Below are 57671 nucleotides of genomic sequence, written 5' to 3' on the forward strand. Positions count from 1 at the left end.
GTCACCCCGTGCTCCGCCGCTTCGAGCGCCACCACCTTGCTGAGCCCCTCCAGTGCGTGCTTGGCCGTCACATAGGCCGACTTGTAGGGGCTGGCCCGCAGACCGTGCACGGACGAGATGTTGACCACGCGCCCCCAGCCGCGTTCGTACATGCCCGGCAGGGTGCGGCGCAAGATGCGGAACGGCGCCTCCACCATGACGCGCTGGATCAGCGCGAACCGCTCCGGCGGGAACGCGTGCACCGGGGCGACGTGCTGGAGCCCGGCGTTGTTGACGACGATGTCCGCACCGGCGGGCAGCGCGTCCACCTCGTCCGGGACGGAGAGGTCGGCCACCCACACCGTCCCACCGATCTCCTCGGCCAGGTCCCGGGCGGCGTCGGCGGTCCTGTCCACGACGTGCACATGGGCACCGGCGATGGCCAGGGCCCGGGCGCAGGCCCGCCCGATCCCGCTCGCGGCACCGGTCACCAGGGCGGTGCGCCCGGCGAGCGGCGGCCGGTCCGCCGACCGGGGCGCGTCCGCGGCGGCGGACGGCGTGGCGGGCGGAACGACGTGCGGGGCGGCGTGCGGGGCCGCGGTCCCGGCGGGCCCGTGGTCCTGGCTCTGAGGAGTCTCCATGGCCGTCACCGTAGGGAGACCGGAGCCCGGGTCACACGGGGCCGGTGCACACACCGTCGTACGACGGCATGGTGGCGGCCTACATGGTGCGGTGCCGCGGGCGACTCCTCCCGCCTCACCCGAGGGCACATCGCATCGGCGCTCCGGGGACGGTTTCACGCGCCGAAGCGCGCCCCGTGGCAGCGGGCGCAAGAGCTCCCGCGCACACAGTCGGGACTCGGGAATGTCCGCCCGGCCCATGGGCGGGGCGGACACCGGCTCATAGCGTCCGCTCCGCACCCGACTCATCCAAGACGACGTACTCGCACCGTCCGAACGGCCAAAAGACCCCGGACCCCCGAGCACAGGGAGGCATCCGTGCGCCCATCGATCCTGCGACGCCTGCTCCGGCGCGTCGTCCCCACCGCCGCGCTCGCGCTCGTCGCGGCGACGCTGAGCACCGCGGCGACCGCCCCGCCGGCCGAGGCTGCGGCTCCCACGGCGGCCTCGGCCGCGGCCGCGGGCGGCCTGCAACAGGTCACCGGTTTCGGCACCAACCCCGGCAACCTCCAGATGTTCGCGTACGTCCCGGCCGATCTGCCCGCGAACGCGCCCGTGGTGGTGGCCCTGCACGGCTGCGCACAGACGGCCGACGCCTACTACGCCAACTCCGGCTGGCCGAAGTACGCGGACCTGTGGGGCTTCGCCGTGGTCTTCCCGCAGACCACGGCCGCCAACAACGCGCTGTCCTGCTTCAACTGGTTCGATCCTGCCGACAGCGGCCGGGGCAGGGGCGAGGCCGCGTCGATCGCGCAGATGGTGGAGTACGCGAAGCAGCAATACGGCTCGGACGGTGGCCGGGTGTACGTGACCGGCCTGTCGGCGGGCGGCGGCATGACGGCCGACCTGCTGGCCGCGTACCCGGACGTGTTCGCGGGCGGCTCCGTGGCCTCGGGCCTGCCCGCCCAGTGCGCGACGAGCCAGACGGGCGCGTCCGCCTGTCAGACGGGCACGGTGAAGCTGACGCCCTCGCAGTGGGGCGACAAGGTCCGCGCCTCCCACCCGGGCTACTCGGGCCCCTGGCCCCGGGTCGCGATCTGGCAGGGCACGGCCGACTACACGGTCAACCCGGCCAACGCCACGGCCCTGCGCGACCAGTGGACCGACGTCTGGGGCATCGGCCAGACCCCGTCGTCGACGGACACCCTCCCGGGCAACACGACGCGCGGCACGTACGACGACACCTCCGGGCGACCGGCCGTCCAGACGTACTCGGTCTCCGGCATGGGCCACGGCCTGGCGGTGAGCCCCGGTTCGGGCACGGAGCAGTGCGGCTCGACGGCCGCGTACTTCCTGAACGCCATCTGCTCCACGTACCACACGGCCGTCTTCTGGGGCCTCGACCAGGGCGCTCCCGGGGGCGGCGACCACCTCCCCGCCCCGTCCGGCCTCCGGGTCACGGGCGTCACGGCGGACAGCGTCTCGCTCTCCTGGAACGCGGTCGAGGGCGCCGCCTCGTACGTGGTCCACCGCAACGGCGCGAAGGCCGCCTCCCCCACGGCGACGACGTACACGGACCCGGGTCTCACCGCCGGTACCGCCTACCGCTACACCGTGACCGCGGTCGACGCCTCGGGCACCCCCGGCACGGCATCGGCGCAGGTCACGGCGACCACCACCGGCTCCGCACCCGGCCGCTGCTTCACGGCGAGCAACTACGCGCACGTGGCGGCCGGAAGGGCACACACCACGCTCGGCCACGTCTACGCCAACGGCTCGAACCAGAACATGGGGCTGTACAACATCTTCATCGCCCACACCCTGCGGGAGTCACCGACGGGCCACTTCGTGCTCGCCGACACGGGCTGCACGCCCTGAGCCCGCCCGCTCCCACCGGGGGGCCGTGCGGGGTCCGCACGGCCACCCCCGGGTCCCCCGCCCGTCCGTCCGCACCATCGGCCCCGGGCGTCGCCTTGGCCGGCGCTGTCGGCCGCGGGCGGCCCGGCGACGCGGCTTCCGTGATCCGGTACCGGAAGGAGGTCCCGGCGGTCGCCCTCGGCGTCAGGGTACGGACGGAACCGTCCCTCGATCCGGGTTCGTGGCGAACCCGGGGAGCGGGTCGGCTACTCCTCGGGCGGGAACACCACTTCCCCCGAGTCGGCGAGCGTGATCAGAATGGCCTCGACCGGGCACCCCTCGGCCGCCGCCAGGACCCGCTCGTCCGCGTCGCTCTCCGGGGAGGCGGGCCGCGACTGGCGGGCGGAGTCCAGCGCGAAGGTGTCCGGGGCGTGGTTCACGCACATCGCGGAGCCGATGCAGATCCTCCGGTCGACCTCCACGGCCCAGCGGTCCCCCATCACGCGTCTCCCCTGTCAGCGGCGCCGGCCTGATAACCGGCCGGCAGGTGGATCATCTTGTGCTCGAAATACTCGCCGTACCCCTCGGGCCCGAACTCCCGTCCCAGGCCGGAGTTCTTGTACCCGCCGAACGGGCCGAGCATGTCGAGACTGAAGGTGTTCACACTGTACGTGCCGGTCCTGACCCGGCGGGCGATGTCGATGCCGTGCTCGGTGTCTGCGGTCCAGACGCTGCCGCTGAGGCCGTAGTCGGAGTCGTTGGCGATGCGCACCGCCTCGTCCTCGTCGCCGTACGGGATCAGGCAGATGACGGGGCCGAAGATCTCCTCGCGGGCGATGCGCATGGAGTTGTCGACGTCCCCGAAGAGCGTCGGCTCGACGTACCAGCCGCGTTCCTGGGAGGCCGGACGGCCGCCGCCGGTGAGAATCTTCGCGCCCTCGTCCTGGCCGATCCGGATGTAGTCGAGCGAACGCCGCTGCTGCCGTTCGGCGACCAGGGGGCCGAGTTCGGTGGCGGGGTCGAGCGGATCGCCGATCTTCAACGCGGCTGCGGCGGCGGCGAACGCCTCCGCCGTCTCGTCGTAGCGGGAGCGCGGGGCGAGGATGCGGGTCTGGGCCACGCAGGCCTGCCCGTTGATCATCCAGGCGAACGGGACGATCCCGGCGACAGCCGTCTCCAGGTCGGCGTCCGGGAGGATCAAGGCGGCGGACTTCCCGCCGAGTTCCAGTGTGACCCGGGTGAGGTTGCGGGAGGCGACCTCCATCACCCGGCGCCCCGCGGCCACCGACCCGGTGAACGACACCTTGTCCACGCCCGGGTGCCCGACCAGGTACTCGCTGACCTCCCGGTCGGCCGGCAGGATCGACAACACGCCCTCGGGCACACCGGCTTCGGCGGCGATCTCGGCCAGGACGTAGGCGTCCAGCGGGGATTCGGGCGACGCCTTGAGGATGGCGGAGCACCCGGCGAGCAGCGCGGGCGCGAGCTTGGCGGCGGCAGTGAACTGCGGAACGTTCCACGGCACCACGGCCGCGACCACCCCCACCGGCTCCCGGCGCACCAGCAGCGGCCCCAGCGCCCCGTCGCGCCGCTCCTCGTACGGGAAGGTACGGGCGACGGTGATCGCCGCGTCCCACACCATCATCGCGGAGAGCGCCTGCACCATCACGCTGGACGTGTACGGAGTGCCGTTCTCCGAGCTGATGACCCGGGCGATCTCCTCGTACCGGGCGGCGAACGCGTCCTTGATCCTGGTCACGACCGCGATCCGCTCGTCCAGGGCCATGCGCGGCCAGGGCCCCTCGTCGAACGCCCGCCGCGCGGCGGCGACGGCCCGGTCCACGTCCGCCTCGCAGGCGTGCGGCACCCGGCCGATGACCTGTTCGGTGTGGGGCGATACGACCTCAATGACCTCCCGGCCCAGCGGATCGACCAACTCACCGCCGATGAACAGTTTTCCGTGTTCGACAAGCTCGGTCATGGCTGTTGCCTCCCGCGAACCGGCGTTACGAGAATTCCTGATGGACCGTCAAAACTGATACCAGTTCCAGTTCCAGGAGTCCACGTGCGCGGCGCTTCCGGAGAACCACGGCCCACAGCCGGGCCCGCCGAAAGCGAGGGCCCCGACGTGCTCCGGCGACCCGCCCGGGACGCGGGCCGGGTTCACGGCGCTGGTCGCCGTCGGAGTCCGAACGCCGTGGTCACCTGCTCGACGAGAGCATCCTCGGTCGATGTGGTGTCGACCCGGATGGAGCACCACCGGAGACGCTCGGCCTCCTCCTGAAGGCGACGTGTGAACATGCCGTCCCGTTCGGCGAGGTTACGGCCGGCCTTGGCCGGATCGCTGGTCTCCCATACGAACCCCTCCCCCGGCACGGCCCGGCTCCGGAAGGCGGCCTGGCGGAATTCAGGCGTGGGCAGGAGCCAGACGGCCTGCTCGGGAACGGTGAGCAGGGGTTTCACCAGGTGCGGCAGCAGCCGGAAGCCCTCCGCGAGGACACACGGTTCCTGCGGCAGGCGAAGGAGGTCCTCGATGATCAAGCCGAAGCCCTCACCGCGAAACCAGTGGAACGTCTCCAGCATGGTCTCCGGAGACCGGTTCACCCACCGCTCGTCCATGTCCATGGCCATGAACTCATGCAGGAAGGGGGCCTCCTGGGGCGTGGTCCGTCGAGCGTGGTCCCGCATCACGTCGTCGGTGGCGTAGAGCCGCCAACCGCAGCGATCGGCGACTCGGCGGCTGATGGTCGACTTCCCCGCGCCGCTCCCGCCGCCGATCCAGTACACGTGCCGCAGCCGGGCACGAAGCCCTGCGGCATCGGCCGCTTCTTCATACTTTCCGGAAGACATTCCTCTCCTGTCCCGCTGTGACAGCCAGGCATGATGTCCCGGACTACCGCCTCAGCTCGAATTGTGCCTCCCGCTCACCCTCCGGACGGCGCCCGCTCCCGGTTCTGTATTTCCTGATCTCGAAGTCCACCGCACCCATTGAACCGGGGCATTGGGACGACCACTGGAAGGGGTCGGTCTCGTGCGTTCGGGATCATCTCTCGTCACCGTCGGCTGAGTGCTGAACAGCTCGCTGTTGGCTACGCTCCCGGCCATGACTGAATAGGTGCAAGTCTCCACGGCCACGGCGACGAAGGACCAAGCAGTGACCCTCGCGGGACTCGTAGTACAGCAGCGGATCGCTGCAGGCGCCCAGATCATCAGCCGGTCACAAGCGTGTTCTGGCACCACGGCGAGTACGGCACCGGCGAGGAATGGCAAGTCCTTCTCAAGACGACCGCGGACCAATACCCGGCGCCGGAAGCGCATCTCCTTGAGCATCATCCGTGGGACAACCCGGAACTGTGTGCGATGCCTGAAGTGGATCACTGACTCCGTGGAGGCGTCGCCTTAATTAGACGACAAGCTCAAGGACGGACACGCCCCTGGAACGGCTAGAGGAAGCCTGGTTGTACGGCCCGGACGCCATGGAGACGACTCTCTTGACGCCCGGGCCTTACGTCAGGCCTCGCGGCAAGGCATCCAGCTGCCTCCCGCGCCGGGGCAGTCGAACGCTGCAAGTAGCGCTGCTGCGGTTGTGCAAAACGCCAGGTCAGTTGGGTGTGGTGGGCAGGCCCTGGGTGGGAGAGGCCCTTTCATCCACCTTTCCTGTTTCAGCGTCGACGTAGACCGGGTAGACGTCGTTGCCGACTGAGACCGGGATGGTCCATTGTGCCCGCCATTCGTCTTCGCGTCGGATGGCCAGCAAGTTGCCTGCCTCTGTCTTCGCTCCACCAGCGAACTTGGAGGCCGTGGCTGCGGCCTGCTTCTCGCTCACCCGGCGCGGGGGGAGTGAAACCGATTCTTCTGTATGCCGGGTCAGTAGCGCGGAGACGCGGCCGGCTCGGTTGATCTGCACGTCCAGACGCATGGGCATGAGCACGCCGTCGATACGACTTCGCCAGCTGACCATCCAGCCGAACTCCGCATCATCTCCGACCGGGAAGGATTTCACGTATGAGTCTTTGAGGCCCCAGGGGAAGCGCTCCTTCGCGTACTTCGTGGCGATGCGGAGCGCTTCGTCGGCCGTTTTGGGTGCAGCTCCGGCGCCTGTCACGGGAAAACTGCCGGGACCTGGCTTGCTCGAGTTTTCCAGGCTGACCGTGAGCTGTTCCTTGTCCGGCCAGCTCAGTTCGGCGAACCCCGTCTGTGTGGTGATCAACAGCATGTCGGGGGCGCCGTTCTGCCCGGGCTGGAGCTGTACGTTCGCGATGTCGAAGTGGTCGTCGAAGGCCTTGGCGAGGACCTGCTGCGCCTGGGACTTCTCGTCGCCTCCCGCGATCTGCAGGCTCGTGGAGTCCACAGCCAAGGGAGTGATCCAGGCTTTCCACACCACAGCACAGGCGAGAAAGCCGGTCACGAAGATGACAGCAGTCGGTTTCGCTGCGGAGCGTAGGGACAGAAGCTCACCTCGGGCCGCACGGACAACCGCCCAGCCGGCAAGAGCCCCGGCCGCCGCGCCCAGCGTATTGGTCAGCACATCACCGCTGTCACAGCTTCGCCCCACCCACGGGGCGAGCGCCTGGCTGAGCTCGGTTACCACCGACAGCAGCGCCCCACCCAGGAAGACGGGAAATACGCGTCGGACGGCAAGGACCCCAAGGAGCCCGATAGGAAGGAACATCGCCACATTCAGCAGACCCTGCTCTGTCGCGAAAGGCTCACTGAAATTCCGGTTGAGGACACACTGGCCGGACACATGACCCGGGGACGGAAAGAAAATGGTAACGCTCAGCTCCGCTACCAGGACGGCAGAAAGCCCCGCATACGCCCATGGGCGATTCAGAAACCTTTTCGCGGCGAAGTAGCCGATGAGAGCCGCAATCGTCACTGCGGCCAACGCGATGAGAACGAACTCACCTCGACCATTGAAAACAGCTTGCAACATGGTGGCGCAACACCTTCAAACGGGAGCGCCCCGCCCCGCGTGAGTCGCGGGGCGGGGCAGTGGATGAAAACTCAGCAGGTGCCCGAGGGCGTCTGGAACGTTCCCTGCCCGGTCACCGACAGCATCCCAATGGTGGAGTAGCAGTCCGACGGCCAGTTACGATCCCACGAGGCACTCTTGGTCGTGCCCGATGCCTGGCTGAACGTCGAACCCCACGTGGTTGTACCGGCATAGTTGAACCCCAGCTTCGCCGAGATGGTTCCGCCGCTCGACTTCTCGTACCAGGTCCTGACGTTCACCGGGCCGGAACCCTGCGTCTTGTCGTGGAACAGGCGACCACTCGACAGCGTGGTGCATACCCGGCCGTAACCGATCTGACCGCTGCCCGGACACGTTTCCTGAACCGATACCTCGCCGCTCGGGGCCGAAGTCGACGCCTGGGCAACGCCCGTTCCCCCCATGACCGCCAACGTCAGACCGGCCACCGCTGCACTGCGGACTATCTTGTGAGCGAACGCGCTCATATTGAACCCTCCCCAGGAATAGCAAAACCCGTTCCATCACGAAGGGTCAAGCATGTATTGGTTCATGGCCCGAATACCTACGCCCGACCGGTAGATATACCCACAAAGCAGACTGCCTCTTGACTGGAAACGCATATGCCTCAGCGCTATGCGCGTCCCTCCGGGCCCCTGCATGCTCTGGTCGCGGGCGACGATGCGCACGTCGATGCCTTGCGCGAGGTAAGGCATCGGAGGGGGTCAGCGCAGGAAACCAAAGAGACCATTCCTCCCGGCCTTCGGCCTCTTCGGCGGCGCGGGCCTCAGCCTCTGCCCGCTTGTGCTCCTTGATGGTAGTGGTGCAGACACCGCAGTCACCGCCGGCGCAACGGCCCGGCTTCGCGACGCTGTGGGCGCTGGGCCCGGTTGACCAGCGAGAACACCAGCAAGGCGCCGACATCCAGTACTGGGGCCGGGTCTCGAAACAAGGCCCACGGACGTGTGAAACCCATCGTCAAGGTGCGGTACGCACGCGAGATGGGCGACGGAAGGTACGACGCCGGGCACGCAAACGTGATCAGCGTGATCACACCACTCCGACACCGAACCGCGAACTCACCGGCCCACCAGGGCCCGGCTGTTCGTCGTGTTCGAGTCCGCGCTCCGAGATGGGCCAGATGGTCGCCCAGGGCTACCACTGGAACAAGTTCTCGTTACAGTGGGCAGGTGGTCGGTGGGCGGCGCACACCGACCACCGCGCACCGCACAGTCGTACGTCCGGTGAGACGGCCGGGCGGTGGGGAGAGGGAGAGCCCATGACGCAGGTGACCGACCACGGCGGGGGCGTGCACAGCATCGAGGTGCCCATCCCGGACAACCCGCTCGGCCACACCCTCGTCCACGTCGTCGACACCGATCGCGGGCCGGTCCTGATCGACACCGGCTGGGACGACCCGGAGGCGTGGGACACGCTCACCGCCGGGCTGACCACCGTCGGTGTGGCCGTCGCGGACATCCGCGGCATCGTCATCACCCACCACCACCCCGACCACCACGGCCTCTCCGGGCAGGTGCGCGAGGCGTCCGGGGCCTGGATCGCCATGCACGCGGCGGACGCCGAGATCGTGCGCCGCACCCGGGAGTCGGAGCCGGGCACCTGGCTGAACTACCTCGTCGCCAAGCTCACCGCGGTCGGGGCGCCCGAGGCGCACCTCGCGCCGTTGCGGGCCGCGGCGGCGGACCGGGGGCGTATGCGCACCCTGCCCGGGGCGCGGGCCGCGCTGCCGGACCGGGAGATCGTGCCCGGCGAGCTGCTGGACCTGGCGGGACGGCGGCTGCGGGCGGTCTGGACGCCCGGCCACACCCCCGGTCATGTCTGCCTGCATCTGGAGGAGAACCATCCGTCCGGTCTGCCCGGCCGGGGGCGGCTGTTCTCCGGGGATCATCTGCTGCCCGGGATCAGCCCGCACATCGGGCTCTACGAGGACCCGGACGCGGACGCGGTCACCGACCCCCTGGGCGACTACCTCGGTTCCCTGGAGCGCGTGGGCCGGCTCGGGGTGGCGGAGGTGCTGCCCGCCCACCAGTACGCGTTCGCGGACGCGGCCGGGCGCGTACGGGAGCTCCTCGACCACCACGAGGAGCGGCTGGCGGGGCTCCTCGGTCTGCTGTCCTCCCCGCTGACCCCGTGGGAGCTGGCCGAGCGGATGGAGTGGAACCGGCCGTGGGACCGGATCCCGCACGGTTCGCGCAACATCGCGGTCTCGGAGGCCGAGGCGCATCTGCGGCGGCTGGTGAAGCTGGGCCGCGCGGAGGCGGTGGCGGGGAGCGATCCCGTGACGTACATCGCGGTGTGAGCGACGTCATCGCGACGGGCGGTGGCGTACGTCGCGGCATGGGCGGTGGCGTACGTCGCGGTGTGAGGGGGGGTGCGGCGCGGTGCGGGCACGGGCGGCGCCCTGGCTCCACCCGCCTCCCCGGAACGGCGCCCGCCCGCGGGAACGCCCGCCCCGGACCCCTTCCGGGTCGCCCGGTAGAGTGAGTGGGTCGTCATCATGCCCGTACAGGGGGAAGCCGGTGCGAATCCGGCACTGACCACGCAGCCGTGAGCCGTCCCGTGGACGGTGAGTCGGAATGCCCTGGACGCGGTTGTGACCGGCTCGGACCACCGGAACCCCGGTGGTCGGCACCGTCGAGGTATACGGAGTCGGAGCCTGGTGCGTGAGCGTGCCTGTGCCCGGTCCGGATCCCCGCACAGGAGAGGCCCCGCCCGCCATGACCGTACGCCGCAGCGCGGCAACGCTCGCCGCGACCACGGCCGCCGTGCTCTGCGCGGCCGCCCCGGTCGCGGTCGCGGCGCCGTCCCCGTCGCCCACGCCGTCCGCCGCACTGCCCGCCGGGCTGTACGGCACGAAGGACCCCACCTACGACGGTGTCTGGCGGCAGTCGCTGGCCTTCCTCGCGCAGCGGGTCGAAGGCGTGACGCCCGCCGCGAAGTCGGTGGACTGGCTGATCGGCCAGCAGTGCGCCAACGGCGCCTACGCCGCGTACCGGCCCGACGCCTCCAAGCCGTGCGACGCGAAGACGGTGCTGGACACCAACGCCACCGCGGTCGCCGTGCAGGCGCTCGCCGAGGTCGGCGGGCACGGGGAGACCGTGAACGACTCGGTCCGCTGGCTGAAGTCCGTGCAGAACGAGGACGGCGGCTGGGGCTACGCGGCAGGCGCGCCCAGCGACGCCAACTCCACCTCCCTCGTGATCGGCGCCCTCGCCCGGCAGGGGCAGCGGCTCGCGGACGTCGTCACGCCCGAGGGCAAGTCCCCGTACGATCCGCTGCTCGCGCTCTCGATCCCGTGCGGTGAGAAGGACGGCGGCGCGTTCGCGTACCAGCCGGACAAGGCGGGGAAGCTCACGGCCAACGCGGACGCCACCGCCGCCGCCGTGCTCGGCACCATGGGCAAGGCCCTGGCCACCGGCAACAACGCCGCCGCCAAGGGGACCAGCTGCCGCCCCGCGGCCTCCGGTTCCGCCCTCACCCCCGAACAGGCCGCCCAGAACGGCGCCCACTACCTCGCCGGTGCCCTCGCCGCGAAGGGCCACCTCGACCTGGCCCCGATGCCGGGCGCCGAGGACTCCGCCCCGCAGCCCGACGTCGGCAACACCGCGGACGCAGTCGTCGCGCTGTCCGCCTCGGGCCACCAGGACAAGGCCGCCGAGGCCGTGGCCTGGCTGAAGAAGAACTCCGGCGCGTGGGCCGAGCAGAACGGCCCCGCCGCCTACGCGCAACTGGTCCTGGCCGCGCACGCTACCGGGAACAACGCCCGCGACTTCGGCGGCGTGAACCTGGTCGACAGGCTGAACGCGACCGGCCCGAAGCCCGCGGCCATCACGACCCCCGACCCGTCCGCCGACACCGGGTACGAGGCCACGGAGAAGGACCGGGTCCACAGTGGCGACGACGTGATCGGCGGCGTGTGGTGGTTCGTCGGCATCGGCCTCGTCGTCGGTGCGGGCGTCGGCTTCCTGATCAGCGGCCGCCGGAAGAACCAGCAGCTGTGAGGCGGACGGGAGGGGCCGCCGCCGCGCTGCTGACGGTGCTGAGCGCGGTGCTGCTGGCCGTGCTGGGCGCGGGAGAGGCCCAGGCGGCCGGCTACCGGTACTGGTCGTTCTGGGAGGGCTCGGGCGAGGGCTGGGCGTACGCCACCCAGGGCCCCGCCCTGGTCCGGCCGGACGACGGTGCCGTGCAGGGCTTCCGGTTCGCGGTGAGCGAGGACTCCCAGGACGCGGCCCGGCCCCGCCACGCCCCCGGCTTCGCGAAGATCTGCGCGGACACCCCTGCCGAGAAGGGGTCCAAGCGGGTCGCGCTCGTCATCGACCCGGGCACCGCGGCGGACGCTCCGGACGGGCGGACCCCGCCCGCGCTCCGGACCGCGTGTGCCGTGGTCGCTCCGGACGCGAGCACCGCCGAGGCGCTCGCCGCGGTGGCCAAGCCGTTGCGTTACGACGGCAACGCGCTGCTGTGCGCCATCTCCGGGTACCCGGCCTCCGGCTGCGGCGAGCAGGTGTCGGGCGACGGGCACGAGAAGCCCGCCGCGTCCGCCCCCGCCACGTCCGCCGCGTCCGCCGACGGTTCCGACCGCGGACCGTCCGCCGGGATGCTCGTCGGGGTCGGCGCCGTTCTCGTCCTCGGCTCGGCCGCGGTCGTGCAGGCCCGCCGCCGCCGAGGATGACCACTCCGACCAGCGGCCCGGCGACCGGGGACGGGGCACCCGACCGCCCGGCCACCGGCCGTCCGCCGACTGGCCCCACCCGCACCACCGGCGTCACCCCTGCCCGTGCCACTCGCGCCCCCCGCACCGCCGACCGGCCGCTGCGCGCGCTGCGGGCACCCGAGGCGAACCGCAGCAACGCCCTGCCCGCCGGGGCGTGGTGGCTGTGGGCGCTGGGCCTCGCCACCGCCGCGTCCCGCACCACCAACCCGCTGCTGCTCGGACTCCTCGTCGGGGTCGCGGGCTATGTGGTCGCCGCGCGCCGTACGGACGCGCCCTGGGCCCGTTCGTACGGGGCGTTCATCAGGATCGGGCTGTTCGTCGTCGGCGTGCGGCTGGTCTTCTCCGTCCTCCTCGGCTCACCCATCCCCGGTACGCATCCGCTGTTCACGCTCCCCGAGGTGCCGCTGCCCGACTGGGCGCAGGGCGTCCGGATCGGTGGCCGGGTCACCGCCGAGCAGCTGGTCTTCTCGCTGTACGACGGGGCGAAGCTGGCCGCCCTGCTGATCTGCGTCGGCGCGGCCAACTCGCTCGCGAACCCGGCCCGGCTGCTGAAGTCGCTGCCGGGCGCGCTGTACGAGGCGGGGGTCGCCGTCGTCGTCGCGATGACGTTCGCGCCGAACATGGTCGCCGACGTGGCGCGGCTGCGCACCGCGCGACGGCTGCGGGGCCGCCCGACCGGCGGTGTCGGGGCGGTCCTCCAGATCGGACTGCCGGTCCTGGAGGGCGCGTTGGAGCGGTCGGTCGCGGTGGCCGCGTCGATGGACGCGCGCGGCTACGGGCGTACCGCCGAGGTCCCGCCCGCCGTCCGGCGCACCACGAACGCGCTCACGCTCGGCGGGCTGCTCGGGGTGTGCGCGGGCACGTACGGGCTGCTGGCCGCGCAGGGCGCGGTGTACGGGCTGCCGCTGCTGATCGCCGGGCTCGTCGCGGCGGCGGCCGGGCTGCGCCTGGGCGGTGCCCGGTCGGTCCGTACCCACTACCGGCCCGACCGGTGGGGTGCGCGGGCCTGGCTGGTGGCGGGTTCGGGGGTCGTGGTGGCGGTGGCGATGATCTGGGCGGGCGGTGTCGACGCGGAGGCGCTGCACCCCGGGGTCGTACCGCTGACCGCGCCGGTGCTCCCGTTGTGGCCCGCGGCGGCGGTGCTGGTGGGGCTGCTGCCCGCGCTGGTGGCCCCCGTTCCGCCGCCGGTGGGCGCCGGTTCGAAGACGCGGCCGAGTCCCGAGGAGGACCAGTGATCCGGTTCGAGCAGGTTTCGGTGCGGTACGAGGGGGCGGAGCGCCCCACCCTGTCCGGGGTCGATCTGACCGTTCCCGAGGGCGAACTGGTGCTGCTGGTCGGTCCGTCCGGGGTCGGCAAGTCGACGCTGCTGGGGGCCGTCTCCGGTCTCGTGCCGCACTTCACCGGTGGCAGGCTGAGCGGCCGGGTCACGGTCGCGGGGCGCGACACCCGTACCCACAAGCCGCGCGAACTCGCCGACGTGGTCGGCACGGTGGGCCAGGACCCGCTCTCCCACTTCGTCACCGACACGGTCGAGGACGAGCTGGCGTACGGGATGGAGTCGCTGGGGCTCGCCCCGGACGTGATGCGGCGGCGGGTCGAGGAGACCCTGGACCTGCTGGGTCTCGCCGGGCTGCGGGACCGGCCGATCGCCACGCTCTCGGGAGGGCAGCAGCAGCGGGTCGCGATCGGTTCGGTGCTCACCCCGCATCCGAAGGTCCTGGTCCTCGACGAGCCGACGTCCGCGCTCGACCCGGCGGCGGCCGAGGAGGTGCTGGCCGTGCTGCAACGGCTGGTGCACGACCTGGGCACCACGGTCCTGATGGCGGAGCACCGGCTGGAACGGGTGGTGCAGTACGCGGACCAGGTCGTCCTGCTGCCGTCGCCGGGCGCCGCTCCGGCCATGGGCGCCCCCGCCGATGTCATGGCCGTCTCCCCGGTCCGTCCGCCGGTCGTGGCGCTGGGCCGGCTGGCGGGGTGGGAGCCGCTGCCGCTGTCGGTCCGTGACGCCCGGCGCCGGGCCACCGGCCTGCGCGAACGGCTCGCGGACCGGCGACCGCCCGCCGCGCCCGCCCCGGCCCGGGCCCTGGTGTCCCCGCTGCCCGCCGTGCCCGCCCCCGCGCGACGCGGCGCCCTGGCCCGGCTGCTGGGACGCGGCACGCACCCGGCCGCCCCCGTTCCCGGGCCCGCCGTCGACGTCCCGGCCCGGGTCGAGGACCTCGGCGTGCGGCGCGGGCGCGTCGAGGCGCTGCGCCGGGTCACGCTCTCCGTCGCCCCGGGCGAGACCGTCGCCCTGATGGGCCGCAACGGCGCGGGCAAGTCCACCCTGCTCGGCGCGCTCGTCGGCATGGTCGAACCCACCGCGGGCACCGTCCTCGTCGGCGGCCGGCCCCCGCACCGCACGCCGCCGCGCGAGATGGTGCGCCGGGTCGGGCTCGTACCGCAGGAACCGCGCGATCTGCTGTACGCGGACACGGTCGCCGCCGAGTGCGCCGCCGCCGACACCGACGCGGGCCCCGCCGCGGGCAGTTGCCGGGAGCTGGTCTCGAAGCTGCTTCCCGGTGTGCCGGACGACATCCATCCCCGCGATCTCTCCGAGGGGCAGCGGCTCGCGCTCGCCCTGGCGGTGGTGCTCACCGCGCGTCCGCCGCTGCTGCTCCTGGACGAGCCGACCCGCGGTCTGGACTACGCGGCGAAGGCCCGGCTGACCGGGGTGCTGCGGGGTCTCGCCGCCGACGGGCACGCGATCGTCCTGGCGACGCACGACGTGGAACTCGCCGCCGACCTCGCGCACCGGGTGGTGATCCTCGCCGACGGGGAGGTCGTCGCGGACGGGGAGACCCGGCAGGTGGTGGTCTCCTCCCCGGCGTTCGCCCCGCAGACCGCGAAGATCCTCGCCCCGCAGGAGTGGCTGACCGTGGCACAGGTGCGTGACGCGCTGGAGGAGCGGTGAGGAGCGGGCACGGGGGACGGGCGGCGAAGGTGGCGGACGGGCGTCGCGCGCCCGCGGGCCCCGTGGAGCGAGCGGACGGCCCGGCCCGGACGGGACGCACGGCCCTCACCGGACAGGCGCGGCGGTCGGGCCGGACGGTACGGCCGGTGCGTCTGGGACCGCGCGCGATCGCCGCGCTCGTGCTGATCAGCGCGATCGGCGTGGTCGCGTTCGGCTGGCCGCTGCTGGCCGACGCCAGCTCCGGTCTCGCGCACTCCCAGGACGCGCCGTGGCTGTTCGCCGCGCTGCTGCCGCTGCTGGTCGGCGTGGTCGTCGCGATGATCGCCGACTCCGGGCTGGACGCGAAGGCGGTGGCGATGCTGGGGGTGCTGGCCGCGGTCGGTGCCGCGCTGCGCCCGCTCGGCGCGGGCACGGCGGGCCTGGAGCCGATGTTCTTCCTGATGGTGCTGAGCGGCCGGGTGCTCGGCCCCGGCTTCGGATTCGTGCTCGGCTCGGTGACCATGTTCGCGTCGGCGCTGCTGACCGGCGGGGTGGGGCCGTGGATGCCGTTCCAGATGCTGTCGATGGGCTGGTTCACCATGGGCGCGGGTCTGCTGCCGGGCCCGGACCGGCAGCGCGGGCGGGCCGAGCTGCTGATGCTCGCCGGGTACGGGTTCCTGGCGGCGTTCGCGTACGGCACGGTGATGAACCTGTACGGATGGACGATCGTGCCCGGCGCCGGCTCGGGCATCTCGTACCACGCGGGTGATCCCCTGTCCGAGAACCTGGTCCGCTTCCTGGCCTACTGCGCGGCGACCTCGCTCGGCTGGGACCTGGGCCGGGCCGTCCTCACCGTGGTGCTGACCCTGGCACTCGGCTCGACACTGCTGAAGGCGCTGCGCCGGGCCACGCGCCGGGCGGCCTTCGACGCGCAGGGCACGTTCGACACCCCTGACGGGTGAGGGCCCGCGCATCCGCTTGACCTCCATGACCGGGTAGGGTGACAGTCACTCCCTCTCCATTCCCTTGATTTCCCTCTGCTTTTTCCCCGGATTTCAGGCCTTTGGGGACATTTCACACCGCGTCAACACCCGCCAAAAGCCCGGTTTTCTCTTACTTGGACTACTTAATTACCCATTGGTCCATATAGGCGCATTTTTCTCTGACGTCCGTTCCCGTCAGCGGCCGGAGCGTTGTCACATACGTGGAACCTCGTGATTTCTGGGATCGGAACACCGTCCTGGCGGAAGCTTTCTGCGCCAGCGACGAACGCATGCGCCGAGCGCAGGCTCTGCTGGACGAGGCGCAGGCGGAGCGGAGCCGGACGCTGGCCGCGTTCGCCGTCACGGTCGGCGACGACGGATCCATCGCGGACCTGATGGGCCTGAACGAACGCGAAGTGCGATTGGCACGACGCACGGTGGGCCGCAATGACGCGCGCTCGCTCGCCCAGGAGTTGCTGAGCCGGAAGCAGCGGGCGCCCAAGGAGGTACCCGGCGAAACCGCCCCCGCCCCCGCCCCCGCCCCCGGCCCCGCCGCCGGTCCGGTTCCCGCCCCCGGCCCGGTTCCCGGCTCCGTCCCCGCTCCCGCTCCCGCTCCGGAGATCCCTCTGCCGCATCCGCGCAAGGAGATGACGGTGCGGACGACGGGGAGCGCGCGCATGAGCACGCCGCCCGTGATCGTGCCGCCGGTCCCGGCCACGCCCCCGACCGTGCCCCCGCCTCCCTCCTCTCCTCCCCCGGCACCCCCGGTCGAGGCGAACAGCACGGTCGTCTGGTCGCCCAGCATGGACTCCGTGCTCTTGTGGAGCTGGGAGTCCGGGCTCGACGTGCAGACGGTCGCCGCCGAACTCGGCCTGGATGTCAGGTCGTTGCTGATGCGGGTGCAGGAGCTCGCCAACGACGGGATGCTCACGCTCGCCAACCCGGTCCCGGAGGTGAACCGGTCGGGCCGCCACCGCCGCCAGAACTTCGACGAGCAGGCGTACGCGGCGCTGTTCGCCCCGACCACCACCTTTCCCACGCACCTGCCGTACTGAGCGCCCGACGCCGGGGGCCGACCGGTGCCCGGGAAGGCCCCGTTCAGCGCCGCGCGGCGACGGCGTCGAACCAGCGCACGATCTCAGGTCCCGACTTCACGTACGTGGCGATGTGGTCCGCCGTTCCCTGGTCGATGACCTCGGCCTCGACGCCGTGCGCGGCCAGGTCGGCGGCGCAGGAGCGGGTGTTGGCGACCGGCACGTCGGTGTCTCCGGACGAGGTGTGGAGACGTACGGGGACATCCGGTCTCCAGGCGCAGCTGCCGTCCTGGGCGCGCACGGCGGCCAGCAGGGCGCCGGAGGGGTGCTGCATCTGCCGGTAATAGTCGTCGGTGAGCAGTTCCCGCAGCGTCGCGGGCAGGGCGGGGATGATCTCCTGCTCGGTGTGGTGGGTGTCGAAGAGGTCGTCGACGATGGCCGCGTACGGCTCCCGGAAGACCTCGGAGGGGTCCTCGTAGAGCGGGTGGAGCCGGTTCTGCGCGGTGAGGAAGTACGTCATGTAGAAGACGCCGCTGATGTCGTTGACCCGGCCGTCGAACAGGGCGGGCATCTCGGCGTGCTCGATGTCGTACGGTCCCGAGACGGGAGCGAGGGCGCGGAGCCGGAAGTGCCGTTCGGCGCCCTTGTCGAGGGCCTTGGCCAGGGCCATCGCGACCTGGCCTCCCTGGGAGAAGCCGCTGACGTACAGATCGCCGGTGAGCGACCGGCCCAGGTTCCGCGCGGCGGTGCGGGAGGCGCGCAGCATGTCGAGGGAGGCGGTGACGGCGGACCCGGTGTCCATGTACGGGTGGCGGCCCGGCCCCTTGCCGAGTCCCAGGTAGTCGGGGGCGGCGACGGCGCGGCCCGCGGAGGCGTGGAGATACGGGGCGAAGCGGCCGAAGTCCTCGCCGACGGAGGGGGCGTAGTCCCGGTGGGCCATCGTGCCGTGGGTGTCGGAGACCAGGTCGAGGCGGTGCGCACCGCCCTCGGGAAGGACCAGGAGGCCGGTGGCCGTGGTGGGCGCGCCCTGCGGGGTGACGGTGCGGTAGGTGAGTCGGTAGGCCCGCACTCCGTGGCGGACGGTGCCGGTGTCCACACCGCCGGAGGCCAGGAACCGCATGACGTCGGAACGTTCGAGACCGGCCACCGGGGTGACGTCGAGGACGTCGCCCCGGCTGCCGTGCGCGGCGCCGGTGCGTTGCGAGTCGCCCTGCACCAGGGGGTGTTGCGCGGCGGAAGCGGGGGCGGCGGGGGCCGATCCGGCGGCGGAAGCAGTGACAGCGGGGGCGGCGGTCGCGAGGGCGGGGGCTGCGCCGAGCGCGGTCAGGACCACGACGGCGGCGGCGAGTCCCCGCCGGACGGTGCGACGACGGCGAAGACGACCCCGAGTCGCCTTGTCCGTAAGGCTGTTCTCTTTCATTTCTCCGACGCTATACGGCCGGACACCGTACGCACATGGGTCCGGCCCCCGGCCCGGGAGTGTCGCCGAACGCACCCCGGGCCGGGGGTTCTCCCCATGGACGTACGGCTCGCCGTCACAGCCGCTGGATGATCGTGCCGGTCGCCAGGGCACCGCCCGCGCACATCGTGATCAGTGCGAACTCCTTGTCCCGGCGCTCCAGTTCGTGCAGGGCGGTGGTGATCAGCCGGGCGCCGGTGGCACCGACCGGGTGGCCGAGCGCGATGGCCCCGCCGTTGACGTTGACCTTGTCCAGATCCTGTTCGAAGACCTGGGCCCAGCTGAGCACCACGGACGCGAACGCCTCGTTGATCTCCACGATGTCGATGTCCTTGAGCGACATCCCGGCCTTGCCGAGCACCGCCCGCGTCGCGTCGACCGGCCCGTCGAGGTGGTAGTGCGGGTCGGCGCCCGCGAGTGCCTGCGCGACGATCCGGGCGCGCGGCCTGAGTTTGAGCGCGCGCGCCATGCGCTTGGACGCCCACATGATCGCGCAGGCCCCGTCGGAGATCTGCGAGGAGTTGCCCGCGGTGTGGATCGCGGTGGGCATGACCGGCTTGAGGCCCGCCAGCGCTTCCATACCGGTGTCCCGCAGCCCCTCGTCGCGGTCCACCAGACGCCACATGCCCTGCCCGGCGGCCTGCTCCTCCTCGGTGGTCGGCACCTGCACCGCGTAGGTCTCACGCTTGAACCTCTCCTCGGCCCACGCGACGGCCGCCCGCTCCTGCGAGAGCACTCCTAACCGGTCGACGTCCTCCCTGGTCAGACCGCGTTTGCGGGCGATGCGTTCGGCCGCCTCGAACTGGTTGGGCAGGTCGACGTTCCACTCGTCGGGCCAGGGCTTCCCGGGCCCGTGCTTGGAGCCGCTGCCCAGCGGCACCCGCGACATCGCCTCGACGCCGCAGCTGATCCCGATGTCGATCACCCCGGCCGCGACCATGTTGGCGACCATGTGGGACGCCTGCTGCGAGGAGCCGCACTGGCAGTCCACGGTGGTGGCGGCCGTCTCGTACGGAAGCCCCACGGCGAGCCAGGCGTTGCGGGCCGGGTTCATGGACTGTTCGCCGGCGTGGGTGACGGTGCCGCCGACGATCTGCTCGACGCAGTCGGCGTGGATCCCGGTGCGCCCGAGGAGCTCCCGGTAGGTCTCGCCCAGCAGATAGGCGGGGTGCAGATTGGCGAGCGCGCCTCCGCGCTTGCCGATGGGGGTGCGTACGGCTTCGACGATGACGGGTTCCGCGGCCATGGGCTCGTCCTCTCCTCGCGCCTCCGCAGGGGCGTCCCGGCGCCCGCGGAAGCAAACTAGTACGCGTTCTAGTTCTTTGGGCAGTCTTATGAGACCCGCCGCCGGTGCGCAAGGGTGCTGCACGCACCGACTGCCGCGACCGGTGGACGCCGCCGGAAGGATCACCGTTCCATCGCGGTCCGCTCCACGGTCGCCCCACCGCTCCTCACGCAACAGAACCGACCACCCCTCTTGCCAGTTGTAGAACCCGTTACTACCTTGCGGACAACTTCTGATGGACCGTCAGACAGCCTCGGACGGCCCTCGGACCGACCTGGAGACGCCGATGCCCTGCCCCCATCTGCCCGAAGGCTTCGACTTCACCGATCCCGACCTGCTCCAAGCCCGCGTCCCGCACCCGGAGTTCACCGAGATGCGGCAGACCGCACCGGTCTGGTGGTGCGCCCAGCCGGCCGGCATCTCCGGTTTCGACGACGAGGGCTACTGGGTCGTCACCCGGCACGCGGACGTCAAGTACGTCTCCACCCACCCGGAGCTGTTCTCGTCCCACACCAACACGGCGGTCATCCGCTTCAACGAGTCCATCGGACGGGACCAGATCGAGGTCCAGAAGCTGATCATGCTGAACATGGACCCGCCCGAGCACACCCGAATACGCCAGATCGTCCAGCGCGGCTTCACCCCCCGGGCGGTGCGCTCCCTGGAGCAGGCCCTGCGCGGCCGGGCCCGCTCGATCGTGGAATCCGCGCTCGCCGGAGCCGGCCGCGACACCGGCCCCGGCGCCGACTCCGGTACGGACCCCGGGGCGAGCTCCACAGCGGACCTTGAAGCCGACGGTTCGTTCGACTTCGTCACCCGGGTCGCCGTCGAACTGCCGCTCCAGGCGATCGCCGAACTCATCGGCGTACCGCAGGAGGACCGGTCCAAGATCTTCGACTGGTCCAACAAGATGGCCGCGTACGACGATCCGGAGTACGCGATCACCGAGGAGGTCGGCACCGAGGCGGCCATGGAGCTGATCTCGTACGCGATGAACCTCGCGGCGGCCCGCAAGGAGTGCCCGGCCAAGGACATCGTGAGCCGGCTGGTCGCCGCCGAGGGCCAGGGGAACCTCTCCTCCGACGAGTTCGGCTTCTTCGTGATCCTGCTGGCCGTCGCCGGGAACGAGACCACCCGCAACGCCATCAGCCACGGGATGCACGCCTTCCTCACCCACCCCGACCAGTGGGAGCTCTACAAGCGCGAGCGCCCGGAGACGACCGCCGAGGAGATCGTCCGCTGGGCCACCCCGGTGGTCTCCTTCCAGCGGACCGCCACCCAGGACGTCGTACTGGGCGGGCAGTTGATCAAGAAGGGGGACCGGGTCGGGCTGTTCTACTCGTCGGCCAACAACGACCCCGAGGTCTTCGAGAACCCGGAGACCTTCGACATCACCCGCGACCCCAATCCCCACCTCGGCTTCGGGGGTGGCGGCCCGCACTTCTGCCTCGGCAAGTCCCTGGCCGTGACGGAGATCAACCTGATCTTCAACGCGATCGCCGACATGATGCCGGACCTGCGGCTGGTCGGTGAACCGCGACGGCTGCGCTCGGCCTGGCTCAACGGGATCAAGCAGCTCCAGGTCGACGCGGGGCGCCCGGGGCCGGCCTCCGGGTGAGCAAGTCCTTCCGGATGAGCGAGCCGACGGGTGCCGACTGGTTTTGACGGTACGTCACCTCCATTGAGGCGACCGGCCCTGGGGCAACGGCGGGGGCGAGTTCAGCTCCAGAGATGACGGTCGGCTCCGGAGGCGACGGCGGGGATGACGGTCGGCTCGGGCCGGCCGCCCCGCCCGAACCCCCGTGCGGGCCGCGCACAATGCCACGAGGATCATGGCGGGCATGGACGCCCTGCTCTCCGCCTTCACCCCCATCTGGGCGCTCACCGCCGTCGGATACGCGGTCGGGCGCGGCGGCCTCCTCGGTGAGCGGGCGGAGGACGTGCTCGGCCGGTTCGTCTTCCACGTGGCCATGCCCGCCGCCCTGTTCACCATGGTGTCCAGGGCACGTCCGGACGCGTTCGCTCATCCCTCGATGCTGGCCTTCGCCGCAGGTACGGCGTTGACCTGCGGTCTCGGTCACATGGCGGCGGGCCGCTGCTTCGGGCGGGGAGCGGCAGACCGGGCGATCGGCGGCATGGCCTCCGGCTACGTCAACTCGGCCAACCTCGGCATACCGGTCGCGGTCCAGGTGCTCGGCGACGCCTCGTTCGTCGCACAGATCATCCTGTTCCAGGTGCTGCTGGTCACCCCCGTGGTCCTCACGCTGCTCGACGCCCGGACGAGGGGCGGGGCCGGAGCGGGCACGGCGACCGGGAAGCAGGCCGGACCGGGGTCCGCGGTCCGACGGGCCCTCACCTTGCCGGTCCGCAACCCCGTCATCATGGCCTCGTTCCTGGGGGTCGTCGTCTCCGCGCTCGGGCTGCGGCTGCCGCACGCCCTCGCCGCCTCCTGCGATCTGCTGGGCGCCGCCGCCGTGCCGACGGCCCTGATCGCGCTCGGTCTGTCCCTGAACCGCCGCCCGTCCGCCGGGACTCCCGCGCCGGAAAGGGCGAGAAACGGTCAGCCGGCGCCCCGCACAGGGCGCACCGGGCTCGTACGGTGTACATGGCTCGCGCGGCGCAGGGAGCCCGCACGGCACAACGGGCCTGCGCGGCGCGACGGTTCCGCACGGCGCAACAGGTCCGCACGGCGTACGGAGGTCGCGGCGCGCGCGGAGGTCGCCGTGGTGGTCGTCCTCAAGACGCTGGTCCAGCCGCTGATCGCGTACGCCGTCGGCGGCCCGCTGCTGCGGCTGCCGGACCATCAACTGCTCGCGGTGGTGGTCTGTTCCGCGCTGCCGACCGCTCAGAACGTCTTCGTCTACGCCCAGCAGTACGGCCTGGACACCCGGCCGGCGCGTGATTTCGTGGTGGCCTCGACGGTGGTGTCGATGGCCACGTTGTCACTCGTCGTATGGGCCCTGGGCACGGCTGCCTGAGCCGTTCGAGTGGCGGACCGGAGCCGATGGGCGGATGCTGGTCGGGCGGCGATCCAGGCCGAAGGGGTGCCCGGACGATGTGTTCGTCCCTGCGCCCCTTCGGCACCTCCGTACGGCGGGAGCCCGGCACGGGCCGACGCGGCGGGTGGCCACGTACGCCCCGTGCGAGGACGACCGTCCGCCTTGCGATGCACCGCATCGGACGCCGGGCGCTGATCCACCGGGGACTACGGGACAGCCCTCAGCCGTGCCTGCCTCCCACCGCGTCGCCGACCTGTCTCGGCGGTGCCCCGTCCACCAGGTCGTCCAGTGGTTTCGCCGCGGCCGGTACGGTCGGCGCCCGCAGCTTCCGGGGCCCGGACAGCGCGTAGGTGAGGCCGAAACCGAGCGCGACGACGGCCGCACCGCCCACCGCGTCCAGCACCCAGTGGTTGGCCGTGGCGACGATCGCGGAGACCGTGAACAGCGGATGCAGCAGCCCCAGCGCCTTCATCCACAGCTTCGGGGCCAGCATCACGACGACCACACCGCACCAGAGCGACCACCCGAAGTGCAGCGAGGGCATCGCCGCGTACTGGTTGGTCATCGAGGTCAGCGACCCGTAGTCCGGCTTCGCGAAGTCCTGGACGCCGTGGACGGTGTCGATGAAGCCGAGTCCCGGCATCAGCCGGGGCGGCGCCAGCGGGTAGAGCCAGAAGCCGACCAGCGCGAGAACCGTGGCGAAGCCGATGGAGCTGCGGACCCAGCGGTAGTCCGCGGGGCGCCGGACGTACAGCACTCCGAGGATCGTCAGCGGCACGATGAAGTGGAACGTCGTGTAGTAGAAGTCGAAGAAGCCCCGCAGCCAGTCGATCTCGACGACGGCGTGGTTGGCCCAGTACTCGATGTCGATGTGCAGCCACTGTTCGAGGGAGTGGATCTGCGTGCCGTGGCGTTCGGCCGTGTCCCGGCCTGCCGTTGCGGCCAGCCTGACCTGCGAGTACGCGGAGTACACGACCCGGATCAGGAGCAGTTCCAGCAACAGGTTGGGGCGGCCGAGCACCCGGCGCCAGAACGGCAGGAGCGGGATCGGGCTCCAGCGGGCGGCGACCGGGGCCGCGTGGTCGGTGGGGACCGGGTCGCGCCAGTGGGGCGAGGTGCGCGGCAGGAACGGTACGACGCAGGCCGCGCCGAGCGCCGTGATCAGCAGCACGTTGTCACGCACGGGGACGACCACCGCCAGGTTCGGCAGCAGCATCTTCGCGGGCAGTGTGAGCACGAGCACCACGACCGTTGGCCACATCAGCCGGTCGGAGGCCCGCTTGCCGACCCGGCCGACGACCGCGAGCAGCACCCACAGCAGCTGGTGCTGCCAGGCGGTCGGCGAGACCGCGACGGCGACACAGCCGGTCACGGCGACGGCCAGCAGCAGCTGTCCGTCGTGCGCGTACCGTACGGCGCGGCGCAGCCCGAACCAGCAGACGACGGCCGCCAGCACCACGAACAGCGCGATCTCCAGGGGGCCGGTCAGGCCGAACCTGAGCAGCGCGCCGTGCAGCGACTGGTTGGCCAGACTGTCCGCGCTCTCGCCGAGCCCTGCGCCCGCGACATGGTGAACCCAGTACGTCCACGAGTCGTGCGGCATCGCCGCCCAGGCCAGCGCCGTGCAGGCGGCGAACGTGACCCCGCCGGTCACCGCCGCCCTCCGGCGTCCGGTGAACAGGAGCAGGACCGCGAAGAGCAGGACGGTCGGCTGGAGCGCGGCCGCGACACCGATCAGGAGGCCCGAGGCGCGTTCCCCGCGGACCGCGAAACAGGCCAGCAGCACCAGGAGCACCGGGATGATGCTCGTCTGCCCCAGGTGGAACGCGTTACGGACCGGCAGGGACAGCATCAGCAGGCTGATCGCCACCGGCGCGGCCAGCAGCGAGGTGCGGCGCGCGACCGGGCCCGGCAGCGCACGCGCGGCCATGATCCCCAGGGCGACGACGAGCAGCAGGGAACCGAAGGTCCAGACGACCCCCAGGCTCTGCTCCGCCGCCCGGGTCAGCGGCTTCAGGACCAGCCCGGCGAACGGGGTGCCGGTGAACCGGTCGCTGTCGTAGAGCGAGCCCGTCACGTGCAGGACGCCGTTCTCGCCGATCCAGGTCTCCAGTTCGGCGAGCCGCTCGCCCGGCGGACGCCGCAGCACCGCCGCCACCTGCCGCACCGCCAACGCGGCCACGACCAGCCAGAGCAGGACCCGGGCAGCACCCGTCCCCGTCCCGGTCGCCGCATCCGAGCGCACACTGTGTTCCGCATTCGCCACGCTGCGCCGACCCTCCCGCCGTTCTCGCGCCCGTCCCTCGACATGGGCGCGCCGTGAAACCTTCGCATTGCACCATGGGGAAGACCCAATCAACCCCCTCGTCGCCTGGCTGTCATCCAGCCTTTTCCGAAAGGATGACCGAGTGACCGCTCGCAACGAGACCTGAGAGGGGTGACCGGTGACGGACCCGTCGGACCTCGGTCACGAGTCGCCGGTCACCGACCGTCGCCTATTGATCACCGGCCGTCGCCCATCGGTCGGCGTTGGTCGGCGGTTTCGGAACCCGGAACCGGGCCCGTCGCTCCCACGTCCTCCCCCTTGTTCGTCGATCACGGTTCGTCGATCACGGGGGAGGAAGACGGATGGGGCGTGGATGGCTGGGCCGGGCGTGGGTGGTGCGCGCGCTGTCCCTGGCATTGCTGCTGGTGTCGACACAGCTGGGATCGCTGATCAGCCCGGCTTACGCGTGCGGCTGCGGGGCGATGGTCCCGAGCAGGGCGTCCGAGGTCGCCGTCGACCGGGAGACGTCGGTGGTGGCCTGGGACGGCCGTACGGAAGAGATCGTCATGCGCCTCACGGTCCGTGGCAACGCGCCGGAGGCGGCCTGGATCATGCCGGTGCCGCACCGGGCCGACGTGGAACTCGGTGATCCGTCGCTCTTCTCCGAGCTGGACACCCTCACCGCGCCCGTACCGACGACCCGGCACTACTTCTGGCCGCGCTCCGGCGACTGGCCGTTCACCGGCCCGGGAGGCATCGCGGACGGGGCGGGCCGCCCGTCGGCCGCCGCCCCGCCGGTAGAGGTCGTCGGCCGCGAGCGGCTCGGCCCCTTCGACGTGGCGCGGCTGGCCGCGACCGACCCGGAGGCACTCCGGGACTGGCTGGACGACAACGGCTTCGAGCTGCCCGACCGTCTGGCGACGGCGCTGAAGCCCTACGTCGACCAGAAGTGGGAGTACGTCGCGATCCGCCTCGCCCCACGGGACGGGAACGACCCGCTGCATGGCGACCTGGACCCGCTGCGGCTGCGCTTCGCCAGCGAGCGGCCGGTCTACCCCATGCGGCTGTCGCAGCTCGCCTCGACACCGCAGCGGCTCGCCCTGTACGTGCTGGCGGCCCACCGCATGGAGCCGCGCGACGCGATCGGCGGTGCCGCGCCGCGTGTGACGTACGCGGGCCGGATCGATCCCGGCCGCGACGGGTCGGCGCAGGACGGTACGACGCAGGGTGGTTCGGCACGGGACGGGGCCGAGGCGCTTTCGGCGATGACCGGCGGCAAGCCCGTGTTCGTCACCGCGATCGACCAGTGGTTCCCGCGACCGGAGCGGATCGACGGCGATCACGAGCTGAGGGCGGCCGACGCCGACACCCCGTACCGGACCCTGGTGTACCGGAACGAGCTGCTGACCGTGGGCGGGATCCCCGCCTGGTTGCTTTCGGTCCTGGGGGCCGCGCTGCTGGTCGTCATCGCGGTGGTGTGGAGGAGGCGGGCCAGGCGGCACCGGAAGCGGCCGGGGACGTCCACGGCGCCGGTCACGGCCGCGGTCACGCCGACGCGCTGAGCGGACCGCCGTGGGCCCGCCCGTCCGGGGGCCGTCCGCCCCGCCCGTCCGCCTCCCGTCCCCCGTCGCCCCGCCCGCCTCCCGCCCATCCCCATCCGCCTCCCGTCCGCCGCCATGCGTTCTCGTACGTCCGCTGATCGAGCGGATCAATCCGTTCGATCTCGCGTTCGCGCCCCGGCCACAATGGCCGGCATGACCTGGACCATGGCCCACGAACCCGTCGGCTCCCCGGACGCGTCCCTGCTGCGTCGCGACTACTACGGCGAGGTCGCGGGCCGCTACTGGGGACGGCCCGTGACCGCCGAGGAGATCGACGAGGGACTCACCGACGACGGGGCCGTCCGGCTCGTGCCGCCGACCGGGCAGTTCGTCGTCGGCCGGTTCGAGGAAAGGGCCGCGGCCTGCGTCGGCCTGCTGGTGGCGGACGCGGACGCGGGGATCGCGGAGCTGACCCGGGTGTTCGTGCGCCCCGAGTACCGGGGCACGGGCGGCGGCGGGCTGCTCCTGGCCGCCGCCGAGCATGCGGCGCGTGCCTTCGGCATGCGCACGATCCGGCTGGACACCCGCCACGACCTGGTCGAGGCCCGGGGACTGTACGCCAAGCACGGGTACCGGGAGGTCCCGGCGTTCAACCAGGGGCTGTACGCGGAACACTGGTTCGCCAAGACGCTCCGGTAGAGCCGCCTCCGGGGCCGGGCGCTCCGCCTCCGGACAGAGGGACTCCTCCTCCGGGGCCATGCGCTCAGGACGTGTCCGCGGGGCGGCCGACCGGACCGGCCGTGTGGTCGCGGCGCGGCTCGGGTCCGCGCGGCCATTGCCTGCGGGATCCGCTCGTCTCCGCGGTCAGCTCCGCCACCAGCCTGACGAGGTCCGTGGGCCGTTCCGGGCCCCACCAGTCCCCCAGCCACTCGGCCATCGTCCGCTCCCGGGCCTCCGCGAGCCTCGTGACCACCTCCGCGCCGGCGTCGGTGAGCGTCAGCTGCGCGCCCTCGCGCCGGACCAGGCCGCGCTCCTCCAGTTGCCGCGACGCGTCACCGATCACGCGCAGCGGCACGGGGTTGGTGTCGGCGAGCACGGCCGGTACGACCGTGCCGTGATGCCTGATCCGCAGGAGCATCCAGCTCGCCGCGGGCAGCAGGTCGTACCCCGCCTGCCTGGTGATCTTCTCGTAGATCTCGCGACGCCCCTGGCGGGTGGCGAGCACCGACAGGGCACGGGCGCATTCGTCGTACGAGGAGCGCTCGACCGGGTTGGTCGCCAGTGTCTCGCTGGGTTCCGGGGCGGTCACCGAGCCGCGCAAGCGGTCCTCCCTGAGGAACCAGGCGAAGACGAAGGCGATCAGGACGATCGGGGCCGCGTACAGGAACACATCGGTGATCGACGTCGCGTACGCGTGGAGCACCTGCGTCCGCAGCGCGGGCGGCAGTTGGCCGATGGCGCGCGGGTCGGCGGCCAGCCGTCCGGCACTGGCGCCGGGCGGCAGGGAGTGCCCGGCGAGCGCCGCGGCCAGCTCGTCGGTGAGCCGGTTCGTGAAAATCGTGCCGAAGACGGCGACGCCGAACGAGGCGCCGATGGATCGGAAGAACGTGGCCCCGGACGTGGCGACGCCGAGGTCCCGGTACGTGACGGCGTTCTGCACGGCCAGCACCAGGACCTGCATCACCAGGCCGAGGCCGGCGCCGAACACGAAGAAGCAGACACTCATCAGCCAGGTGCCGCTGGTCTCGGTCAGCCGGTGCAGGAGCAGCAGTCCGATCGCGGTGACGCCGGTGCCCGCGATCGGGAAGACCTTCCAGCGGCCGGTACGGCTGACGATCTGCCCGGAGGCGGTGGAGGTGAGCAGCAGCCCCAGCACCATGGGCAGCATGTGCACCCCGGACATGGTCGGCGTGATGTGGTGCACCACCTGGAGGAAGGTCGGCAGATAGGTCATCGCGCCGAACATCGCGAAACCGACGACGAAGCTGATGACGGCGACGAGGGTGAAGGTCCTGCCCCGGAACAACGTCAACGGGATGACGGGTTCGGTCGCGCGGCGTTCCGCGTGGACGAAGGCCACCACCAGCAGCACGCTCAGGACGGAGAGCGCGACGACCTGTGCCGAGCCCCAGGCCCAGGTGGTGCCGCCGAGCGAGGCGACGAGGACCAGGCAGGTGGCGACGGAGGCGATGAGGAACGTACCGAGGTAGTCGATGGTGTGCTTCGTGCGGTGGACCGGGATGCGCAGCACGGCGGCGATCACGAGGAGCGCGACGACACCGATCGGCAGGTTGACGTAGAAGACCCAGCGCCAGCTGAGATGCTCGGTGAAGAAGCCGCCGAGCAGCGGTCCGAGAACGCTCGTCGTCCCGAAGACCGCGCCGAACAGACCCTGGTACTTGCCCCGTTCGCGGGGCGGCACGAGGTCGCCGACGATCGCCATCGAAAGCACTATGAGACCGCCGCCGCCGAGGCCCTGAAGTGCCCGGAAGCCGATCAACTGTGGCATGTCCCGGGCGATCCCGCAGAGCGCGGAACCGATGAGAAAGATGACGATGGCGGCCTGGAACAGCTTCTTGCGGCCGTACTGGTCACCGAGTTTGCCCCAGAGCGGGGTCACGGCGGTCGACGCCAGCAGGTAGGCGGTCACCACCCAGGAGAGGTGTTCCAGACCGCCGAGATCGCTGACGATGGTCGGCAGCGCGGTGGAGACGATGGTCTGGTCGAGCGCGGCCAGCAGCATGCCGAGGAGCAGCGCCCCGATGGCCACCAGGGCCGACCGGGTGGAGCGGTCCTCACCGGGAGCCTGTTCCGATCCGGTTTCCGGTCCCGATCCGGATTCCGGTCCCGATCCGGATTCCGGTCCCGATCCGGATTCCGGTCCCGATCCGGTTTCCGGTCCCGATCCGGATTCCGGTTCCGGTCCTGCTTCGGACTGCCGTGCCGCCGTCCGTCGTTCCGGTTCCTCTCCCGTCGTACGTTCCGGTTCCTCTGCCGCCGTCCGTCGCGGTTCCGGCTCCGGGGGGCTCGGGTGCTGCGCCATGGAAACGTCTCCTCGGGTCCGCTACATCCCCATCCTGGATGTTTCATGCGGTTATGGCCTGCCGAGCCCTCCGGGAACCGAGCCGACGCGCACCGGTTGACCGCGTTTCGGACGACATTGGGCGTTCCGGTGCCGGGCTGCATAATCGCAGGAGTTCAAAGGGGAGGGGTCCACTATGACCGGACATATATGCCCGGAGTGCGGTATGCGCGTGTTCACGCCAACGAGCGGAGGCGGGGTTTCGGGCGGGAGCGGCGATCTGGGCACCGGCCCTGTCTGCGCGTGCGGGGGAGGCGCCACACGACGGCCCGGCGAGGGGCAGGAGGCCGCCGAGTGGCGACGGGCCGAGCGGTCGGCGGCCGACAGGGCGGAGGTCGCGGCCTCGGAGGATTTCGATCCGCTGCGCGTACGGCCGTACGTCAAGCTGCGGGGCGACATGGCGCCGGAGGCCGAAGAGGCGCGGCTCCCGCACCCCGGGCGGCCGCACGACCACCCCGCCGAGGACGCGGACACGACCATGCCGCTCCTCCTCGGCCCGCCAGGCCCCGGCGGCCCGACACGTCCCGGCGGCCTGACGAGTCCCGGTGGCCCGGCAGGCCCCGGTGGCCGGGCACAACCGGGCGGCCCGGCACAGGTCGGCAGTCCGGGACATCGCGATGGTTCGGGGCAACCGAGCGGCCCGGGACAGTTCGGCGATCCCACGCAGTTCGGCAGTCCGCCACCGCCGCAGACCGTCACCGATCCGGTCGACGACGCCACGATCCTCATACCCCGGTCATCCGCCACCGCGCCCGCCGACGCGTCCGATCGGTCACGTCGCCGCAGCCCTCTCGCCGCGTTCGCCGCGGGCGCGGCGGCGCTCGCCGTGGTGGGCACCGCCGTGTTCGCGAGCGGCCTCTTCGAATCGAACGACGACAGGCCCGCCGACCGGGAAATGGCCCTGCCCGACCTGCCGCTCAGCACCCCCGAAGTGAGCGCGACGGCGAAGGAGTCCGCTTCGGCCTCCGCGTCGCCACCTTCGTCCGGGCACACCTCCGCATCGCCGTCCGCGTCCTCCTCGGCGGGCACCTCACCGTCCCCTTCGGCATCCGCCACGACCACACCGCCGGACACCGCCTCGCCGTCGGCGACGGCACCGCAGACGAGCCGTCCGACCTCGGCCGCACCGCCCGCGTCGCTGACCGGGCCCACACTGCGCCCCGGCGACCAGGGACCGGCGGTGGCCGAGCTGCAGAGACGGCTGGAAGAGGTCTGGCTGTTCCACGGGCAGGACGACGGCGACTACACGGCGAAGGTCGAGCACGCCGTGAGCGTCTACCAGTCGTACAAGTTCATCCAGGGTGACCCGCCAGGTGTGTACGGACCCCACACCCGACGCGCCCTGGAGGCGGAGACCTCGGGCCGGGGCCGCTCCTGATTCCCCGGTCCGGCCCCTCCCCCGCCTCCCCTTCGTTTCGCCCCTACCCCTGGCCCCGCCCCCGGCCCGCCCCGGACACGATTGGCGTTCCCGCACCGGTTTTTGTATCGTGATGGAACAAAGTAGCCTCCGCCCGCCACCCCCTGACCGGCGGGCGAGGCTGCTTGTTTCTCCACCCCGCGTCACCACCTCCCCGCGCCCTGGAGCCGCCCCATGCCGGCCACCGCCCTCACAGCCCGCGCCCTCCTTCTGGACATGGACGGCACCCTCGTGAACTCCGACGCCGTCGTGGAGCGCTGCTGGCGGCGCTGGGCGTCACGCGAAGGTCTCGACCCGGAGGCCGTACTGAAGGTGGTTCACGGACGGCAGGGCCACGCCACCATGGCGGTACTCCTCCCGGACCGCCCGATGGAGCAGAACCACGCGGACAACCGGGCGATGCTCGCCGAGGAGACCGCCGACACCGACGGCGTCGTCCCGGTCGCCGGAGCGCCCGCCTTCATGGACGCGATCGCCGCGCTTCCGCACGCCCTGGTCACCTCGGCCGACGAGGCACTGGCCCGTACGAGGATGGCGGCCTCCGGCCTGCGGATGCCGACGGTCCGCGTCACCGCCGAGCGCGTGGGAGCCAGCAAGCCGAACCCCGAGGGCTTCCTCAAGGGCGCGGCCGAACTGGGCTTCGCCCCGGCGGACTGCATCGTCTTCGAGGACTCCGAGGCGGGCATCGCGGCCGGCCGGGCGGCGGGCATGCGCATCGTGGGCATCGGCCCGCGGGCGGCGGCGCTCTCGCCCGACGCGCACGTCGAGGACCTGACGCGGCTGCGGGTGGAAGCGACGCCCGACGGCTCGATCCGGCTGCACATCGACGCGAACTGACTGCCTCGCGCCCGTAGTCCGCGCGGAGCTCAGTCCCGGTGCAGTCGGCCGCGTGCGACCAGTTCGAGTACGGCCGTGACGGCGACCGACTGCACCGCCATCAGCGCCACCAGCACGAAGAGTTGCACGGCACCCGCCTGAACCGGTGAGGCACCGCCCAGCAGCATGCCCACGAACGCCCCCGGGAGCGTGACGAGCCCGACGGTCCGCGTCTGGTCCAGCCCGGGCAGCAACGCGTCCGCCGCCGCGGGCCGGGCGATCTCCAGCCTCGCCTCACGATCGGACAGCCCGAGCGCCATACCCGCCTCCACCTCCCCGCGCCGGGCCGTCAACTCGTCCAGCGCCCGCCGCCCGCCGAGTACGGTCGCGGTCAGCGCGCCCCCGATGAGGATGCCGGTCACCGGGATCAGTGCGATACCGCGCACCGGTACGAGCCCGGTGACCACCAACAGGGCGACGACCGGCGCGGCCCCCGCCCCGATCGGCAACGCCGCCCACCACCACGTGCGATTGCCAGTGATCCGGCGCCCCGCGGTCCGGACCGCCACGGCGTACATCACCGCGACGAACGCGAGCAACGGCGGTGTCGAACCCGTCACCCAGCCGATGAGCAGGGAAACCGCGGCAAGTTGGACGGCGGCCCGCAGCCCGGCCAGCAGGATGTCGCGCGACCGCCCCAACGAGGCCAGGGCCGCGACGACACACGCGGCCGCCAGCAACAGGGCGAGAACGACGCCGAGGGTGATGTCGACCGGGAACAACACGCCGTGACCCTACGACCGACCGGGCCCGACACCACCGGGGCCGCTCGGATCATCAACCCTTCTCCTCCTCGGCCGACCTGCCGTGGCGTCAGCACACGAGCCCGCGCAGACACGTGCGCACGCCCCCCGCGCTCCAGTCCTGTTCATCAGACCCCTTGATGTGACGTGCCCATGTCGCCACTCTGTTACCTGGCGCCCACCCCACGGAAACCTGGCGCCGCCACGATGACCGGGTCCGACCGGTCGCATGTCCAACATCCCCCCACATCAAGGGAGTTCGCATGTCAGGTGTCTACGCGCGTCGCCTCGCCGTCGCCGCAGCATCCGCAGCCCTCGCCGCAACGACCGGGCTGCTCAACGCCCCTGCCGCCCAGGCGGCCATGCCCACCCCGGTCTCCGCCTCGACCGCACGTACGTATCTGAGTCAGCTCACCGTCGCGGCCGAAGGCTCGTCGGACGGCTACAGCCGGTCCAAGTTCCCGCACTGGATCACGCAGTCCGGCACCTGCAACACCCGTGAGGTCGTGCTGGAGCGCGACGGCACGAACGTGCAGCAGGACTCCAGCTGTGCGGCGGTCAGCGGCACCTGGCATTCGGAGTACGACGGCGCCACCTGGACCGCCGCCTCCGACCTGGACATCGACCACATGGTGCCGCTCGCCGAAGCGTGGCGGTCGGGCGCCAGCAGCTGGACCACGGCTCAACGGCAGGGATTCGCCAATGACTTGACGCGACCGCAGCTCATCGCGGTCACGGACAACGTCAACCAGGCCAAGGGCGACAAGGACCCGGCCAACTGGCTGCCCCCGAGCACCTCGTACCGCTGCACCTACGCACGCGCCTGGGTGCACGTGAAGCACTACTACGACCTGAGCGTCGACTCGGCCGAGAAGAGCGCACTGCAGGGCATCCTGAACGGCTGCTGAGCACCACCGGACCGCCGGCCCCGACGGACACCGGACCGCACACAACCGCCGAACGCGGCACAGAACGAACGAACCGCCCCGCCCGAGCGCAAAGCCGGGCGGGGCTTCCGCGTCACACTCTCACCCCGGACCGGCCACGCTCCCCTCCACGCACCCCGACCACGGCCGTGAATCGACCATGCCTCGCGCATCGACCACGCCCGCGTGACTCGGCCACGCCCAGGCCGGGCCGGACGCTCGGGCCCTCCCTGTACGGACACACCGAGGAAGTGCCGAAACTCCGAGGGACACGGGCAGCGCCGAGGCATCCGAAGACACCGACGTGTTTTCGGTCGACTAGGACGACCGCCGGTGATCACCCGAGCCACCGCGCAGGCACGGCCCGGCGCCGTCCGGCGCGGGTCGGCGACGGAGCGCGCCGGACAGGCGCGAACCCCCCCACGGAACGCGGTTCGCACGCCCGTTCATCGGCCGGCTCCGAGCGCCCCCCGAGCGAAGCGCGCGGCGCGCCACCGACGATCACCGCGACCGTCGACAGGCATGACCGGCGCCGGATATCGGGCGGCGAACCCCGGCCACCGGACGACCGGGCCGGATACCGAGCACCCGGCACCGGGCCACCGGCAAGGCCACCCACAGCCCCGCCGAGGCACCCCGTGCCACCCCGCGACGCCTCTGAGCACGCATCCCTTCACCGGCCGCCCCGCCGCACGCGCCCCACGCCCACTCCCCCGACGCCGACCCCGCCCCCGAGAGCACCGGCCCGGGGGCTTTCGACCGAGGACCGGCTCCCGCATCGGCCGGATCCGGACACGACGGCAACCCGGCCGGACGTCGGCGACTCGCCACCACGGCGTAAATCCCCCATACCGACCAGCACGGATCCGGCGCGCCGCGCCCCGGCGGACCGACTTACGTCACATACCGCACATGGCCGGAAAGCTTCGCCGCCATTGGTTCAGGCCAAGCGGTCGACCGGAAGGGGTGCAGATGGAAGCGACATCCGATCGAAGTCCGGCCGAACGGCACGGGTCGAGTTTCGGCCAGTCGACATAATGTTGAACTTGCAAGCATTGGTGAGGTCTCCCTAATCTGGGTCGCCCGATCGGTTCACGTCCCCACCCCGACCGAAGGAGCCCCCATGCACACACGCCTGAATCAGGCCCATCCGTACGCGCTCGGCCTGTTCCGGATCGTCGTCGGCCTCCTCTTCGCCTGTCACGGCGCGGCCGCGCTCTTCGGCCTCTTCGGCGACAGCTCCGTAGCCGCCGGCACCTGGCCCAAGTGGTACGCGGCGGCCATCCAGCTGATCGGCGGCGGTCTGGTGGCCCTCGGCCTGGGCACCAGGACCGCCGCCCTGATCTCCTCCGGATCCATGGCGTACGCGTACTTCACGGTCCACCAGGCCGACGGCCTGTTCCCGATACAGAACGGCGGCGAGGCCGCGGCCATCTTCTGCTGGGTCTTCCTGCTGCTGGTCTTCAGCGGCCCCGGGGCGCTGTCCCTGGACCGGCTGTTCCGTCGCGACGACACGGAGCGCGGCGAGGACCGCGTACGCGAGCAGGTCCCGGCCGTAAGGGCCTGAGAATCCGGAAGGGCTCCATGAGCCGCTGCTCACGGACCGACCACGAGCAGCGGCCCACGGTTCCCACCGGCACCCACGGGCCCGCTCGTCCCGCGTTCGTTCACCGTTCGCCGCGCGCACCGCTCACGTACGCCTGGAACCCGTTCCTCCTGTTTTCCGTGCGTACGTGAGCTTCCCAACATCGTCCATATTTATGGATCATCGGATGGGTGTCGGGCGTACGCTGTACAGCTGGCCGTGCCGCTCCTGCCGCTCCCCTGCGACGTCGCGGCGTTGTTCCGGATCGGGGAGTAGTACTTGCTTGAGAGTGTGGCTGCGTTGACCGGCAGCCCCTGGATATACGCGGTGGTCGCCGTCTCAGTGCTGCTGGACGTCTTCCTGCCCGTGCTGCCCAGTGGGGTCCTGGTCATCACCGCCGCCACCGCGGCCGCCGCGGGCTCGACGACCGTGGCCTCCGCCGCCACCGCGGCGCGGGCGGCGGAGCAGGTGCCCGAGGTCCCGTCACTCCTCGCGCTGGTGCTCTGCGCGACCGCCGCCTCGGTCCTCGGCGACCTGGTCGCCTACCGGCTGGCCTGGCGCGGCGGCGAACGTCTGGACCGGGCCATCGCCCGCTCCCGCCGCCTCACATCGGCCCAGGAACGCCTGGGCGGGGCCCTTGCCCGGGGCGGCGGCATCCTCGTCATCGTCGCGCGCTTCGCACCGGCCGGCCGGTCGGTCGTCTCGCTGGGCGCGGGCGCCGCGCACCGCAAGGTGAAGGAGTTCCTGCCCTGGTCCGCCCTGGCGGGAGCGGCCTGGGCCGGTTACAGCGTGGGGCTCGGCTACTTCGGCGGGCAGTGGCTCGGCGCGACCTGGGTGGGCACGGCCGTCTCGGTCCTCGCCCTGTTCGTGGCGGGCGCCCTGGCCGCGTACTTCATGCGCCGACCAGCCGCGGAGGCGGCCGCCGCGGCGACTACGGCGTCCTGACGGCGCCCCGTATCTCCAGGCCGTCCAGCAGCTTGGCGGTCGCCTCCGCGATCTCGTCGACGGCCCGGTCGAAGACCTCCCGGTTGTGCGCCGCCGGGGCGCGGAAGCCGGACACCTTGCGTACGAATTGCAGTGCGGCGGCCCGGACCTCCTCCTCGGTGGCCTCTTCGGGCAGGGCGGGCGGTCGTAGCGTCTTGATACTGCGGCACATGAATCCAGTGTGACCCGAGCCACTGACAACGGACGGGACACGTACGCGTCCCGGCCACCTGTCCGTCCCCGCCCGACCGTCCCCGCTCACCCCAACCCCGCCCGGTGGTCTCCGCTCGGGCGGGCGGCCGGGCGATCAGGCGAGCACCCTCGACCGGTCCGTGCACAGGGCCCAGATGACGAATGTGTCGATGGCGATGGAGATGATCGCCCAGAGCGGCTGGTACGGAAGCCACGCGAAGTTGACGACCAGGCTGACGGCGGCGAGCGCCACACCCGCCGCGCGCGCCCACATCGCCCCTCTGAGAATGCCCCAGCCGATGATCGCGAGCACGATGCCGAGGACGAGGTGGATCCAGCCCCACGCGGTCACGTCGAACCTGAACGTGTAGTTGTTGATGCGCGTGTACACCTGGTCGGAGGCGATGCCCGTGATGCCTTTGATCACTCCGAAGACACCGTCGACGAGGAGCAGGACACCGGCGAACATGGTCCCGCCGGTCGCCCAGGCGCTGGTTTGCCCGTGATCCACGCCACGGGCCGGGCCGGACGTGGACGCTGAGTGTGCCATGGGAACTCCTTGGCCTGAGCGGGGTGGGCGGACCGCGCACGGTATGAGCGGACCGCACACGATGAACGGGCCGGACGCGCCGGGCGGGCCCGCGGAACAGAACCGACCTTGCGCCGCGCGTTCCGCCGCGACCACCCGTGCGCGCCCGTGCGGGTGACGGCTCCCGGAGCGCCGGGGACGGCAGGCGGCTCACGAGCGGGGCGAAGCGCGGCTCGCGGTGGCCGGGCCGCGCGCCTGACAAGGGTGACTTTCGGCAGTGCCGGGACACCCGCCCGGCTGCGTACCGTCGTGCGGGTGAAGAAAGTGATGACCGGTGACGCGGGCCGGCGGGGTGCCCGGGACCACGCCCCGGGCAGGGAAACCCCGCCCGCCGTTGTCCCGCGGTCCCGACGGGCCCTTGCCCCATGGGCCCCGCCCTCCCTCGCCCTGGGCGGTCTGCTGACCGTCACCGCGGCGGCCTGCGTCGGGCTGAGTGCCGTCAGCATGTGGTGGGCCCTGCCCGCCGCCGTTGCGGCCTTCTTCGCCGGTCGGGAACCGGGGAGGACCGGACCCACGCTCCTCGTGCTCGTCGCGGTCGTCGCGGGCGGGGTCGTCGCGGTGGCGCTGGTGCCGTCCTGGCTGCTCATGGCCGGGCGCTACGCCGCCGTGGTGTCGGTGGCGGCGATGCTGCCCTGGTTCGCCGGACGGTTCTGGCGCCAGTACCAGGAGCTCGTCCGGGCGGGCTGGGAACGGGCCGACCGTCTGGAACGCGAACAGCGGCTCGTCGCCGAGCAGGCACGGTCCCGGGAACGGGCCCGGATCGCCCAGGACATGCACGATGTCCTCGGCCACGACCTGAGCCTCATCGCCCTGTCGGCGGGCGCGCTCAAGCTCGCGCCCGGTCTCGACGAGGCCCAGCGGGCGGCGGCCGGTGAGATCCGGGCACGGGCGGCGGCATCGGTGGAACGGCTCGGCGAGGTGATCGGCATCCTGCGGGAAGAGGCGGACGACGAACCGCCGTCGGCGTCCGGTACCGGCATCCCCCGCCTGGTCGAGGACGCCGCGTCGGCCGGTCTCGCGGTCGACCTGAGGATCGACGGCGACGCCGACGGCGCCGGGGTGCCGCCGGCCGCGACCCGGGCCGCCCACCGCGTCGTCCAGGAAGCCCTGACCAACGCCGCCAAGCACGCACCGCTGGCCCCGGTGGGCGTACGGGTGACGTACACCGCCGAGGAGACCGTGGTCCGTGTCAGGAACGGCCCCTCGCCCGCGCGGGGCGGCCCGGAGACCGTGCCGGGCACCGGGCGGGGCCTGATCGGGCTGGACGAACGGGTACGGCTGGCGGGCGGCACCTTCGCGTACGGTCCCCGCGAGGACGGCTTCGAGGTCACCGCCCGGCTGCCGCACACCCCGTCCGCCCGCCGCCCCGCCACGGCGCCCCGCGAGTCGGCCCCGACGCTGCCCCAGGAGCACCGCCGCGCCCGCAGCCGGGTCCGGCGGGCGCTGGTGACCGCGATCGTGCTGCCGCTGGTGGCCTGGGCGATGCTGAGTGCCGCCCTCATGGCCTGGGACATCCGCTCGGCCCAGCAGTCCGTACTGGACCCGGGCGACTACGCCCGGCTGCGGGTGGGACAGGATCGGGAGACGGTACGTCGGCTGTTGCCCGAGCGCGAGACCATCAAGCGCCGGGTGACCGGGGAGCCGCAGGAGAGGGGCACCACGTGCGAGTACTACGCGATGACGGCGGACCGCTTCGACGACCGGTCCGGGGACGCGTACCGGCTCTGCTTCCGCGACGGAAGGCTGATGTCGAAGGAGGCCCTGACACCATGAACCCGGCACACACGCCGCACCCGACATGGGCATTTTCAATGCCGCTCAACACGCACCCACCACGGGCAACCCGCCCCGTGCACCGCGCTCGCCCGCCCCGGGCAGCACGTACACCGCACGCACGACACACGCCCCACCCGGAAAGGACGGTGACCGGCCGATGATCCGGGTACTGATCGCCGACGACGAGCCGATGATCCGCATGGGCGTGCGCTCCGTGCTGTCCATCGATCCGGAGATCGATGTCGTGGCCGAGGCGGGCGACGGGCACGAGGCCGTGGAGCTGGTCCGCCGCCACCGCCCGGCCGTGGCCGTGCTCGACATCCGGATGCCGGGGACGAACGGTATCGAAGCGGCGGCCGAGATCCGGCGCGCCGTACCGGAGACCGGAGTCGTGATGCTCACGACCTTCGGCGAGGACGACTACATTTTCCAGGCGCTCGGAGGCGGCGCCACCGGCTTCCTGATCAAGTCGGGCGAACCCGAGGAGCTCATCGCGGGCGTACGCGCGGTGGCCGAGGGCGCCGCCTATCTGTCACCGAAGGTCGCGGCGCGGGTCGTCGCCCATCTGTCGGAGACCGGCGCCGGCGCCCGGGCCGGACGCCGCAGCGCCGCCCGGGAACGGGTCCGCGCCCTCACCGCCCGGGAACGCGATGTGCTGGCCCTGCTCGGCAGCGGGCTGTCCAACGGACAGATCGCCCGCCGCCTCCATGTGGTGGAAGGCACGGTCAAGGCGCATGTGAGCTCCATCCTGGCCCGGCTGGGGGTGGACAACCGCGCCGCCGCGGCGGTCGTCGCCCACGAGGCCGGAATCGTCGCGCCCGTCCCGCTTCCGGAACCGTCGCCCGAGCGCTGACGCCGCCGCCTGACCGAGCGGCAGGAACGCGAGCAGCACGGCCCCGACCGTCGCGGCCGCGAGGAGCGAGCCGGCCAGCACGTCGTGCGGGTAGTGCACACCCACCATGACCCGCAGCAGTGCCGCGGCCCCGGCCAGTGGCAGAACGACGGCCGCCAGGCGGGGCCGCAGGGCGGCCAGACCGACCGCGAGACCGGTGGCGAGCGTGGCGTGGTTGCTCGGGAACGACCAGTCGCCGGGAGGCGGGCACTCGGCGACCGCCTCCGCCGCACCGTGCAGGACCCGGCAGGGCCTCGCCTCGTCCACCACCAGCTTCACGGCCTCGCTGACCGCGTAGGCCAGTACGGTGCCGACGCCGGTGAGCACCGTGCCGGCGGACAGCCGGGTCTCCCCGCGCCGCACCGCGCCCCACCACACCCACACCAGCAGCAAACCGAGCACCACCAGGGTGCCCTCGGTGGCCGCCTCCAGCAGCGGCCCCGCCCACGACGGACCGTCCGCCACCGCCCCGGTCACCGACCGGTACAGGGACGCCGAGGCGCCGCCCGTCACCTCCACCGGGCCGGCCGTGCCCCATCCGCCGGGCGCGAGCCATGCCACGCCGAGCGCGCCCACTCCCAGGACGGCGCAGGCGAGCAACGGCCGCGCCCCGCTCCCGGCGCCGTTCCGGGCCCTGCCTCGGGCCCCGCTCCGGGCCTCGTTTCCACTCAACGTCTGCTTCATGCGAGCGAACGTAGGTGCCGGGAGGACAGTGAATCCTGGCCGAACGGAAGGTCACGACCATGACCTTCGTCGGGGGCCGGGGCGGGGCCGCGCGCCCGGGCCGAGCGACCGGGCGCAGGTTCCCCATCCCCTTCTCGGTTCTCTCCCGATCCCCGCTTGCCGGGACTCACCAAAGGTGTCACCATCGATGTCACCATTGGTTCAAAATTTGTCTGCGGATCACGAGGTGCGCGCGATGGCGAGTGGGATGCGGTGGGCGGCCGCGGCGGCGGGGGTCGCGGCGGGGGCCGGACTGGCGTGGGTGTGGCGGCACCAGGACGAACTGGCGATGCGGCGGCCGGTGAACGAATGGACGTTCACGCACATGTCGCTCGTGCTGCCCACGGAGACGGTCGCGCGTTCCGGCCCGGTGTACGAACTGCCGAACCGTCCGCGCCCGCTCGCGGACTTCCGCTACGACTTCGGCGGCACCCCGCGCACACTGGCGGACCTGCACGAGCGGACCCGCACGACCGGCTTCGCGGTGCTGCACCGGGGCGACCTCGTGCACGAGGACTATCCGGGACGGTTCGCCGCTCCCGGACGACGCTTCCAACTGTTCTCGCTGTCGAAGTCGGTGACGTCGATGCTGATCGGCATCGCTCTGGAGGAGGGCGCGATCGGCTCGCTCGCGGACAAGGTGGTGACGTACTGCCCCGAACTGGCGGGCTCGGCGTTCGACGGGCCGACCGTCGAGGACCTGCTCCACATGACCAGCGGAGCGGGCGGGATCGAGGACTACGAGGACCCCGACGCCCCGGTCAACCGGCTGATGCGCGCGGTGACGGGGCGCGGCACCGTGCTGGAGGCGGTCCGCTCGGTGGAGACCGCCGCGGCACCGGGGACGTGGTTCAACTACTCCACGCTCGACACCCAGGTCCTGGGCTGGGTGCTGGAGGCGGCGACCGGCACGTCGCTGGCGCGGTACGCGACCGAGCGGCTGTGGAGCAGGATCGGCGCGGAGCACGACGCCTTCTACGCGCTGTCGCGCAGCAGGCCGCGTACGGCCGTCGGCGGTGGAACGTTCAACGCGACCGTGCGGGACCTGGCGCGCGTGGGACTGCTGATGGCGCGCGGTGGCCGTGTCGGTGACGTCCAGGTGGTGCCCGAGGCATGGGTCGAGCGCGGCCGTGGCGCCGGGCTGCCCCACCTGGAGGTGGGCGCGCTGGGCGACCACCCCGGCCACTACGGGTACGCGAACCAGTGGTGGACCCTGGGCGGCCCGCACCGGGCGTTCACGGGGATCGGGATCCACGGCCAGTACCTGTGGGTGGACCCGGTGGCGGACGTGGTGGTGATCAAGACCAGCGCGTGGCCCACGGCGGACGACCCGGACCGGGACGCCGAGACCGTGGCGGCCGTGTCGGCGCTGGTGACGCATCTGGAGGCCACGTCGAACTGACCACGCCCCGGCCGGTCGCCGCCGACCGGTCGCTGCCGCCCGGAAGGCACGCCCCGAGGGCTCTCCCGATGGTCCGTGGCGGATCGGCGCGCGGCCTCGGACGTGGTGCATCGCAAGACGGAGGGACGCCCGCATACGGCACGCATGCGGGTGTTCCGACGACGCGGCGAGGTGCCGCAGCTGTCGATGGGCGCCCGCCGGGGGGCACGGGACAGCCCTCGGGGGGCACGGGACAGCCCTTAGGATGACGGCATGAAAGATCCCGGGACCACGGACGCCCCGGAGCCCAGGTCCCGACGCGGCAGACCGCCCAAGGCGGCCCTGTCCCAGGACCGGATCCTGGACGCCGCGGCGTCGGTGATCGAACGCGAGGGTCCGGACGCGCTGACCCTGCGCCGCCTGGGTGCGGACCTCGGTTCCAACCACACGGCGGTGCTGCGCCACTTCTCCAGCAAGGACGACATCCTCCTCGGGCTGGCCGAACGGCTGATCGCCGAGGCGATCGACGGCTTCGAGGCGAGCGAGGACTGGCGCGACACCCTGGCCTCCCTCGCGCGGCGGATGCGGCGCGTGTGTCTGGCGCATCCCCGTATCGCCGTTCTGGTCACCTCCCGGGTCTCGCGCCGCGGGGCCGAGTTCCGGGGCGCGGACACGGTCATCGGCGCGCTCCGGCGGGCCGGCTTCGACGACCGGGAGGCCGCCCGCTACTACCGCGCTCTCGTCGACACGTCCCTGGCGATGGGCGCGTTCGAGGCGTCCTTCGCCGCGCTGGACCCCGAGGCCCGGGAGGGCGACCGGATGGCCTGGCGGCGCGAGTACCTCGTGGCCTCCCCCACCCGCTACCCGTATCTGGCGTCCGCCGCCCCCTACCTGGCCGAGGCCGACGAGGACGACCACTTCGAGACCACCCTGGCGCTGTTGCTGGACGCGGTCGAACTGCGCGCCCGGCGCACGCGGGAGTCCGGCCCCGACCCGTCGCGGGACCAGGACGTGTTTCGAAAGTAGCGTCGTCCGCCCGAAGGACGGGGCCCGCGGCGCTTTCGAAACACGCCCTAACCGGAACCGCGGGGACGAGTCCGGCCGTCACGGCAGGGGTATGCAACTCGTACGAGCCGCTCGTCCCGCCGGGAACGGACCATGTCCGTACGGATGTCGACGAACGGCACGAAGTACAGGGTGAGGGCGGCGGATTCCACATGCTGCGGCCCGTGTTCCGGGCAAGTACCGGGCGGAGGAGTGGAGTCGGTGAACAGAACGGCCGACGGATGCGCGGACCGGTTCCGGAATGCCGCGCACACCGCAGGGCGAAAGGAGATTCCGTGGCAAAGCCTCTGAGTGCGGCACAGGTCATATCCGCGCTGCGCGCCGAGGGCGTCCGTGTCGTCGAGGTCGGCAACTGGCGTACGCACAACCGAAATTCAAAGGGCGCGTGGGGCCCCGTCAACGGATCGATCGTGCACCACACGGTCACCAAGGGCACCGCGTCCACCGTGGCCATGGTCCGTGACGGGTACTCGTCCCTGCCCGGCCCGCTCTGCCACGGGATGATCGCGAAGGACGGCCGGGTCCACATGGTCGGCTGGGGCCGCGCGAACCACGCCGGGGGCGGCGACCCGCGGGTCCTGGACCAGGTGATCGCCGAGTCGTACGGCAGCCGTCCGACCCCGCCCACCAAGGGCAACGCCAACGGGACCGACGGCAACGCCCGGTTCTACGGCTGGGAGTGCGAGAACCTCGGCGACGGCAAGGACCCCTGGCCCAAGGCGCAGTACGACGCGATCGTCCGCGTCCAGGCCGCCCTGTGCCGGGCGCACGGCTGGTCGGCCAAGTCCGTCATCGGCCACCTGGAATGGAGCTCCGACAAGGTCGACCCCCGCGGCTTCACCATGGTCAAGCTCCGCACCGACGTGGCCGAGCGCCTGAAGCACCCGGCGAACTGGAACCCGAACGAGGAGGACCCCATGGCGGGGATCACCAAGAAGGACATCTTCGACGCCGTGTGGAAGACCGACGCGATCGCCGGCCCGACCGACGCGGCGGACCACAAGACGAACCCGACGTGGCAGGCGCAGTCGATCCTCAAGGACATGCAGGCCCGCATCCGTTCCATGGACAAACGGCTGGCCGCCCAGACCGCCGCGATCGCGGCCCTCGCCGGACAACTCGGCAAGGGCGCGGACACCGCCACCGTCGTCGCCGCTGTCGAGAACGCGATCGAACGGACCGTGGCCGACGAGCGCGTCGGCACCGAGAGGACGTGAGGGTCAGCCTCATGCCCTGAGCCCACCGGGCGTTGCGTTCACGCGAGGTGAAGCGGCTCCTCGGCGGTGCGACAGCCACGTGTTCGTGATCTGGAGAGGGCCCCCGGTCGTAGTCGACCGGGGGCCAGGGCGCCGTTGACCCGGGTTTTGTTGACTTCGCCCGCGTCGACGGCAACCTCGCCCTGCTCGTACAGCGGGGCGACCAGACCGACCGGCAGCTCGCCGACCACGAGACCCGGCTCGACTCGTTGGAGCGCGCGGTGGCCGCTGCCATCCCTCGCCGCCCCGGTCGGGGTGATCTGCCTCGCCGTGGCCCTGTGGCAGGCCGCCCAGAAGTAACCCCGCCCCTCCCGCGCTGCGGGAGGGGCGGTTTCGTGCCGACGGTGCGGCCTTATCGTTGTCGACGGAACCGTTATGTCCTGGCCGTAGGCTCCTCGGCACGGGGAGGATCACCCACGGCCGTCCTCCCGATCGCGCCGATATCGTCGCAGCTACAGGATCGCGATGGTGAAGCTGGAGGACGCGGGCAGGCCGTTCTTGAGGGTCACCACGGTGATGGCGTCCCTCCGGCTGTCACACGAGGTGGTGGGCTCCCCAATCGTCACGACGCTGTCGGCGTGGATCTGGGCATTGGCCAGGATCAGGGCGCTGGGCAGGTTGATGCCGGCGGTCGGGTCGACGATGACGCAGTAGACGCCCGGGCCGTATTGGAAGCTGTCGACCACGTTCTTCTGCCTCAGCAGTTCGCCGTCGAAGTCCACATCGGCTGCAGCCCTGGCGTTAGGGGCGACGATCTCGGCGGGTGCCGCGACGGCCTGGGAGGCGAAGACGGCCGACAGAACAGCAGCTCCTGCGAAGACAGCAGTGGTACGGCGCATGGCGTCACTCCAGGGATCGACTCGCAGCGCGGATCCGCCGCGAAGTGATGGGGGTGCCGGTGACGTTAGTGCGGGAGACAGCGGCAGAACGTCGGGCTCCCGAGGAGTCATCTGATCAGGTGCCCGCTAAGAGCGCCTTCCGGCGCAATCAGAAGAAAAACCGATACCTGGCCGGGTAGCGTCCCTGGTCAAGAAGCCTGGTCCCCGCGCGTGCGGGGGTGGTCCCTATGAGGTCGACCAGCGGGCCTGCCAGGACCTCTGGTCCCCGCGCGTGCGGGGGTGGTCCTAGAGGTCGGGCAGGTCCTCGATGCGGCATACGCTGGTCCCCGCGCGTGCGGGGGTGGTCCCGGCCCGGGGAATCTGAAGTCGCGAACGCTCACCTGGTCCCCGCGCGCAGGGGGTGGCCCCGACACGACGAACAAGCCGATCGTCGGCCCGTTCCGCTCCCCGCACCTGCGGGGTTTCGCCCTTTCCCGCAGCGCGCACGAGAAGGGGCGGTTTCGTGCGTGCGCGGATCAAGCGCTGCGATGGTTGCGTACGACGTCGGTGTACAGCTCGCGCGTCAAGCCCTCACCGGCGTAGTTGGCAACCAGGCGCCTGCCGACTACGAACGCCTCGTCTGCCGCCCCCGCATCCGAGCCTGACCGGCCCCGGCCACCGCGCCCGAGACGCGCCATATCCGATTGCGCGCAATCCGGCAGCACGCCTGCCTGCCCGCAATTTCCCACAATCCGCCGGCGCACGGCCGCTACCCATCGCATCCTTGGGACTCACCAACAAGTCACGATGGAGGGCGACGTGACGCTCAGGTTCATCGGCACGACCAGCGACGGCGGCGACTGCCCCACCCTCTACGAGGTCGAGGAGACCGGTGACATTCTCGTCCAGGGCGACCGCGTGACCGACCCTGAGCACCTCGCGAAGCTCCGGGACGTCAAGGACAGCGAGACGTTCGTCATCGTTCCCCGTGACCTCCTCACCCGCTTCGCCCCACGGCACGAGCACGCCGACGTGGTGCCCTTTGCAGACATCGCCCACCTCTTCCGGGACTTCAAGCACACCGCCTGGCGGCTGGAGACTCGACGCGGTTACGCCACGGACCGCAACAGCCCGAAGTGGCAGCGCTGGCAGGCGGGCGAGGATATCGCCGCCGACCCGGCCGACGAGTGGCGCCGCAACGTCACCGAGCAGACCGCGCGCGGGAAGCGTTTCGAACGGGTCCGGATCGTCGACGCCCCGCCGACGGAAGGACAGCGGTTTCTTCTTGCGTCCGGGCTTGGGAACGTCGCCGCGGGCGAGGACATCCGCAACCTCAGCCGCGCCGACGCCGTACGTTTCGGGCTGCCCGACTGGGACTTCTGGCTCTTTGACTCCCGCACCCTGGTGCGGTTCGTCTTCGACGAGCACGACACCACCCTTGGCGTCATCGTCAGCGAGGATCCCGCCGAGGTCGTGGCGGCCTGCCAGGTCCGGGACACCGCCTGGCACCACGCCACCCGTACCGCCGACTTCGCCGGGCAGGTACGTTCCACCGTGTGAGCACCGATTTCCAAACCGCCCGAGTCGTCCTTGGCGCGCGCCTTCGAGAGCTGCGCGCCGAGGCTGGGCTGGACGGCAAGAGCCTGGCCACGGGGCTCGGTTGGCAGCGCTCCAAGGTGTCCCGCCTGGAGAACGGCAAGCAAACCCCGTCAGCTGCCGACCTGACCGCGTGGGCGGACGCGGTAGGTCGGCCGGATACCGCAAGCGAGTTGAAAGGCCGCCTGGTCGGACTGGAGACGAAGTACCGGTCCTGGCGCCGTCAGCTCGCCGGCGGCCACCGCGCGCGCCAGGAACTGGCAATCGCGCAGACGGCTGCGACGCAGACGATCCGCGGCGTCGAAGTGGCCACGATCCCGGGCCTGTTCCAGACAGCCGAGTACGCCCGGCACGTCTTCGAGGCCAACGCCGAGTTTCGGCAGATCACCCGCGACATCGAGGACGCCGTACGCGCCCGTATACGCCGACAGGAGGCGCTGTACGAGCCGGGGAAGCGGCTTCGGTTTTTGATCTGGGAGGGCGCCCTGTACGCGCGCGTCTGCCCGGTCTCGGTGCACGCGGCGCAGCTGGACCGGCTCGTCTCCCTCATCGGCCTGGACACGGTGGAGCTCGGCATCATCCCGTTCGGCGCACAGCTGCGACGGACGCCGTCACACGGATTCTGGATCTACGATCAGCGGCTCGTCATCGTCGAGACCATCAACACCGAGATGTGGCTGGACGACGATGACTCGATCCGGCTGTACGAACGGGCGTGGGAGTGGCTGGCAGAGTCGGCGGTGTACGGCCGCCAGGCGCACCGGGCGATCGCCCGGGCGAGGGGCTCTATGGACGAGGCGTGAGCAACCTGGGCCAACACGATGTGTTGCCCGTGCAATCTGGCGCAATCGGCGAACAATCGAGCAATCAGCGCCCGTACGGTCCTGGTCATGGAGTCGGGAACCCGGCTGGCCGCGGCCGTCAACGCGGCGAATCCAGGATGGTGTCACTGGCACATGGGCTCGTCTGAGACGGCGGTGCTGATCAAGTACGGGGACCGGTCGTCCGGGCCCCCGGTGGCGCTGTACGCATGCGCCCCGTGCCGCGAACAGCGCCGCCTGCGCCCGTACAGCGAGCAACCGTGACCGCGCCGGCACCGGTCAGGGAGGGGCTCGCACCCGCGTGCCGCATCGGTATGCACGGGGAGTGCCCGGGGCCGGGCGTAACCCGCCGGGCAGGGGCTCCGGAGTGGGAGGTTCCCATCGAGATCCGGCGGTGCGCTTGCCCCTGCCACCGCACCGACCTGCCCCGAGAGGAGGCGCCCGTGCAGTGCCCCAGGTGCGGAAAGCAGATGAGTCAGAACGTCGGCGGCTGGTGGACGTGCTGGAGCTGCGGCAACTCCATGCCCGGATACGGGGAGACCAGTGAACTGCCCTCGATGTCCCGAACGACTGCACCCGTCGCAGGCCGACGCGTACCGGTGCGCCGGATGCTCGTACGAGATCAGCATCGACGCCTGGCGGTTTCACCAGGACCTGCTGGCCGAGCTGGCCGCCGATGAGCGGGGGTTCTTGGCACGGGTGAGGGACCGGACCGCGCGCCTACGGTCGCTGGCGCCAGCATGGCGTCCCTGATCCGCCCCGGCTGACCGCCCCCCGTCGGTCGGCCGGGCCTACTCGTCCCTGACGAGGTTCTCGAGCGGCACACCGATCGCTTCGGCGATGAGGATCAGCACCCCGAGCCGGGGGTCGCTCGCGCCGTACTCGATGCCAGGACACAATCCGCACGAGTGTTCGAAAAGGTGTCGCTATGCCTCGGAACAAGGAACTCAAGCGGTCGAGACCGGGCACAGGCGCCATCGACTGATGCACCCCCACGAACGCGCCGGCCTCTGCACCTGGTGACCCCCCGGACGGGTCCGGCGATAAGCGGGCTCCCTGAGCATGCTGCGGTCAGGGAGCCCTGTCATTGCTCCCATCTACCTGGGCAATCTCCATGATCGCTTAGGGGATTTTCAGGAGACGTGACTCCGATCCCAACCCACGCGAACCCACGTGAGCCCCCGTCAACGCTTCGGGCCCTGCCGCGATGAAACACCGCCTGAGCAGGGCCCGAAGGTCTTCGTACTGGTGGGCGCGGACGGTTTCGAACCGCCGACATCTGCTTTGTAAGAGCAGCGCTCTACCCCTGAGCTACGCACCCGTGGATGGACCAACAGGGTACATGGCCGATCGGCCACGGTCACAAGCGGTCCCGGGCCGACCGGCGCGGGGCCTGAGCGGTCGCCCCGTCGGCGGTGGCGGTGCGGGGACGGTGAACGAAGCCCCGGGCCGGGCCGGGTGGGGGGGTTATCCCCACCCCGATCATGGTGGCCGACCGCATTCCGGCGGACGGGGTCGCCTACGTACGGTGAGGTCACACCGTTGGGGACCACCCGGCGTAACCGTGGGGGATGGATCATCGTGACAGTCCGCACTCGTGCTCTCATCGCGTCCGGCGGGGCCCTGCTCCTGGGGCTCGCCGTCAGTGGCTGCGGGAGCTCGGACCCCGGTGACGCGCCCGCCGAGCACAAGTCGTTCGCCCTCGGCGGGGGAACCGGGAAGGCGCTGACCATCGACGCCACCAACACGACGCTGGAACTCACGCCCGGCGATGTGCGCGAGGTCGAGGTGACCCGGCACGTCGACGGCTGGGTGTTCGCCGGGAGTGGGCCCGAAGCACAGTGGGGGCTGCGCGACGGCACACTGACCCTCCGGGTGAAGTGCCGGGCCCTGATCAGCGACTGCTCCTCACGGCACCAGGTGAAGGTGCCGCGCGGCGTGGCGGTGACCGTCGAGGGCGGCAACGGAAAGATCACCGCGTCCGGCTTCGACACGCCTCTCAAGCTGCGCAACAACAACGGCACCGTCACCGTCCGGGACTCCAGCGGGCCGCTCTCGCTGGAGAGCAACAACGGAACCCTCGACGCGGAAGGGATCTCGGCGGCGTCCGTGTCGGCGAAGTGCGACAACGGCAGGATCCGGCTCGGCTTCGCCTCCGCCCCGGATCTCGTCAAGGCCCGCAGCCGCAACGGGAGCATCACCATCGGCCTGCCGAGCGGTTCCGTGAAGTACGCGGTGAGCGCCACCGCCCACAACGGAAGGACCTCGGTGGACGTGCCGCGCAGCGACGACAGCTCTCATGTGGTGGAGGCCCGGAGCAACAACGGCCGGATCACGGTTCGAACCGCGAACTGATCGGCCCGTGTGTTCGTCCATACCTGGTGGGACAATGTACCGGGCAGGGCGGAACGGCACGGGAGAGGGATGTGACGGCGACACACGCGCGGCCGCAGTCGAGAGCGGGTGGGGATTCCGCCGTCGGTGACACCACCGCCAAGGGCACCACCGCCCGGCGTTCGAACTCCAGGAGTTCCGCCGTCGCGCGTTCCGGGGGCAGCGCTCCCGGAGCGTTCAGGGACGTTGTCGCGCTGGCCCTGCTTCCGGTGCCGCTGCTCGCGGCGGCCCTGCCCGCGGCGTTCGCCGGCGGGGGTACGAGGCGTTGGTTCGGCGGGCGCGGCGGGAACCAGCGCGCCGACGCGCAGGCCGCGAAGGACGCCGCGGCCGCCGCCTTCTACGAGCTGGACACGGCCCAGCGCGATCTGCGGATCTCGATCGAGACGATCACCGCCGTCGACAGTTCGCCCGACGCGCGCAAGGCCGTCGACGACTTCGACGCCCTCGGTCGGCGGATCGACGAGGTCAGCCACCGGTACATCACCGCGGTCGACGCGCATGATCTCGACCGGGACGGTCTGGAGCCGGCCGTCGCCGCCAGGGCCAGGACGGAGCTGACCGCGGCCAAGGACGATCTGGTACGGGTCAAGGGCGAGCTGGACCGGTTCGCGCGGGGCCTCGGGCCGCTCCTGGGCAAGGCGGAGACGCAGCTCGCCCGGCTCGCACCGGCCGTGGAGCGGGCACGGCAGGCGCTCCTCGGTGCGAGCAACGCTCTCGACGCTGTGCGGGCGTCCGGGCTGCGAGCGGACGACCTCGCCGCGCGGCTGGCGGCCCTCGCCCCCGAGCTGACCAAGCTCAACGAGGGCGCCGGGCGGCACGGTGTCCAGGAGACCCTGCAACGCGCCGACCAGGTGCTGCGTGACGCCGAGGCGGTACGTGCCGACGCGGACCGGCTGCCCGCACGGGCTGCGGAGATCGACCACCGGCTGGTGTCGCTGCGTACGCGCGCCCAGGCGCTGACGACCCGGGCGGCCTCGGTGGAGCCGGTGCTGAGCGAACTGCGGCGGCGTTTCTCGGCCGCGTGCTGGCAGGACCTCCAGCCGGTCCCCGAGCAGACGGCGGTCAACGTGCGGCAGGCCGAGGAGAAGCTGAAGGAGGCCACCCGGGCGCGGGACGAACAGCGGTGGGCCGACGCCACCTCCCGCCTGAGCACGGCACGCGCCCTGCTGAACGCCACGGACGAAGCGGTATCCATGGCCGGCGACCGGCTGAACAGGCTGAACGACGTGGCCAAGGATCCGCAGCAGGAGATCCAGCGGACCCGGTTCACGATCAGGGACGCCCAGCGCCTGGCCATGGCCGGACGCAACACCCCCGATCCCCGGCACGCCCGCCCGCTGGACGACGCGGTGGCCCGGCTGGAGCGCGCCGTCGCCGGACTCGACGAGCACCACCCGGACTACTGGCACTTCCTCACCGAGACCGAGGCGGTACGGCACACGGCCGCGCGGGTGGTCTCGGAGATCCGCGAGGAGCGCGGCGCGGGCGCCTGATCAGGGCCGTCGGAAAGGCAACTCCCCATCCGGCCCGTCCGGCCCGTCCGGCCGTGGTTCCCGCCCGCCCCGGGCCCCGTTCAACCGGAGCCCCGGTAGTCCACCGGAGTCCGGTGCGCGCCGCCTCGCACCCTGATGCCCTCCCTCGACGCCCTCGTGGCCTCGTGGCCTCCGTGGGTATACATGCCTTCTGGATGCGTACCCGTGCTGATGTGCACCCGTGCCGCCCTCGGCGGATCCTGGGAGTACGTCTGAAGGAGGCACCCAAGGAGGCCGACATGGCCACCCACGAACTGCACGCCACCGGACGCCGGACTCCTCGACGCGGTCGCCCGAGAACCACCCGGTTCGACAAGCACCTCCCGGTCGATTACCGGCTCAACCGCGTCTACCGGGTCGGGGCCGGGCTGATGGGACTGGTGCTGCTCGCCTTCGGGATCCTCGGGCTGATGGACAGGATCGGCTTCTTCAACACCGGAGGCGCCACCGTCGCGGGCCTCAACACGAACGGGGCGCTCAGCGTCCTGTCCGTCTGTGTCGGCCTGCTGCTCTTCGCCGGAATGGTCATCGGCGGCAACTTCGCCTCGACGCTCAACATGATCCTGGGCGTGGCCTTCATCCTCAGCGGCTTCGTCAACCTCGCGCTGCTCGACACCCGCTTCAACTTCCTCGCCTTCCACCTCCAGAACGTGCTGTTCAGCTTCGTGGTCGGCCTGATGCTGATGGTCTTCGGGATGTACGGGCGGGTCAGCGGCGGGCTCCCTCACGACAACCCGTACTGGCGGGCCCGCCACCCGGAGGAGGTCGAGCGCGAGCTGCGGGAGAATCGGAGAACGGCGACGATGCCGGTCGTCCACCGCCCCTGACGCACACCCGCACGCCCTCCCACTCCCTTTCAGCGCGCCCTTCCGCTCACCTCTCCGCGTGCCCCGTACGCCTGCCCGTGTGCCCGCGCCCGCCACCGTCGCGGGCCGGAGTCGAGTCCGCCTGCCGTCGGCCGGTGCCGGATAGCCTGGAGGCATGCCTCGTTACGAGTACCGCTGCCGCTCCTGCGGAGACACGTTCGAACTCAGCCGCCCGATGGCCCAGTCCTCGGACCCGGCCTCCTGCCCCGCCGGGCACCCCGACACCGTGAAGCTGCTCTCCACCGTCGCCGTGGGAGGGGCGTCCGCCAGGTCGGCAGCACCTGCCGCCCCGTCGGCGGGTGCCGGGGGCGGGGGCTGCTGCGGGGGCGGCTGCTGCGGCTGAGCGCGCTTCGGCGACGCAGGGACACAGCAACGGGGCGGGGGCGTCGTGGGACAGCCCCGCCCCGGGTGCGCGTCCTCCCGCGTCCGCCCGAAGGCCGGACGGGACTTTCGCAACCCGCCCTAGTAGTGCTTGCGGGAGAGACCCAGCCCGTCGGACACGGTCAGCATCACGCTGTCCATCCGGGGATCGGCGGCCACGTGATCGTTGAACGCCTGGATCGCCGCCGCACTGCCGGTCGCCCGCGGATCGGTCACCAGACCGTGGAAGAGCACGTTGTCCGTGACGAGGAGGCCGCCCGGCCGCATCCGGGGCACCAACTCCTCCCAGTACGCGATGTAGTTGCCCTTGTCCGCGTCCAGATAGGCGAGGTCGATGTGCGGCTCGGCCGGCATCGCCCGCAGCGTGTCGAGCGCAGGGGCGATACGGAGGTCGATCCGGTCGGCGACTCCGGCCCGCTCCCACGCCTCACGGCCGTAAGCGGTCCACTCCTCCGAGATGTCGCAGGCGATCAGCCGCCCGTCGGCGGGCAGTGCGCGCGCCATCGCCAGGGCGGAGAAGCCGGTGAACGTGCCGACCTCCACGATGTGCCGGGCCCCGGTCAGCCGGACGAGGAAGGCGAGCAGCGGGGCCTGCTCCTCGGCGGACTGCATGCCCGCCTGCTCGGGCAGACGGGCGTACGTGGTCTCGACCAGCTCCCGCTGCACCGCGTCGAGCGGCGGGTTGTGGGCCAGCATGTACGCGTACAGCTCGTCCGTGATCTTGGTCTCGTTGCCCTTGGTCATCACGCGCTCCTGTTCGGTCCCACTGTTCGGCCCCCGGGTCCTGGGTCTCCCGGGCCCCGGACCCCGGGGCTCCCCCGGGCCTGATTCTCCCCGGGCTCCGGATCTTCCCAGGGCCTGAGTGCCCTCCAGGCCCGGCTCTCCGGATCGCCGTGTCCCCCACCCGGCGCAGCGCACGAGTCGATGCCGGCGCACGCCCCGGTGCCGGCGCACGTCCCGGAACGCACGCCCGGTTCAGCACGCCGGGTGCCAGCACGCGCCCCGGCTCAGTACGCGCCCGGTGTCAGCGCGCAGCGCACGCCCCGGTTCAGCGCGTCCGCTCCGGACGGGGCCCCGGGAGGAGGTCCGGGCCCGAAGCCCGCAGGAGATGCCGGAGGATCGCCTCGCCCGCGGCCACCCCGTCCTCGGCCGTCACCTGGACGTGCGGGGCGTTCCAGCCGGCTTCGGCGAGTTCTCCGTGGGCCGGACGCCAGGCGTGGTCGGCGGCCAGGAGCAGATCGGCGTCGAGAAAGCTGTCACCGGCCGCGAGGGTGCGCGTGGCACCCGTGCGCCGGGCGACCTCGCGCATGGCGGCGCTCTTGGTGAGCGGGGCCGGTACGGCGTAGATCTTGCGGCCCTGGAGAGAGACCGTCCAGCCGCGGCTCCCCGCCCACTCCCCCAGCTCCTCGACCCAGCCGTCGGGCAGCAGCGAGCGTTCCACGACGAGGTACGCGAAGAGGTCCTCGGCCACGCGTTCCTTGAGCACCCAGGCGGGGTCGGCCGCGGCCAGGAGACGGGCGCGGACCTCGGCGAGCGAGGCCGACTCGGCGGCGAGCCTGCGGGAGACCCGGGCCTGCCAGTCGCGGTCGGACTCGCCGTCGACGAGAAGGTGCCCGCCGTTGGCACAGATCGCGAACCGGGGTACGGGGCCGGGGAGGCGGACACGCCCGTACTGCTCACGGGTACGGGTGGTCGCGGGGACGAAGACGGTGGTGCGGGCCAGTTCACCGAGCAGCGCCGCCGCCGTCTCGGTCAGGTAGGAGAGCGGCTTGTGCTCGTACACCTCCACGCAGAGCAGGCGGGGGGCCTCGGCGTCCGGCACGGCGAGCCGGAGCGCCGCCGCGGAGTAGATCAGGGTGCGGTCGAGATCGCTGGCGACCAGTGTCGTGGCGGCGCGGGACGTGTCCGGTGCGGTCACTTCGCCTCCACCGCCCTGCCGTTCGCGCCGGTCGCCCCCCGCGTGTACTTCGGGTGGATCAACCCGACGCAGGTGTACGGGAGTTCGTCGACCTCCTCGATCGGCACCCCGCGCTGCCGCGCCAGCAGCCGGATGTGGTCGAGGTCCGCGCCCGCGCCGCGCCTGGCGAGGACCTTCCACGGGACACGGCGGAGCAGTACGCGGGTGGTCTCGCCGACGCCCGGCTTGACCAGGTTCACGTCGTGGATGCCCTGCTCCTCGCTGATGCGTTCCACCGCGGCCCAGCCCTCCCAGGTGGGGGTCCGGTCGGCGGCGAGCAGTGCCGCGGCCTCCGTGTCCACGGCGTCGGCGACCTCGTCGAAGCACGCGGTGACGGTGTCGAGGAAGTGGCCGGACACATCGCTGTCCGCGAGTTCCCGGTAGAACTTCGCGCCGTGGAAGTCGTCGGGACCGACCAGGTCGGAGCGGAGGACCGTACGCGAGACCAGCCCGGAAACAGTGGAGTTGAGGCAGGCCGACGGGATCAGGAAGTCCTCGCGGGTGCCGTAGGTGCGCACGCAACCACCCGGGTCGGCCAGGACCGCGATCTCCGGATCGAAGCCCCCGGAGCCACCGGCCCTCACGACGCCCTCGGCCTCCTCCGACCCCTTCGTTCCGTCGAACTCGGCCAGGGCCTCGGCGAGTTCGCGGGTGATCGCCCCCTTGCCGGTCCAGCCGTCGACGAAGACGACGTCGGCCGGGTCGTGGTGGGCGGCCAGCCAGCGCAGGGCGTTGGCGTCGATGCCTCGGCCGCGCACGATGGAGACGGCGTAGTGCGGCAGGTCGAGGCCGTGGCGATGGCGGGCCCAGCGGCGCATGAGGATGCCGACGGGGGTGCCGGCCCTGACGAGCGAGACCAGGACGGGGCGTGGGGTGCGCTCGGCGAGAACGGTCTCGGTGACGGTGCCGACGGCACGGGCGACGCGGGCGGCCGACAGCTCCAGCGCCGCCTTGAACAGGCTCTGGTACCGGGCGGACGGCTGGTACTCGACGGGCAGCGACTCGGCGTAGTGCGCGCCACCGCTCTGTATCGCCTCCTCGCGTTCCTCGACCGGCGCCTCCAGTTCCACGTGCGAGAGGTCCTGGAGCAGCCAGCCGACCTCGTCCGGCGCGTAGGAGGAGAACGCTGGGCCTCGGAGGGGCTCGGGCAGCACGGTGGGGGGCTCCTGCCGTTCGGAGACGTATGAGTCGGACACGTACGCGTCGGGTGAATCGGACACGCACGGGTCGGGGGCGCCGGGGTCGGAGACGTACGGGTCGGGGGCGCGCGAAGGGATGCACGACGGGGCGTACGAGGGGACGTACGACGGGACGACCGCGAGCAGGACGTGGTCGGTGTGGGCGGCGAGCCGCGCCAACAGACCGTCGGGGGCGTGGAGTTCGGGCGTGTCGGCAGCGGAGTCGACCGTCACGACCACGGCGTCGAACCCGGCGCCCGCGACGTTGTACGCGTACCGGTCGCCGGGCCCGTCGGCCGGGTTGTCGTGGGCCGGGAAGACCAGCCGGCTGCGTATCGCGTAGCCCGGATCGTCCACGGCGAGGACGGGGGAACGCGTGGTCGTCGAGTAACGCACCTCGGCGTCCGTACGCTCCTCCAGCGCCGCGGCCAGTCGGAGAGGTGCGTACATCAGCTCCTCGAAGCCGAGGACCAGTACGCGTCGGGCCCCGTCCAGTGCGGCCGCGACACGGTCGGCCATGGCCGGGAGCGCCCGTTCCAGGACGGCCCGGTGCGCGGGGGTGAAACCATGGCGCCCACCGTCGGGCACACCGGTCGGCCACCGGAGGTCGACCCGGGTGCACGTGCGGCGTTCCGTCCCGACGACCGCCTCCGAACCAGGAGAATCCGACTTCGAACCGGGGGATCCCGCCTCCGGACCAGGAGAATCCGCTTCCGGGTGGAGGGAGTCCGTCTCCGGGCCTGAGGACTCCGCTTCCGGGCCGGGAGACTGCGCCTCCCGGCCGCCGGAACCGGCCTCCTCCTGCGCGGCGACCAGCGCACGGCCCTTCTCCAGGACACCGTCCGGGAGTGTGACCGTGCCCGAGCACCGCGCCACCAGGTCGACGCGTGCGCCGATCTCCGCGGCGAACGCGGCCAGCCGTATCCGGTCGGCGGGCGAGCGCATGTCCACCAGGGCCACGACGACGTACCGTCCGCGCGGGTACCGCTCGTGCAGGGCGCGGATGGTGTTGAGCACGGTGTTGCCGGTGGAGAACTCGTCGTCCACCAGTACCAGCGGCGCACCGGCGGCGGCACTCGACTGCTCCGCGACCGCGTCCGGTGCCTCGCCGTCGCCCCGGCCGCCCGCCAGCAGGGCGGGGTCCTCCGGGAGCAGCAGATGCGAGGTGGCGTGCGAGTGCGACTCCTCGAAGCCGCCCGCCCGCGCCACTCCGTCGACCGGTCGGCGCGTCGAGTGGAGGTACGGCGCCACGCCCAGCCCGTCCGCGACCGCGTGTCCGAGGCCGGTGGCCGTCTCCGCGTATCCGAGCACGACCGCTCGGCGCGCCTCGGCCTCGCCGAGGAGTGCGCGCACCCGTCGGCCCAGCTCGAATCCGGCGCCGTACACCACGGAGGGCTTCTGCGGCACGTGCTTGCCGAGCACGTTCGACACGAGCAGATGGGCCCGCTTGGGGTTGCGGCGCAGGGCGAGGCCCAGCAGTTCCCGCAGCTCCCGGTCGCCGTCGGGCCTCCCGTCACCGACCAGTTCGACGCCCAGTCGTTCCGTCACCCAGCTGCCCGACCACACCATGTCCGTCGTCCGCTCCTCACCCGGGGACCTCACTCCACGACCCCCGCGGCCAGCAGCTCCACGAAGCCGACGTCCTCCCGTGCCACGCCGAAGACCTCGGCGCGCTGCAGGGTCCGCTCGGCCCAGGCGCGGTGCGGCTTCACCTCGTTCATCTTGTTCGTGTACGCGGAGCGCATGACGCCACCGCCGTCGCGCTCCGGCCGCAGAATGTCCTGGGCGTCGCTGAATTCTTCGTGACTGACCACCGACAGCGCGTGCACGGGCGCCACGTGCGACGGATGGATGCAGGTCTTGCCGAGGAGGCCGTTGGCCCGGTCCAGCTCGATCTCACGCAGCAGACCGTCCAGGTCGTGTTCGATCAGCGCCGTGCGCAGCTCCTCGGCGCGGCCCTCCAGGAAGGGGCTGCGGCGCAG

At 71.8% G+C, this 57671-nt stretch carries 48 protein-coding genes, 1 tRNA gene, 2 pseudogenes and 1 riboswitch (2 of these 52 running past the window's edge); of the genes and pseudogenes, 31 read left to right on the forward strand and 20 right to left on the reverse strand.

The window, feature by feature from the left end:
• Positions 1 to 620, reverse strand: partial view of a 3-hydroxybutyrate dehydrogenase gene (locus AB0E67_RS08565; RefSeq protein ID WP_362022719.1) — the 5' portion only. The gene continues 247 nt to the left of window position 1, outside the view; only the first 620 of its 867 coding nucleotides appear in the window; its start codon is at positions 618 to 620; the stop codon falls past the left edge of the window.
• 357 nt (positions 621 to 977) lie between these two features.
• Between AB0E67_RS08565 and AB0E67_RS08570 the strand changes: the two genes are divergently transcribed.
• Entirely contained in the window at positions 978 to 2477 is a 1500-nt protein-coding gene (locus tag AB0E67_RS08570) for a PHB depolymerase family esterase (RefSeq protein WP_362022722.1), read from the forward strand.
• Between the two features lie 245 nt (positions 2478 to 2722).
• Here AB0E67_RS08570 and AB0E67_RS08575 read toward each other — a convergent pair whose 3' ends face one another.
• From AB0E67_RS08575 to AB0E67_RS08585, 3 genes are all read right to left on the reverse strand, one after another.
• Positions 2723 to 2956: a ferredoxin gene (locus AB0E67_RS08575; protein ID WP_362022724.1), complete on the reverse strand. Its 234-nt coding sequence runs from the start codon at positions 2954 to 2956 to the stop codon at positions 2723 to 2725.
• Entirely contained in the window at positions 2956 to 4437 is a 1482-nt protein-coding gene (locus tag AB0E67_RS08580; protein ID WP_362022727.1) for an aldehyde dehydrogenase, read from the reverse strand. Before AB0E67_RS08580 ends, AB0E67_RS08575 begins: the two co-directional genes overlap by 1 nt.
• 182 nt (positions 4438 to 4619) lie before the next feature.
• Complete coding sequence (locus AB0E67_RS08585) at positions 4620 to 5306, reverse strand: hypothetical protein (protein ID WP_362022730.1); 687 nt, start codon at positions 5304 to 5306, stop codon at positions 4620 to 4622.
• A gap of 375 nt (positions 5307 to 5681) precedes the next feature.
• Between AB0E67_RS08585 and cutA the strand changes: the two genes are divergently transcribed.
• Positions 5682 to 5837, forward strand: coding sequence for a divalent cation tolerance protein CutA (cutA, locus tag AB0E67_RS08590; RefSeq protein ID WP_362022733.1), 156 nt, complete (start codon positions 5682 to 5684; stop codon positions 5835 to 5837).
• Between the two features lie 220 nt (positions 5838 to 6057).
• Here cutA and AB0E67_RS08595 read toward each other — a convergent pair whose 3' ends face one another.
• Both AB0E67_RS08595 and AB0E67_RS08600 read right to left on the reverse strand, forming a co-directional pair.
• Entirely contained in the window at positions 6058 to 7392 is a 1335-nt protein-coding gene (locus AB0E67_RS08595) for a VanZ family protein (RefSeq protein ID WP_073782099.1), read from the reverse strand.
• Between the two features lie 71 nt (positions 7393 to 7463).
• Positions 7464 to 7916: a hypothetical protein gene (locus AB0E67_RS08600; RefSeq protein WP_362022736.1), complete on the reverse strand. Its 453-nt coding sequence runs from the start codon at positions 7914 to 7916 to the stop codon at positions 7464 to 7466.
• Positions 7917 to 8707: 791 nt separating this feature from the next.
• On the opposite strand from AB0E67_RS08600, the gene AB0E67_RS08605 reads away from it, so the two are divergent.
• The 7 genes from AB0E67_RS08605 (at position 8708) to AB0E67_RS08635 (ending at position 17130) form a co-directional block, all read left to right on the forward strand.
• Entirely contained in the window at positions 8708 to 9748 is a 1041-nt protein-coding gene (locus AB0E67_RS08605) for an MBL fold metallo-hydrolase (RefSeq protein ID WP_362022738.1), read from the forward strand.
• A gap of 208 nt (positions 9749 to 9956) precedes the next feature.
• Positions 9957 to 10031: riboswitch (cobalamin riboswitch) on the forward strand.
• Between the two features lie 135 nt (positions 10032 to 10166).
• Complete coding sequence (locus AB0E67_RS08610) at positions 10167 to 11450, forward strand: prenyltransferase/squalene oxidase repeat-containing protein (protein WP_362022741.1); 1284 nt, start codon at positions 10167 to 10169, stop codon at positions 11448 to 11450.
• Positions 11447 to 12121, forward strand: a complete 675-nt coding sequence (locus tag AB0E67_RS08615; protein ID WP_362022744.1) for an SCO2322 family protein — start codon at positions 11447 to 11449, stop codon at positions 12119 to 12121. Before AB0E67_RS08610 ends, AB0E67_RS08615 begins: the two co-directional genes overlap by 4 nt.
• Entirely contained in the window at positions 12118 to 13398 is a 1281-nt protein-coding gene (locus AB0E67_RS08620; protein ID WP_362022747.1) for an energy-coupling factor transporter transmembrane protein EcfT, read from the forward strand. The genes AB0E67_RS08615 and AB0E67_RS08620 overlap by 4 nt, the downstream gene beginning before the upstream one ends.
• A complete protein-coding gene (locus AB0E67_RS08625) occupies positions 13395 to 15113 on the forward strand; it encodes an ATP-binding cassette domain-containing protein (protein ID WP_362022750.1) in 1719 nt (572 codons plus the stop codon). Before AB0E67_RS08620 ends, AB0E67_RS08625 begins: the two co-directional genes overlap by 4 nt.
• A 146-nt stretch (positions 15114 to 15259) precedes the next feature.
• Positions 15260 to 16054: an ECF transporter S component gene (locus tag AB0E67_RS08630; protein WP_362022752.1), complete on the forward strand. Its 795-nt coding sequence runs from the start codon at positions 15260 to 15262 to the stop codon at positions 16052 to 16054.
• A gap of 311 nt (positions 16055 to 16365) precedes the next feature.
• Positions 16366 to 17130, forward strand: coding sequence for a hypothetical protein (locus AB0E67_RS08635; protein WP_362022755.1), 765 nt, complete (start codon positions 16366 to 16368; stop codon positions 17128 to 17130).
• A gap of 43 nt (positions 17131 to 17173) precedes the next feature.
• Here the strand turns inward: AB0E67_RS08635 and AB0E67_RS08640 are convergent, their stop codons facing one another.
• Positions 17174 to 18529, reverse strand: a complete 1356-nt coding sequence (locus AB0E67_RS08640) for an alpha/beta hydrolase (RefSeq protein WP_362022758.1) — start codon at positions 18527 to 18529, stop codon at positions 17174 to 17176.
• 115 nt (positions 18530 to 18644) lie between these two features.
• Positions 18645 to 19814 carry a steroid 3-ketoacyl-CoA thiolase gene (locus AB0E67_RS08645; protein WP_351525024.1) on the reverse strand — a complete coding sequence of 390 codons (1170 nt, stop codon included), beginning with the start codon at positions 19812 to 19814 and terminating at the stop codon, positions 18645 to 18647.
• 325 nt (positions 19815 to 20139) lie between these two features.
• Here AB0E67_RS08645 and AB0E67_RS08650 point away from each other — a divergent pair, with 325 nt between their 5' ends.
• Together AB0E67_RS08650 and AB0E67_RS08655 are read left to right on the forward strand one after the other, a co-directional pair.
• Complete coding sequence (locus tag AB0E67_RS08650; RefSeq protein WP_362023578.1) at positions 20140 to 21471, forward strand: cytochrome P450; 1332 nt, start codon at positions 20140 to 20142, stop codon at positions 21469 to 21471.
• Between the two features lie 214 nt (positions 21472 to 21685).
• The gene (locus tag AB0E67_RS08655; RefSeq protein ID WP_362022761.1) at positions 21686 to 22831 is read left to right on the forward strand and encodes an AEC family transporter; all 1146 of its coding nucleotides are present in this window, start codon (positions 21686 to 21688) and stop codon (positions 22829 to 22831) included.
• Positions 22832 to 23072: 241 nt separating this feature from the next.
• Here the strand turns inward: AB0E67_RS08655 and AB0E67_RS08660 are convergent, their stop codons facing one another.
• Positions 23073 to 25097: a bifunctional glycosyltransferase 87/phosphatase PAP2 family protein gene (locus AB0E67_RS08660; protein ID WP_362022764.1), complete on the reverse strand. Its 2025-nt coding sequence runs from the start codon at positions 25095 to 25097 to the stop codon at positions 23073 to 23075.
• A gap of 383 nt (positions 25098 to 25480) precedes the next feature.
• On the opposite strand from AB0E67_RS08660, the gene AB0E67_RS08665 reads away from it, so the two are divergent.
• Together AB0E67_RS08665 and AB0E67_RS08670 are read left to right on the forward strand one after the other, a co-directional pair.
• The gene (locus AB0E67_RS08665) at positions 25481 to 26680 is read left to right on the forward strand and encodes a DUF2330 domain-containing protein (RefSeq protein WP_362022767.1); all 1200 of its coding nucleotides are present in this window, start codon (positions 25481 to 25483) and stop codon (positions 26678 to 26680) included.
• A 192-nt stretch (positions 26681 to 26872) separates the two neighbouring features.
• Positions 26873 to 27358 carry a GNAT family N-acetyltransferase gene (locus AB0E67_RS08670; protein WP_362022769.1) on the forward strand — a complete coding sequence of 162 codons (486 nt, stop codon included), beginning with the start codon at positions 26873 to 26875 and terminating at the stop codon, positions 27356 to 27358.
• Between the two features lie 64 nt (positions 27359 to 27422).
• Here AB0E67_RS08670 and AB0E67_RS08675 read toward each other — a convergent pair whose 3' ends face one another.
• A complete protein-coding gene (locus AB0E67_RS08675) occupies positions 27423 to 29432 on the reverse strand; it encodes an MDR family MFS transporter (RefSeq protein WP_362023581.1) in 2010 nt (669 codons plus the stop codon).
• A 475-nt stretch (positions 29433 to 29907) separates the two neighbouring features.
• On the opposite strand from AB0E67_RS08675, the gene AB0E67_RS08680 reads away from it, so the two are divergent.
• Together AB0E67_RS08680 and AB0E67_RS08685 are read left to right on the forward strand one after the other, a co-directional pair.
• Positions 29908 to 31119: a peptidoglycan-binding protein gene (locus AB0E67_RS08680; RefSeq protein WP_362022771.1), complete on the forward strand. Its 1212-nt coding sequence runs from the start codon at positions 29908 to 29910 to the stop codon at positions 31117 to 31119.
• 213 nt (positions 31120 to 31332) lie between these two features.
• Positions 31333 to 31995: an HAD-IA family hydrolase gene (locus tag AB0E67_RS08685; protein ID WP_362022774.1), complete on the forward strand. Its 663-nt coding sequence runs from the start codon at positions 31333 to 31335 to the stop codon at positions 31993 to 31995.
• Positions 31996 to 32024: 29 nt separating this feature from the next.
• Here the strand turns inward: AB0E67_RS08685 and AB0E67_RS08690 are convergent, their stop codons facing one another.
• Complete coding sequence (locus AB0E67_RS08690) at positions 32025 to 32759, reverse strand: ABC transporter permease (protein WP_362022776.1); 735 nt, start codon at positions 32757 to 32759, stop codon at positions 32025 to 32027.
• 281 nt (positions 32760 to 33040) lie between these two features.
• On the opposite strand from AB0E67_RS08690, the gene AB0E67_RS08695 reads away from it, so the two are divergent.
• The 3 genes from AB0E67_RS08695 to AB0E67_RS08705 all read left to right on the forward strand — a co-directional run bounded on the left by AB0E67_RS08695 (position 33041) and on the right by AB0E67_RS08705 (position 36233).
• A complete protein-coding gene (locus AB0E67_RS08695; RefSeq protein WP_362022778.1) occupies positions 33041 to 33685 on the forward strand; it encodes an HNH endonuclease family protein in 645 nt (214 codons plus the stop codon).
• Positions 33686 to 34826: 1141 nt separating this feature from the next.
• On the forward strand, positions 34827 to 35270 hold the full coding sequence (locus tag AB0E67_RS08700; RefSeq protein ID WP_362022781.1) for a DoxX family protein: 444 nt from the start codon (positions 34827 to 34829) through the stop codon (positions 35268 to 35270).
• 297 nt (positions 35271 to 35567) lie between these two features.
• Entirely contained in the window at positions 35568 to 36233 is a 666-nt protein-coding gene (locus AB0E67_RS08705; RefSeq protein WP_362022784.1) for a VTT domain-containing protein, read from the forward strand.
• Here AB0E67_RS08705 and AB0E67_RS08710 read toward each other — a convergent pair.
• Positions 36220 to 36444: a DUF2277 domain-containing protein gene (locus AB0E67_RS08710; protein WP_362022787.1), complete on the reverse strand. Its 225-nt coding sequence runs from the start codon at positions 36442 to 36444 to the stop codon at positions 36220 to 36222. The two genes, AB0E67_RS08705 and AB0E67_RS08710, sit on opposite strands and share 14 nt — an antisense overlap.
• A gap of 135 nt (positions 36445 to 36579) precedes the next feature.
• Positions 36580 to 37014: a hypothetical protein gene (locus tag AB0E67_RS08715; protein WP_362022790.1), complete on the reverse strand. Its 435-nt coding sequence runs from the start codon at positions 37012 to 37014 to the stop codon at positions 36580 to 36582.
• A gap of 294 nt (positions 37015 to 37308) precedes the next feature.
• Here AB0E67_RS08715 and AB0E67_RS08720 point away from each other — a divergent pair, with 294 nt between their 5' ends.
• Positions 37309 to 38826 carry a histidine kinase gene (locus tag AB0E67_RS08720; protein ID WP_362022793.1) on the forward strand — a complete coding sequence of 506 codons (1518 nt, stop codon included), beginning with the start codon at positions 37309 to 37311 and terminating at the stop codon, positions 38824 to 38826.
• A 160-nt stretch (positions 38827 to 38986) separates the two neighbouring features.
• Positions 38987 to 39682, forward strand: a complete 696-nt coding sequence (locus AB0E67_RS08725; protein WP_362022796.1) for a response regulator transcription factor — start codon at positions 38987 to 38989, stop codon at positions 39680 to 39682.
• A gap of 90 nt (positions 39683 to 39772) precedes the next feature.
• Here AB0E67_RS08725 and AB0E67_RS08730 read toward each other — a convergent pair.
• Positions 39773 to 40405 (reverse strand): annotated as a pseudogene (locus tag AB0E67_RS08730) (phosphatase PAP2 family protein); the annotation flags it as partial.
• A 235-nt stretch (positions 40406 to 40640) separates the two neighbouring features.
• On the opposite strand from AB0E67_RS08730, the gene AB0E67_RS08735 reads away from it, so the two are divergent.
• The 4 genes and pseudogenes from AB0E67_RS08735 to AB0E67_RS08750 form a co-directional block, all read left to right on the forward strand.
• Positions 40641 to 41846 carry a serine hydrolase gene (locus AB0E67_RS08735; protein ID WP_362022799.1) on the forward strand — a complete coding sequence of 402 codons (1206 nt, stop codon included), beginning with the start codon at positions 40641 to 40643 and terminating at the stop codon, positions 41844 to 41846.
• A gap of 252 nt (positions 41847 to 42098) precedes the next feature.
• Positions 42099 to 42851 (forward strand): TetR/AcrR family transcriptional regulator, encoded by a 753-nt coding sequence (locus AB0E67_RS08740; protein WP_362022802.1) that lies wholly within the window; start codon positions 42099 to 42101, stop codon positions 42849 to 42851.
• Positions 42852 to 43165: 314 nt separating this feature from the next.
• On the forward strand, positions 43166 to 44107 hold the full coding sequence (locus AB0E67_RS08745) for a peptidoglycan recognition family protein (protein WP_362022805.1): 942 nt from the start codon (positions 43166 to 43168) through the stop codon (positions 44105 to 44107).
• A gap of 143 nt (positions 44108 to 44250) precedes the next feature.
• Positions 44251 to 44446 (forward strand): annotated as a pseudogene (locus tag AB0E67_RS08750) (hypothetical protein); the annotation flags it as partial.
• 152 nt (positions 44447 to 44598) lie between these two features.
• Here the strand turns inward: AB0E67_RS08750 and AB0E67_RS08755 are convergent.
• Entirely contained in the window at positions 44599 to 44985 is a 387-nt protein-coding gene (locus AB0E67_RS08755; protein WP_362022808.1) for a hypothetical protein, read from the reverse strand.
• 798 nt (positions 44986 to 45783) lie between these two features.
• Between AB0E67_RS08755 and AB0E67_RS08760 the strand changes: the two genes are divergently transcribed.
• The 3 genes from AB0E67_RS08760 to AB0E67_RS08770 all read left to right on the forward strand — a co-directional run bounded on the left by AB0E67_RS08760 (position 45784) and on the right by AB0E67_RS08770 (position 47645).
• Positions 45784 to 46524 carry a DUF6879 family protein gene (locus AB0E67_RS08760; RefSeq protein WP_362022810.1) on the forward strand — a complete coding sequence of 247 codons (741 nt, stop codon included), beginning with the start codon at positions 45784 to 45786 and terminating at the stop codon, positions 46522 to 46524.
• Positions 46521 to 47363 (forward strand): helix-turn-helix transcriptional regulator, encoded by an 843-nt coding sequence (locus AB0E67_RS08765; RefSeq protein WP_362022813.1) that lies wholly within the window; start codon positions 46521 to 46523, stop codon positions 47361 to 47363. Before AB0E67_RS08760 ends, AB0E67_RS08765 begins: the two co-directional genes overlap by 4 nt.
• A gap of 87 nt (positions 47364 to 47450) precedes the next feature.
• Positions 47451 to 47645 (forward strand): hypothetical protein, encoded by a 195-nt coding sequence (locus AB0E67_RS08770; protein WP_362022816.1) that lies wholly within the window; start codon positions 47451 to 47453, stop codon positions 47643 to 47645.
• Positions 47646 to 48627: 982 nt separating this feature from the next.
• Here AB0E67_RS08770 and AB0E67_RS08775 read toward each other — a convergent pair.
• Positions 48628 to 48702, reverse strand: a tRNA-Val gene (locus AB0E67_RS08775).
• 260 nt (positions 48703 to 48962) lie between these two features.
• Between AB0E67_RS08775 and AB0E67_RS08780 the strand changes: the two genes are divergently transcribed.
• The 4 genes from AB0E67_RS08780 to AB0E67_RS08795 all read left to right on the forward strand — a co-directional run bounded on the left by AB0E67_RS08780 (position 48963) and on the right by AB0E67_RS08795 (position 52516).
• On the forward strand, positions 48963 to 49736 hold the full coding sequence (locus AB0E67_RS08780) for a DUF4097 family beta strand repeat-containing protein (protein WP_362022818.1): 774 nt from the start codon (positions 48963 to 48965) through the stop codon (positions 49734 to 49736).
• A 233-nt stretch (positions 49737 to 49969) separates the two neighbouring features.
• Positions 49970 to 51268, forward strand: a complete 1299-nt coding sequence (locus AB0E67_RS08785) for a hypothetical protein (RefSeq protein ID WP_362023584.1) — start codon at positions 49970 to 49972, stop codon at positions 51266 to 51268.
• A gap of 278 nt (positions 51269 to 51546) precedes the next feature.
• Positions 51547 to 52134, forward strand: a complete 588-nt coding sequence (locus AB0E67_RS08790) for a DUF4383 domain-containing protein (protein ID WP_362022820.1) — start codon at positions 51547 to 51549, stop codon at positions 52132 to 52134.
• Between the two features lie 154 nt (positions 52135 to 52288).
• A complete protein-coding gene (locus tag AB0E67_RS08795) occupies positions 52289 to 52516 on the forward strand; it encodes a zinc ribbon domain-containing protein (protein ID WP_362022823.1) in 228 nt (75 codons plus the stop codon).
• A 119-nt stretch (positions 52517 to 52635) separates the two neighbouring features.
• On the opposite strand, the gene AB0E67_RS08800 is transcribed toward AB0E67_RS08795, so the two are convergent.
• From AB0E67_RS08800 to AB0E67_RS08815, 4 genes are all read right to left on the reverse strand, one after another.
• Positions 52636 to 53298, reverse strand: a complete 663-nt coding sequence (locus tag AB0E67_RS08800) for an O-methyltransferase (protein ID WP_362022825.1) — start codon at positions 53296 to 53298, stop codon at positions 52636 to 52638.
• A 304-nt stretch (positions 53299 to 53602) separates the two neighbouring features.
• Positions 53603 to 54472, reverse strand: coding sequence for an HAD family hydrolase (locus AB0E67_RS08805; RefSeq protein WP_362022828.1), 870 nt, complete (start codon positions 54470 to 54472; stop codon positions 53603 to 53605).
• Positions 54469 to 57258, reverse strand: coding sequence for a phosphoribosyltransferase (locus AB0E67_RS08810; RefSeq protein WP_362022831.1), 2790 nt, complete (start codon positions 57256 to 57258; stop codon positions 54469 to 54471). The genes AB0E67_RS08805 and AB0E67_RS08810 overlap by 4 nt, the downstream gene beginning before the upstream one ends.
• Positions 57259 to 57287: 29 nt before the next feature.
• On the reverse strand, positions 57288 to 57671 hold the final stretch of the coding sequence (locus AB0E67_RS08815) for an HpcH/HpaI aldolase/citrate lyase family protein (RefSeq protein WP_362022834.1). It continues 780 nt past the right edge of the window; 384 of the gene's 1164 nt are visible here — the last part of the coding sequence; its start codon lies off the right edge, out of view; it ends in the stop codon at positions 57288 to 57290.

The organism is Streptomyces sp. NPDC032161, assembly GCF_040636995.1.
Taxonomy (GTDB): Bacteria; Actinomycetota; Actinomycetes; order Streptomycetales; family Streptomycetaceae; genus Streptomyces.

Coding starts and splice junctions, on each gene's coding strand:
- AB0E67_RS08575 (WP_362022724.1), bottom strand. CDS start 2,956: ATGGGGGACCGCTGGGCCGTGGAGGTCGACCGGAGGATCTGCATCGGC.
- AB0E67_RS08580 (WP_362022727.1), bottom strand. CDS start 4,437: ATGACCGAGCTTGTCGAACACGGAAAACTGTTCATCGGCGGTGAGTTG.
- AB0E67_RS08585 (WP_362022730.1), bottom strand. CDS start 5,306: ATGTCTTCCGGAAAGTATGAAGAAGCGGCCGATGCCGCAGGGCTTCGT.
- AB0E67_RS08595 (WP_073782099.1), bottom strand. CDS start 7,392: ATGTTGCAAGCTGTTTTCAATGGTCGAGGTGAGTTCGTTCTCATCGCG.
- AB0E67_RS08600 (WP_362022736.1), bottom strand. CDS start 7,916: ATGAGCGCGTTCGCTCACAAGATAGTCCGCAGTGCAGCGGTGGCCGGT.
- AB0E67_RS08605 (WP_362022738.1), top strand. CDS start 8,708: ATGACGCAGGTGACCGACCACGGCGGGGGCGTGCACAGCATCGAGGTG.
- AB0E67_RS08610 (WP_362022741.1), top strand. CDS start 10,167: ATGACCGTACGCCGCAGCGCGGCAACGCTCGCCGCGACCACGGCCGCC.
- AB0E67_RS08620 (WP_362022747.1), top strand. CDS start 12,118: ATGACCACTCCGACCAGCGGCCCGGCGACCGGGGACGGGGCACCCGAC.
- AB0E67_RS08635 (WP_362022755.1), top strand. CDS start 16,366: ATGCGCCGAGCGCAGGCTCTGCTGGACGAGGCGCAGGCGGAGCGGAGC.
- AB0E67_RS08640 (WP_362022758.1), bottom strand. CDS start 18,529: ATGAAAGAGAACAGCCTTACGGACAAGGCGACTCGGGGTCGTCTTCGC.
- AB0E67_RS08645 (WP_351525024.1), bottom strand. CDS start 19,814: ATGGCCGCGGAACCCGTCATCGTCGAAGCCGTACGCACCCCCATCGGC.
- AB0E67_RS08650 (WP_362023578.1), top strand. CDS start 20,140: ATGCCCTGCCCCCATCTGCCCGAAGGCTTCGACTTCACCGATCCCGAC.
- AB0E67_RS08655 (WP_362022761.1), top strand. CDS start 21,686: ATGGCGGGCATGGACGCCCTGCTCTCCGCCTTCACCCCCATCTGGGCG.
- AB0E67_RS08665 (WP_362022767.1), top strand. CDS start 25,481: ATGGGGCGTGGATGGCTGGGCCGGGCGTGGGTGGTGCGCGCGCTGTCC.
- AB0E67_RS08670 (WP_362022769.1), top strand. CDS start 26,873: ATGACCTGGACCATGGCCCACGAACCCGTCGGCTCCCCGGACGCGTCC.
- AB0E67_RS08680 (WP_362022771.1), top strand. CDS start 29,908: ATGCGCGTGTTCACGCCAACGAGCGGAGGCGGGGTTTCGGGCGGGAGC.
- AB0E67_RS08685 (WP_362022774.1), top strand. CDS start 31,333: ATGCCGGCCACCGCCCTCACAGCCCGCGCCCTCCTTCTGGACATGGAC.
- AB0E67_RS08695 (WP_362022778.1), top strand. CDS start 33,041: ATGTCAGGTGTCTACGCGCGTCGCCTCGCCGTCGCCGCAGCATCCGCA.
- AB0E67_RS08700 (WP_362022781.1), top strand. CDS start 34,827: ATGCACACACGCCTGAATCAGGCCCATCCGTACGCGCTCGGCCTGTTC.
- AB0E67_RS08710 (WP_362022787.1), bottom strand. CDS start 36,444: ATGTGCCGCAGTATCAAGACGCTACGACCGCCCGCCCTGCCCGAAGAG.
- AB0E67_RS08715 (WP_362022790.1), bottom strand. CDS start 37,014: ATGGCACACTCAGCGTCCACGTCCGGCCCGGCCCGTGGCGTGGATCAC.
- AB0E67_RS08725 (WP_362022796.1), top strand. CDS start 38,987: ATGATCCGGGTACTGATCGCCGACGACGAGCCGATGATCCGCATGGGC.
- AB0E67_RS08735 (WP_362022799.1), top strand. CDS start 40,641: ATGGCGAGTGGGATGCGGTGGGCGGCCGCGGCGGCGGGGGTCGCGGCG.
- AB0E67_RS08740 (WP_362022802.1), top strand. CDS start 42,099: ATGAAAGATCCCGGGACCACGGACGCCCCGGAGCCCAGGTCCCGACGC.
- AB0E67_RS08755 (WP_362022808.1), bottom strand. CDS start 44,985: ATGCGCCGTACCACTGCTGTCTTCGCAGGAGCTGCTGTTCTGTCGGCC.
- AB0E67_RS08770 (WP_362022816.1), top strand. CDS start 47,451: ATGGAGTCGGGAACCCGGCTGGCCGCGGCCGTCAACGCGGCGAATCCA.
- AB0E67_RS08790 (WP_362022820.1), top strand. CDS start 51,547: ATGGCCACCCACGAACTGCACGCCACCGGACGCCGGACTCCTCGACGC.
- AB0E67_RS08795 (WP_362022823.1), top strand. CDS start 52,289: ATGCCTCGTTACGAGTACCGCTGCCGCTCCTGCGGAGACACGTTCGAA.
- AB0E67_RS08800 (WP_362022825.1), bottom strand. CDS start 53,298: ATGACCAAGGGCAACGAGACCAAGATCACGGACGAGCTGTACGCGTAC.
- AB0E67_RS08810 (WP_362022831.1), bottom strand. CDS start 57,258: ATGGTGTGGTCGGGCAGCTGGGTGACGGAACGACTGGGCGTCGAACTG.